The organism is Rhodococcus sp. CH91, assembly GCF_022554085.1.
GTDB lineage: Bacteria > Actinomycetota > Actinomycetes > Mycobacteriales > Mycobacteriaceae > Rhodococcus.
Map to the genome: position 1 here is coordinate 1 of NZ_JAKFYR010000017.1, position 44,944 is coordinate 44,944.

49 protein-coding genes and 1 pseudogene are annotated in these 44,944 nt (G+C 67.2%); 21 read left to right on the forward strand and 29 right to left on the reverse strand.

The annotated features are described in order from the left end of the window. Nucleotides 1-146: 146 nt before the first annotated feature. The 3 genes from MOM01_RS21870 to MOM01_RS21880 all read right to left on the reverse strand — a co-directional run bounded on the left by MOM01_RS21870 (nucleotide 147) and on the right by MOM01_RS21880 (nucleotide 1,717). Nucleotides 147-332, reverse strand: a complete 186-nt coding sequence (locus MOM01_RS21870) for a hypothetical protein (protein ID WP_241387550.1) — start codon at nucleotides 330-332, stop codon at nucleotides 147-149. 33 nt (nucleotides 333-365) lie between these two features. After that, nucleotides 366-869, reverse strand: coding sequence for an NUDIX hydrolase (locus tag MOM01_RS21875; RefSeq protein WP_241387551.1), 504 nt, complete (start codon nucleotides 867-869; stop codon nucleotides 366-368). A 278-nt stretch (nucleotides 870-1,147) separates the two neighbouring features. Continuing rightward, nucleotides 1,148-1,717, reverse strand: coding sequence for a TetR/AcrR family transcriptional regulator (locus MOM01_RS21880; RefSeq protein WP_241387552.1), 570 nt, complete (start codon nucleotides 1,715-1,717; stop codon nucleotides 1,148-1,150). A gap of 84 nt (nucleotides 1,718-1,801) precedes the next feature. Here MOM01_RS21880 and MOM01_RS21885 point away from each other — a divergent pair, with 84 nt between their 5' ends. Then, entirely contained in the window at nucleotides 1,802-2,515 is a 714-nt protein-coding gene (locus tag MOM01_RS21885) for an SDR family oxidoreductase (protein ID WP_241387553.1), read from the forward strand. A gap of 233 nt (nucleotides 2,516-2,748) precedes the next feature. Here MOM01_RS21885 and MOM01_RS21890 read toward each other — a convergent pair whose 3' ends face one another. Further along, the gene (locus tag MOM01_RS21890) at nucleotides 2,749-4,299 is read right to left on the reverse strand and encodes an MFS transporter (protein ID WP_241387554.1); all 1,551 of its coding nucleotides are present in this window, start codon (nucleotides 4,297-4,299) and stop codon (nucleotides 2,749-2,751) included. Between the two features lie 116 nt (nucleotides 4,300-4,415). Further along, nucleotides 4,416-5,030, reverse strand: a complete 615-nt coding sequence (locus MOM01_RS21895; RefSeq protein WP_241387555.1) for a class I SAM-dependent methyltransferase — start codon at nucleotides 5,028-5,030, stop codon at nucleotides 4,416-4,418. Between the two features lie 327 nt (nucleotides 5,031-5,357). On the opposite strand from MOM01_RS21895, the gene MOM01_RS21900 reads away from it, so the two are divergent. Further along, nucleotides 5,358-5,945 (forward strand): helix-turn-helix domain-containing protein, encoded by a 588-nt coding sequence (locus MOM01_RS21900; protein ID WP_241387556.1) that lies wholly within the window; start codon nucleotides 5,358-5,360, stop codon nucleotides 5,943-5,945. 276 nt (nucleotides 5,946-6,221) lie between these two features. Here MOM01_RS21900 and MOM01_RS21905 read toward each other — a convergent pair whose 3' ends face one another. Further along, a complete protein-coding gene (locus MOM01_RS21905) occupies nucleotides 6,222-6,644 on the reverse strand; it encodes a Rid family hydrolase (protein ID WP_241387557.1) in 423 nt (140 codons plus the stop codon). 92 nt (nucleotides 6,645-6,736) lie between these two features. Here MOM01_RS21905 and MOM01_RS21910 point away from each other — a divergent pair, with 92 nt between their 5' ends. Beyond that, on the forward strand, nucleotides 6,737-7,234 hold the full coding sequence (locus MOM01_RS21910; RefSeq protein WP_241387558.1) for a MarR family winged helix-turn-helix transcriptional regulator: 498 nt from the start codon (nucleotides 6,737-6,739) through the stop codon (nucleotides 7,232-7,234). A 122-nt stretch (nucleotides 7,235-7,356) separates the two neighbouring features. Here the strand turns inward: MOM01_RS21910 and MOM01_RS21915 are convergent, their stop codons facing one another. Together MOM01_RS21915 and MOM01_RS21920 are read right to left on the reverse strand one after the other, a co-directional pair. Continuing rightward, a complete protein-coding gene (locus MOM01_RS21915) occupies nucleotides 7,357-7,992 on the reverse strand; it encodes an NAD(P)-dependent oxidoreductase (RefSeq protein ID WP_241387559.1) in 636 nt (211 codons plus the stop codon). A gap of 379 nt (nucleotides 7,993-8,371) precedes the next feature. After that, nucleotides 8,372-8,857: a MarR family winged helix-turn-helix transcriptional regulator gene (locus tag MOM01_RS21920; protein ID WP_241387560.1), complete on the reverse strand. Its 486-nt coding sequence runs from the start codon at nucleotides 8,855-8,857 to the stop codon at nucleotides 8,372-8,374. Nucleotides 8,858-9,033: 176 nt separating this feature from the next. On the opposite strand from MOM01_RS21920, the gene MOM01_RS21925 reads away from it, so the two are divergent. Beyond that, entirely contained in the window at nucleotides 9,034-10,185 is a 1,152-nt protein-coding gene (locus MOM01_RS21925) for an epoxide hydrolase family protein (protein WP_241387561.1), read from the forward strand. 111 nt (nucleotides 10,186-10,296) lie between these two features. On the opposite strand, the gene MOM01_RS21930 is transcribed toward MOM01_RS21925, so the two are convergent. The 7 genes and pseudogenes from MOM01_RS21930 to MOM01_RS21955 form a co-directional block, all read right to left on the reverse strand. Continuing rightward, nucleotides 10,297-11,214 carry a zinc-binding dehydrogenase gene (locus MOM01_RS21930; protein ID WP_241387562.1) on the reverse strand — a complete coding sequence of 306 codons (918 nt, stop codon included), beginning with the start codon at nucleotides 11,212-11,214 and terminating at the stop codon, nucleotides 10,297-10,299. 73 nt (nucleotides 11,215-11,287) lie between these two features. Then, nucleotides 11,288-11,416: pseudogene (locus tag MOM01_RS21935) on the reverse strand (IS481 family transposase); the annotation flags it as partial. Nucleotides 11,417-11,457: 41 nt separating this feature from the next. Then, on the reverse strand, nucleotides 11,458-12,225 hold the full coding sequence (locus tag MOM01_RS21940; RefSeq protein ID WP_241387563.1) for a MerR family transcriptional regulator: 768 nt from the start codon (nucleotides 12,223-12,225) through the stop codon (nucleotides 11,458-11,460). Between the two features lie 29 nt (nucleotides 12,226-12,254). Then, on the reverse strand, nucleotides 12,255-12,653 hold the full coding sequence (locus MOM01_RS23225; RefSeq protein ID WP_308197029.1) for a DUF2268 domain-containing putative Zn-dependent protease: 399 nt from the start codon (nucleotides 12,651-12,653) through the stop codon (nucleotides 12,255-12,257). Continuing rightward, a complete protein-coding gene (locus MOM01_RS23230; protein WP_277610102.1) occupies nucleotides 12,635-13,171 on the reverse strand; it encodes a DUF2268 domain-containing putative Zn-dependent protease in 537 nt (178 codons plus the stop codon). Before MOM01_RS23230 ends, MOM01_RS23225 begins: the two co-directional genes overlap by 19 nt. Nucleotides 13,172-13,521: 350 nt before the next feature. Further along, nucleotides 13,522-13,896: a DUF6968 family protein gene (locus MOM01_RS21950; RefSeq protein ID WP_241387564.1), complete on the reverse strand. Its 375-nt coding sequence runs from the start codon at nucleotides 13,894-13,896 to the stop codon at nucleotides 13,522-13,524. 298 nt (nucleotides 13,897-14,194) lie between these two features. Continuing rightward, on the reverse strand, nucleotides 14,195-15,025 hold the full coding sequence (locus MOM01_RS21955) for a helix-turn-helix domain-containing protein (protein ID WP_241387565.1): 831 nt from the start codon (nucleotides 15,023-15,025) through the stop codon (nucleotides 14,195-14,197). A 371-nt stretch (nucleotides 15,026-15,396) separates the two neighbouring features. On the opposite strand from MOM01_RS21955, the gene MOM01_RS21960 reads away from it, so the two are divergent. From MOM01_RS21960 to MOM01_RS21970, 3 genes are read left to right on the forward strand one after another with little or no spacing between them, the layout of a single operon-like run. Next, nucleotides 15,397-16,134: an Atu4866 domain-containing protein gene (locus MOM01_RS21960; RefSeq protein WP_241387566.1), complete on the forward strand. Its 738-nt coding sequence runs from the start codon at nucleotides 15,397-15,399 to the stop codon at nucleotides 16,132-16,134. A gap of 28 nt (nucleotides 16,135-16,162) precedes the next feature. Then, nucleotides 16,163-17,560, forward strand: coding sequence for an amidohydrolase family protein (locus MOM01_RS21965; protein WP_241387567.1), 1,398 nt, complete (start codon nucleotides 16,163-16,165; stop codon nucleotides 17,558-17,560). Between the two features lie 23 nt (nucleotides 17,561-17,583). After that, nucleotides 17,584-17,835, forward strand: coding sequence for an Atu4866 domain-containing protein (locus MOM01_RS21970; RefSeq protein WP_241387568.1), 252 nt, complete (start codon nucleotides 17,584-17,586; stop codon nucleotides 17,833-17,835). Nucleotides 17,836-18,003: 168 nt separating this feature from the next. Here the strand turns inward: MOM01_RS21970 and MOM01_RS21975 are convergent, their stop codons facing one another. Next, entirely contained in the window at nucleotides 18,004-18,441 is a 438-nt protein-coding gene (locus tag MOM01_RS21975) for a winged helix-turn-helix transcriptional regulator (RefSeq protein ID WP_241387569.1), read from the reverse strand. A gap of 120 nt (nucleotides 18,442-18,561) precedes the next feature. Between MOM01_RS21975 and MOM01_RS21980 the strand changes: the two genes are divergently transcribed. Both MOM01_RS21980 and MOM01_RS21985 read left to right on the forward strand, forming a co-directional pair. Then, nucleotides 18,562-19,479, forward strand: coding sequence for an NADP-dependent oxidoreductase (locus MOM01_RS21980; protein WP_241387570.1), 918 nt, complete (start codon nucleotides 18,562-18,564; stop codon nucleotides 19,477-19,479). Between the two features lie 132 nt (nucleotides 19,480-19,611). Beyond that, the gene (locus MOM01_RS21985) at nucleotides 19,612-19,932 is read left to right on the forward strand and encodes a type II toxin-antitoxin system Phd/YefM family antitoxin (protein ID WP_241387571.1); all 321 of its coding nucleotides are present in this window, start codon (nucleotides 19,612-19,614) and stop codon (nucleotides 19,930-19,932) included. 19 nt (nucleotides 19,933-19,951) lie between these two features. Here MOM01_RS21985 and MOM01_RS21990 read toward each other — a convergent pair whose 3' ends face one another. After that, nucleotides 19,952-21,529 (reverse strand): ABC transporter substrate-binding protein, encoded by a 1,578-nt coding sequence (locus MOM01_RS21990; protein WP_241387572.1) that lies wholly within the window; start codon nucleotides 21,527-21,529, stop codon nucleotides 19,952-19,954. A 149-nt stretch (nucleotides 21,530-21,678) separates the two neighbouring features. Between MOM01_RS21990 and MOM01_RS21995 the strand changes: the two genes are divergently transcribed. Further along, nucleotides 21,679-23,268, forward strand: a complete 1,590-nt coding sequence (locus MOM01_RS21995) for an acyl-CoA synthetase (RefSeq protein WP_277610103.1) — start codon at nucleotides 21,679-21,681, stop codon at nucleotides 23,266-23,268. Nucleotides 23,269-23,329: 61 nt separating this feature from the next. Here the strand turns inward: MOM01_RS21995 and MOM01_RS22000 are convergent, their stop codons facing one another. The 4 genes from MOM01_RS22000 to MOM01_RS22015 form a co-directional block, all read right to left on the reverse strand. Continuing rightward, a complete protein-coding gene (locus tag MOM01_RS22000; protein WP_241387573.1) occupies nucleotides 23,330-23,824 on the reverse strand; it encodes a hotdog fold domain-containing protein in 495 nt (164 codons plus the stop codon). Nucleotides 23,825-23,865: 41 nt separating this feature from the next. Next, nucleotides 23,866-25,374, reverse strand: coding sequence for a protein adenylyltransferase SelO (locus MOM01_RS22005; RefSeq protein WP_241387574.1), 1,509 nt, complete (start codon nucleotides 25,372-25,374; stop codon nucleotides 23,866-23,868). A 100-nt stretch (nucleotides 25,375-25,474) separates the two neighbouring features. After that, nucleotides 25,475-26,338 carry an oxygenase MpaB family protein gene (locus MOM01_RS22010; protein WP_241387575.1) on the reverse strand — a complete coding sequence of 288 codons (864 nt, stop codon included), beginning with the start codon at nucleotides 26,336-26,338 and terminating at the stop codon, nucleotides 25,475-25,477. Between the two features lie 153 nt (nucleotides 26,339-26,491). Beyond that, entirely contained in the window at nucleotides 26,492-26,914 is a 423-nt protein-coding gene (locus tag MOM01_RS22015; RefSeq protein ID WP_241387576.1) for a Rid family hydrolase, read from the reverse strand. Nucleotides 26,915-27,005: 91 nt separating this feature from the next. Between MOM01_RS22015 and MOM01_RS22020 the strand changes: the two genes are divergently transcribed. From MOM01_RS22020 to MOM01_RS22030, 3 genes are all read left to right on the forward strand, one after another. Then, nucleotides 27,006-27,503: a MarR family winged helix-turn-helix transcriptional regulator gene (locus MOM01_RS22020; RefSeq protein ID WP_241387577.1), complete on the forward strand. Its 498-nt coding sequence runs from the start codon at nucleotides 27,006-27,008 to the stop codon at nucleotides 27,501-27,503. Between the two features lie 333 nt (nucleotides 27,504-27,836). Then, nucleotides 27,837-29,075 carry a DUF4185 domain-containing protein gene (locus MOM01_RS22025; RefSeq protein WP_241387578.1) on the forward strand — a complete coding sequence of 413 codons (1,239 nt, stop codon included), beginning with the start codon at nucleotides 27,837-27,839 and terminating at the stop codon, nucleotides 29,073-29,075. A gap of 79 nt (nucleotides 29,076-29,154) precedes the next feature. Continuing rightward, a complete protein-coding gene (locus MOM01_RS22030; RefSeq protein ID WP_374112359.1) occupies nucleotides 29,155-30,657 on the forward strand; it encodes a UDP-N-acetylmuramoyl-L-alanyl-D-glutamate--2,6-diaminopimelate ligase in 1,503 nt (500 codons plus the stop codon). A 70-nt stretch (nucleotides 30,658-30,727) separates the two neighbouring features. On the opposite strand, the gene MOM01_RS22035 is transcribed toward MOM01_RS22030, so the two are convergent. The 6 genes from MOM01_RS22035 to MOM01_RS22060 all read right to left on the reverse strand — a co-directional run bounded on the left by MOM01_RS22035 (nucleotide 30,728) and on the right by MOM01_RS22060 (nucleotide 35,396). Continuing rightward, nucleotides 30,728-30,970: a hypothetical protein gene (locus MOM01_RS22035; protein WP_241387580.1), complete on the reverse strand. Its 243-nt coding sequence runs from the start codon at nucleotides 30,968-30,970 to the stop codon at nucleotides 30,728-30,730. Between the two features lie 56 nt (nucleotides 30,971-31,026). Beyond that, nucleotides 31,027-32,268 (reverse strand): cysteine--1-D-myo-inosityl 2-amino-2-deoxy-alpha-D-glucopyranoside ligase, encoded by a 1,242-nt coding sequence (gene mshC, locus MOM01_RS22040; protein ID WP_241387581.1) that lies wholly within the window; start codon nucleotides 32,266-32,268, stop codon nucleotides 31,027-31,029. A gap of 73 nt (nucleotides 32,269-32,341) precedes the next feature. Beyond that, a complete protein-coding gene (locus tag MOM01_RS22045) occupies nucleotides 32,342-33,148 on the reverse strand; it encodes an SCO1664 family protein (protein WP_241387582.1) in 807 nt (268 codons plus the stop codon). A 4-nt stretch (nucleotides 33,149-33,152) separates the two neighbouring features. Beyond that, the gene (locus tag MOM01_RS22050; protein ID WP_241387583.1) at nucleotides 33,153-33,740 is read right to left on the reverse strand and encodes a DUF3090 domain-containing protein; all 588 of its coding nucleotides are present in this window, start codon (nucleotides 33,738-33,740) and stop codon (nucleotides 33,153-33,155) included. Between the two features lie 45 nt (nucleotides 33,741-33,785). Next, a complete protein-coding gene (locus MOM01_RS22055) occupies nucleotides 33,786-34,514 on the reverse strand; it encodes a histidine phosphatase family protein (RefSeq protein ID WP_241387584.1) in 729 nt (242 codons plus the stop codon). 36 nt (nucleotides 34,515-34,550) lie between these two features. Further along, a complete protein-coding gene (locus tag MOM01_RS22060) occupies nucleotides 34,551-35,396 on the reverse strand; it encodes an undecaprenyl-diphosphate phosphatase (protein ID WP_241387595.1) in 846 nt (281 codons plus the stop codon). Between the two features lie 210 nt (nucleotides 35,397-35,606). Here MOM01_RS22060 and MOM01_RS22065 point away from each other — a divergent pair, with 210 nt between their 5' ends. The 8 genes from MOM01_RS22065 to MOM01_RS22100 all read left to right on the forward strand — a co-directional run bounded on the left by MOM01_RS22065 (nucleotide 35,607) and on the right by MOM01_RS22100 (nucleotide 42,812). Continuing rightward, nucleotides 35,607-36,545 (forward strand): aldo/keto reductase, encoded by a 939-nt coding sequence (locus MOM01_RS22065; RefSeq protein WP_241387585.1) that lies wholly within the window; start codon nucleotides 35,607-35,609, stop codon nucleotides 36,543-36,545. Between the two features lie 93 nt (nucleotides 36,546-36,638). Further along, complete coding sequence (locus tag MOM01_RS22070) at nucleotides 36,639-37,304, forward strand: biliverdin-producing heme oxygenase (RefSeq protein WP_241387586.1); 666 nt, start codon at nucleotides 36,639-36,641, stop codon at nucleotides 37,302-37,304. A 3-nt stretch (nucleotides 37,305-37,307) separates the two neighbouring features. After that, entirely contained in the window at nucleotides 37,308-38,333 is a 1,026-nt protein-coding gene (locus MOM01_RS22075) for a heme/hemin ABC transporter substrate-binding protein (RefSeq protein WP_241387587.1), read from the forward strand. A gap of 7 nt (nucleotides 38,334-38,340) precedes the next feature. Then, entirely contained in the window at nucleotides 38,341-39,435 is a 1,095-nt protein-coding gene (locus MOM01_RS22080; RefSeq protein ID WP_241387588.1) for a FecCD family ABC transporter permease, read from the forward strand. Then, the gene (locus MOM01_RS22085) at nucleotides 39,432-40,298 is read left to right on the forward strand and encodes a heme ABC transporter ATP-binding protein (protein ID WP_374112360.1); all 867 of its coding nucleotides are present in this window, start codon (nucleotides 39,432-39,434) and stop codon (nucleotides 40,296-40,298) included. The genes MOM01_RS22080 and MOM01_RS22085 overlap by 4 nt, the downstream gene beginning before the upstream one ends. Before the next feature lie 139 nt (nucleotides 40,299-40,437). After that, nucleotides 40,438-41,442 (forward strand): hypothetical protein, encoded by a 1,005-nt coding sequence (locus tag MOM01_RS22090; RefSeq protein WP_241387589.1) that lies wholly within the window; start codon nucleotides 40,438-40,440, stop codon nucleotides 41,440-41,442. Between the two features lie 2 nt (nucleotides 41,443-41,444). Then, nucleotides 41,445-41,699 carry a DUF5703 family protein gene (locus MOM01_RS22095; RefSeq protein WP_241387590.1) on the forward strand — a complete coding sequence of 85 codons (255 nt, stop codon included), beginning with the start codon at nucleotides 41,445-41,447 and terminating at the stop codon, nucleotides 41,697-41,699. Nucleotides 41,700-41,741: 42 nt separating this feature from the next. Continuing rightward, nucleotides 41,742-42,812 carry a quinone-dependent dihydroorotate dehydrogenase gene (locus MOM01_RS22100; RefSeq protein ID WP_241387591.1) on the forward strand — a complete coding sequence of 357 codons (1,071 nt, stop codon included), beginning with the start codon at nucleotides 41,742-41,744 and terminating at the stop codon, nucleotides 42,810-42,812. 45 nt (nucleotides 42,813-42,857) lie between these two features. Here MOM01_RS22100 and MOM01_RS22105 read toward each other — a convergent pair whose 3' ends face one another. Both MOM01_RS22105 and MOM01_RS22110 read right to left on the reverse strand, forming a co-directional pair. Next, entirely contained in the window at nucleotides 42,858-43,400 is a 543-nt protein-coding gene (locus MOM01_RS22105; protein ID WP_241387592.1) for a YbhB/YbcL family Raf kinase inhibitor-like protein, read from the reverse strand. Between the two features lie 31 nt (nucleotides 43,401-43,431). After that, the gene (locus MOM01_RS22110) at nucleotides 43,432-44,784 is read right to left on the reverse strand and encodes a M20/M25/M40 family metallo-hydrolase (RefSeq protein ID WP_241387593.1); all 1,353 of its coding nucleotides are present in this window, start codon (nucleotides 44,782-44,784) and stop codon (nucleotides 43,432-43,434) included. Nucleotides 44,785-44,944 lie beyond the last annotated feature (160 nt).

The following is a 44,944-nucleotide window of genomic DNA, read 5'->3' on the forward strand; positions in this document are numbered from 1 at the left end:
CAACGCCCTGCACGACACGTTCGCCGCGAAGGCCGCGCTCAAGCAGGCCGTCACCTTCCTCCGGGATGCATTCGGGGCATGACCTGCCCGCGCTGCGGCGCTCGCACGATGGCGGATGCGAGCGCCACAGCGGAGGCGACGGCGGTTCAGCCCTGTGGACTGCCACTCGAAGTCTGGGCCCACCACGGTTCGGTCCCGGTCTCGGCGCCCAGCGAGAGCACCACGTTCGCCGACAACTCCGCAACACCGCCGGCACCGTTGCACCCCTGGGTGATCGTGGAACCGCCGCAACGCTGCTCGACACGCCCACTGCCCGGAAGCGATCGTGTCAAGCACCGCGGAACTCCCGGCGGACGAAGAACGCGTCACCAGCGGGCGACGAGCGTCTCTTCCGCACCTCGGTTGCGACAAAGCCACGTGGTCCCCAGGTCGCTGACCCCACTCAGATAACCGACGACAGGGTCCCGCTGCGGTGCGCTGTCGAGTTCGCCGAGCAACGTCAATGCTTCGGACAGCGAAAAGAAGGCAGCCTGATCAATCTCCTCGTCCTGGGGCGACACTTCCCCCGACCACTCGTCGATCTCGAAGGCAACGGCCAACGCCGAAGGGTGCTCCTCGGAATCGATGTGCACGAGAAAAGCTGTCCGCACCGGGTCACCCACCAGCAACCCGGTCTCCTCCCGGAGTTCACGCCGGAGAGCTTCGTTCATGAGCTCACCGTCCTCGACTCCCCCACCGGGAAGTGACCAGAGAATTGCTCCGCCGATACCGAGGCGCTCTCGTACGAGCAGGATCTCGTTGCCCCTGCGGATAATGCCGATCACCAGCTGCACCCGAGGTACTGGGTCCTTCCCAATCTCTGCTGCCATGAGTCAGAACGTAGGGGATGGACGCAACCGACCCTGGCTTCACTGCACGGGGCACTGTCACCGCAGCGGGGCGGTTCGAGCGTCGAGATCGATCCTCGAGCGGGTGCCGTCCGGACGCAGGGCGACCGGATCCCCGGCCGCGGGCGGGTTGGGCGGGGTCCTCCTTACGATCTCCTGGCTGACGACATGGCCGATGGGCCGGTCCGGCGCCCGCCTGCACGGCTCCGGACGGGCGGGATGATGTCGAGGTCCACGCCCGTCCGGATTCATTTCGACGTTCACGTATCGGCGGTTTCACTGCTGGCCGGCAATGCCGCCAATGCCAATTCCACGATCGCCTCTAGGTCCTCGGCGTTGCCACCGTCGCGCGCACGAGCCGACATCCCGGTCAGCACTGCCATGACGAATCCCGCCACGTGATCGGGATCGGTGTCGGCCGGCAGGTCGCCTTCCCGCACCCCTTGCTCGATTCGATCCGCGATCCGCTGCCGTAACACCGTGCGCCGCTCGGCCAATCGTGGCTCCGCCAGCATGAAGCATCCAGGTGGCGTCGTAGGGTCGCTGTGGGCTGCTGCGGTCAGCTGCAGCAGTTCGGCGATCCCTTGCCGGGCGGTCGGGCGTGCGAGCGCACGGTCGGTCTGCTGGGCCACCCCGTCGAAATAGCAGTCGGCGGCTTCACGGAACAACTGATCTTTGTCTCCGAAAGCCGAGTACAGACTGGGCGCTGTAATGCCTATCGCCTTGGTCAATCGAGCAACTGTCGTCTCCTCGTAGCCATCACGCCAGAACTGCTCCATCGCGATCAGAAGTGCCGCGTCGCGGTCGAATGCCCTCGGTCTACCAGCCATCGGACCGATTCTATAGCAACCGTTATGGAATGTGCTAACGTCCTCCTCGCCAATTTATAACGCTCACTACAGAAAGGGTCTTCCGTGAAGATCGCAGGATCCGTAGTACTTGTCACCGGCGCGAACCGGGGCATCGGCGCCGAGTTCGTCCGCCAACTGAAAGAGCGCGGCGCTGCCAAGATCTACGCAGCAGCTCGCCGTGTCGACACGATCACCGCCGAGGGCGTCGAAGCAGTCAGCCTCGACGTCACCGACACACACCAGGTGGAGGCAGTCGCCACAGCAGCGCAGGACGTGCACTTGCTCATCAACAATGCCGGGACAACGTCCGGCGAACCGCTGCTCGGCGGCGACCTCGCCCCCGTCCGCCAGGAACTCGAGACCAATTTCTTCGGCCCACTGAACCTGACACGGGCCTTCTCACCGATCCTGGCAGCCAACGGCGGAGGCGCGATCTTGAACGTGCTCTCGGCAGCATCCTGGCTGTCCGCTCCCGGCGCAACCACCTACGCCACGACCAAAGCAGCGGCGTGGAGCCTCACCGACGGCATCCGGATCGAACTGGCCGCGCAGGGCACACATGTCCTCGGCCTGCACATGGGCGTGGTCGATACCGATATGACTGCGGGCATGAACGTCGACAAGGTATCCCCGTCCGCCGTTGTAACAGCCGCACTCGACGGACTCGAGGCCGGCGCCCACGAGATTCTTGCGGACGACATTGCTGCACAAGTGAAGACGAGCCTGACACTCGACCCTTCGGTGCGCTACGGCGAGATGCTCGATACGGCTGCCTGACGGGATCTATCGACACTGCCCCGTGCGACATGCTCCCGGGCCGGGTGGACACGGCCGTTCCCGGCCTGCGCGTGGAGCGCAAGAACAGCACGTCACCCACCCGTCCTCGTTCGTCGTCGCATTCGGCGACTGCGCCGGCACACTCCGGCGGACCGGCGCTCGAGCTGCAGTTCGAGCGCCGGTCCGTCGTCGCCGGCCGATGGCACATCTCGATCACCACCGGGCATCCTGACTTACCGGGCCGGCAGCGACCGGGAGGCTCCGGGACCTCGGAGGAGAACGAAAAGCACGAGAACTGCCATGACTGCGACACCGACCCACATGGCCTGTTGCCAACCGGCGACGAAGGCTTCCTCTGCGGCGCTACGGATCTGTTCGGCGTAAGGGCCGGCGGCGTCGCTGACAGCGGTAGCGTTGGCGACACCTCCCTGCGCAACCGCGGCAAGATCATCCGGAACTCCCTGCAGGCGTCCGACGAGGGCACTCCGGTATCCGGCGACCAGGAGACCTCCGAGCAGGGCGATACCGAGAGCAGCACCCAGTTCGCGGGTCAGGTCGTTGAGGGCCGAGGCCACTCCTTGCTGCTCCGAGGGCAGGGAGGAGGTGATGGCCTCGGTCGAAGGAGTCATCGCCAATCCCGCTCCGAGACCCATCGCGATCAAGCCGGGCAGGACACCGAAGTACCCACTCGAGGCCGAGACGAGGCCTGCCATCAGCGCCAGACCTGCGGTGGCGATGCTCAGCCCGGTGACCATTGCTGCGCGGGCGCCGATGCGCGCGGCCAGGCGCGGGGCGAGGCCGGAAGCGACCATCATCAGCAGCGCCATCGGCATCAATCCGAGGGTGGCCTGCAGGCCGCTCCAGCCGAGCACGACCTGAAAGAACGGGTAGAGCATCAGCGAGATGCCACCTTGCACTCCGAACAGCACCAGCAGCAGAGTCGCGCCACTGGACAGGCCGGGCACGCGAAAGTAGCGCACGTCCAACAGCGGAGAGGAGGTGCGCAGTTCCCATACGACGAACACGACGGTAGCGATCACAGCCACAGCAAGCGGGGCGAGGATAACGGGATCGCTCCAGCCGAGGGCAGGCGCCTCGTGCAGCGCGAAGGTGAACCCCACCGCGGCGAGGATCGAGGTCACCGCGCCCAGCACGTCGAAGCGGCCCGGAGCCGATGTGCCGGAGTTCGGAACAGCGGTGACACCGATCAGAGCCGAGATCAGCGTGAGTGCGATCGGGAGGGCGAAGAGCCACCGCCAGGTCGCGACATCCACCAGCAACGCTGAGAGGTACATCCCCAGGATGCCGCCACCTCCGGCGACGGCGGTCCAGATGCCGATGGCCTTGGAACGTTCGTCGGCGGGAAATGATGCGGTGATCACCGACAAGGTAACGGGCATGATCATTGCAGCGGCGATACCGCCGAGCAGTCGCGATCCGATCATGACCTCGGTGGTGGGCGCGATTGCAGAGGCGAGGTTCGCAATACCGAATACCACGAGGCCACCCATCAGGACAGGTTTACGTCCCCACCTATCCCCCGCCGCCCCGAGCGGCAGCAGTAGAGCGGCGAGGGTGAGGGTGTAGGTGTTGATGATCCACAGCACCTGCCCCTGAGAGGCGTCGAACGTTGTGGCCAGCTGGGGTTGAGCGACGTTGAGTCCCGAGACCGAGGCAACAACCGCCATCAGCGCGGTGCACACCGCCCAGAGAATCGCACGCCGGCGCCGCGGATCGTCGATCGGCGCGATCACAGCCGCGCTGGTCCGAGAGACGGAGTTCATGATCGAACGTTTCCTTTCACGAGCGGTTCCGTCAGGCCTCGAGGCACGGCGGACCATGGGAAACAGCGCCGAGGCGAACCTCGACGCACACAAGGATTCAAAGAGACAGGGGTGGATCAGACCGTGCGGTGGGCGCGGACGATCACGTCGTGCAACTGCCTTGCCCGGCTGCCGGAACGAACGGTGCGAGTGTTCTCGTAGCTGGCATCGATGCGCCAGTCAGGCAGGGTGAGCAGGTCGGTGATTCCGGCCCGGGTGGCGGTGGCGTTCTCAGGGTGACCGTGCCCGTTGCCGTGGTCGTGCAGGTGCCCGATGATCAGAAGGGTGCCACCCGGGGCGACCCAGGATGCGATATGCCCATAGAAGGCGAGCTGGCCTGTGTCGGAGTGGGCGTAACTGGTCACCACGAGGTCCCAGCTGCGATCCGGTCGCCACCGGGCCAGGTCTGCTTCTACCCACTCGATCCGGTCGTCCACGCCTGCCACCACCGCGCGACCGGCGGCGGTGGCCAGTGCGGTCGCGGAGATGTCAGCACCGGTCACCTGCCAGCCCTGTTCGGCCAACCATATTGTCTCAGTTCCTATTCCGCAGCCCGCGTCCAGTGCGGTTCCGGGCGCGAGATCCTTCGTCTCGGCACGAAGGTAGGGGTTGACCGGCAGAATCCGGTCGTCGTCTGCAGCGGCCGGAGTCCAATGATCGTCCCAGTAGGCCTTGTCGAACTGATGCATCATGCTGCGTTCCCCGCATTCCGAAGAGTGACGGCCCGGTCGGCGTGCCTGAAGACCAATTCGGTGCCGAGCGTCATCGCTACGCGTGTTCCATGTGCGGCTGCCTCGCCGACCTGCATTCCTGGATTCATGCCGCCGAGTCCGAGCGGTCCGTGCACCGCCGGCGCCGGGGCCCGGCAGAACCGCCACCGACGATCGCCATATCCCAGATTCGGTCACCGTCGACTGTGTTCATTGCGCTGCCTTCCTGGCTGGTCGTGCTGTCAGCTACCAGGATCGCCACCACGATGCTATTGCGCAAAGATCCTTGCCAAATGGCAAAATAGGGGCATGAACGATCCGATCGATCAGACCCTCGACACCGTCGGTCCCCGCCTGAAGAACCTGAGATTGCGCCGCGACGTCACCCTCACTCAACTCGCAGCCGAGACGGGTATCTCCACCAGCACTTTGTCCCGACTCGAAGCCGGCCTCCGTAAACCGACGTTGGAGCAACTACTCCCCCTCGCCCGCTACTACGGTGTGACCCTCGATTCTCTCGTCGATGCTCCTCGCACCGCCGACCCCCGACTCGATCTGCGGCCCATATCGTGTGGCGACGGATCGATCATCATTCCGCTCACCCGGCGGCCCGGCGGCATCCAGGCGTACAAGTTCATCCTGCCTCCCGGCAGCGACGACACGGTGCCCGATCTGCGTTCCCACCAGGGATACGACTGGGCGTATGTCCTCAACGGGACCTTGCGGCTGGTCCTCGGCGACCAGGATTTCCTCCTCCACGCCGGTGAGGTGGCCGAGTTCGACACCCGCACGCCGCATTGGTTCGGCGCAACCAGCAGGGGGCCTGTCGAATTCCTCAGCCTCGTCGGAAGGCAAGGCGAGCGCGCCCACGTCCGGGCTATCGCCGAGACCCACTAGGGCCAGGCCCTCATCACAGTCCGGGAAGCCCGTCCCCCGGACTGATCGGAATGTAGTGACCTCGTCGGTTCGGGGGCGGCGATACGGCACGCGCTCGATCCGTAACGTCGCCGTGCAGGCGCCCCCGACCCCGACCCCGAAGGTTCGTGTCGATCGACATGACCCCCAGGTGTCCCGCTCACCTCCATGACTGCGTGGGCAGCAGTCACCGATATGTCACTGCCCTCGGGCATTCCGTTCGGCGCACGCACCGACGAGGTCGATATCGCCTCCCGCTCAGCCGTTGTCCCCGACGATCGCGGTCACTCGGATTTCGACCCGCATCCCCGGCGCACCCAGAGCTGTCACGCCGATCTCCGTCCAGATCGGCGCTCGCTCACCCATCCTCGCGCGGAACTGCTCGACCATCACCCGGTTGTGATCGTCACCGATGGAATCATCAGCGGTCGGCACGTGATACGAATCCACCGCGATCACATCACGCCAGGACGCACCGGCGAGCGCGAGAGTGCGCTCGACATTGTCGAAGGCCTGCACGATCTCGTCCTCCAACGCGTCGGGGAAATGCCAGTCGTCGTCCCACCCACCCTGCCCCGAGATCTCCACGCGGTCACCCACCCGCACGGCCTGGTTGTAGTGCATCTTCGCCAGCTGCGTGTCGCCGTACCCAGGGGTGGCGAAGAATTCCGGCACGCTCATGTCGTTCCTTTCCATTGACTTCATGTGTGAAGTGAACGTACACGGTATGACTTCACACGTAAAGTCAATCCGGTGATCGGTATAGTTCACCCATGGGCAACAGCACCACCCCCCACCCGGACGAGAACACCGACGAGACCGAGTGGCTGACCGCCGACGAAAAGGACGCCTGGACCGGCCTGGTCTCCCTGATCCTGCTACTGCCCGGCCGTCTGGAATCACCCCTGCAGCAGGAAGCCGGCCTGACCCTCTTCGAATACCTGACTCTGAGCCACATCTCCGAAGCACCACACCGACGCATCCGGATGAGCGAACTGGCCTACCTCGCCAACGGCTCGCTGTCACGACTGTCCAACGTCGTCAAACGGTTCGAGCAACGCGGCTGGGCGCAACGCTCACCCGACCCCGAAGACGGCCGCTACACCCTCGTCGCCCTCACCGACACAGGCTACGACGTGGTAGCCGAGGCCGCCCCCGTCCATCTCCGCACCGTGCGAAAGTTCGCACTCGACCCACTCTCCGCAACCGACCGCAAGGCACTTGCCCGCATCGCGGCCAAGCTGCGCGTCCGCCCCACTGACATGGAGTAGCCGACCGAGGGACGACAGTCGCGTCGCCACCAGGACACAGGAGACCTCCGTCCATGAACGAAGAGCACGGAGAAATCCCTCGAACGCCCTCGCCCCGTATCCGAACAGACTCGTCGAACCTGCTAGTAGCCGACCGTCACCCACGCTCGGTGCACGGTCGCAGCCTCGATCTCATCAGCGAAGGCGATTGCGAAATCGTCGATGCCGATTGCCGAGTGGCCACTCTCATCGGACACCAATGCGGATCGACTCGTCCGGTACGTTCCGCGCCGGGAACCAGGATGATGAGGGCCGAAATCAGCGGCAGGCACGACCACGAACCAGTCGACTTCGACAGGCAGAGCGGACAATTCGTCGAGTGCCGCCTGATGTGCGGTGACCCGGGACTGAAGCGCGGACGGAAATTCGGCGGTATCGGCCAAGCGCGGTCCACCTTCGCTCATCGGGAGAACGGCAGAACCGCCCACGACTCCCAAGCGAGCACCATTTTCCGCGAGTGTGGGCAACACAGACCTGATTGCGCCGGCCAAGCCTCCGTCCTGGCCCACCGCAGGGAGTGCGAGCACGACGACATCGGCCCCGTCCGCGGCTTTCGCCACGAAATCGGGATCGTAGACAGTGCCCGCTATCGACGCGACATCCGCGTGTCGCACACCCTTGCCGCTGCGTGAGGCGGCAACGACACTGTGGCCGCGGGCTACGAGCTCTTCAGCGATGGCGGAGCCGGCAAACCCCGTTCCGAATACGGTGATCTTCATTTGTGTTCTCCTTCGTGTGGAGTGAGGTCGACGCATACGACAGCCGGAGCGCCGCAACGCGAACCCGGCCCCCGCCATGTGCGGCAATGCTTGTCAGCTGTCTCGGACCGCCTCGTCCGAACAGAGCCGAGACCGACCAGGGGGCCCGAGAAAGAACCTCGACGAGGTTTCGAGAGTGCGCGACGACCCGCAGAACGGGCATGGACGCCCCGAAGAGGACCGCGATGCCGGAGCATTCATAGTGCACACCCCCGTAATAGTTGACGCGTCACCTAAACTAGCAGAGGATGATGCATCAACCAAGTGGAAACCGAGGAAAGGTGAAGGACGTGCCGCCCGACACGGAAGCGAACCTGAAAACTCTACGCGACCTGCTCCGTCACGATCGAGTCGGATCGATATCGACGGGCTGCTCGGGTAACTCCACAACTCGCGCAGCGATTTTCGAAAGCACCTCGGCATCCTCGTCCGACATCGCGGCCGCGAAACAAGTAGCAACCGCTTCTTCATAGAGAGGCCGAGCGAGCGCAATGGCTTCTTCGCCCTTCTCGGTGAGACGGATGACCGAACTGCGGGCGTCCTCCTCGCACGCATCGCGAGCGACAAGCCCACGTTCGTACATTCTTCGCAGCTGATGAGACAAGCGGCTCTTCTCCCAGTTCAGGTCCGCGCGTAAGGCAAGAGAGCGCATGGTCAAGTCTTCACTGCCGGACAGAACGGAAAGGATCTCGTAGTCGGCTTCGGAAAGACCCGTCCGTTCCGTGACGAACCGGTTGATCACCCTGGTGAGATGGGTACGCATCTGCTTGTACGACTGCCACGCCCCCCATGCCGCATCTCGGACTTGTTCGGCAGGAGCATCCATGACCGCCATGATATCCGATAGATGACACGTCACCTTCTGGTCGGCGTGCCGGTCGTCGACTCCACCGGCACCGCGCGCAGAGACCGCGGAGGCCCCGAGGACATCCACACCGAGAATCGTTCAGGCCATGGAATACCTGCAGTCCAAGTCGCTCGGACACACCCGAAAGGAACGATATGCCACCTGCGAAACCGATCCGAGAGTTCACCGTCGACATACCCGAGAAATCACTCGACGATCTCCGCGAACGCCTCCGACAGGTACGACTCCCGGAACCCGAAACCGTCGCCCCCACACCGGGAGAGCTCGACTGGACACAGGGCGTACCCCGGTCCTACCTCGAGGAACTGATCGACTATTGGTGCTCGTCGTACGACTGGCGACGATTCGAAGCACGCATGGTTTCCTTCCCCCAGTTCGTCACGACCATCTTCGGTCTCGACATCCACTTCCTGCATGTGCGTTCACAGAGACCGGACGCCGTCCCACTGATCCTGACTCACGGCTGGCCCAGTTCGATCATCGAGCCCGCGGAGGTCATCACCGACCTTGCCGAACCGCCGGACATCACGACACCGGCCTTCCATGTCATCGCGCCCTCCTTGCCCGGCTTCGGGTTCAGCGAGCGACCGGCTGAGACGGGGTGGTCCGTCGACCGGACCGCGGATGCCTGGTCTGTTCTCATGTCCAGGCTCGGCTACCGGCGATACGTCGCGGCGGGAGGCGACTGGGGCGGACGCGTCGCAGTCGCTCTCGGTGTACGACACCCGGAGAACGTCGCAGCCCTGCACACCTTCACTCCGTACGCACCGATCCCCACGGAAACACATGACCTGAATGAAACCGAACAACGCGCGCTGGACGAGATCAACGCCTTCCGGCGAGACGGCCAAGGATATTCACTGATCCAGTCGACCAAACCACAAACGATCGGATACGCACTGGCGGACTCCCCTGTCGCCCAATTGGCATGGATAGTCGAGAAATTCCACGGCTGGACCGATTGTGACGGCCACCCCGAAAACGCCGTGACACGAGACCGCATCCTCGACATGGTGTCGCTCTACTGGCTCACCGGCACAGGAAGCTCCTCCGCCAAGTTCTACTGGGAGAACTTCCCCCCACAGGACGACACACCTGTGCCGGTTCCGACCGCGGTCACGATCTTTCCTCGAGACCTCGAGCGGATCCCCCGCTCATGGGCCCAAGCCCGGTACAGCAACGTCTACTACTGGAACGAAGCCACCCGAGGCGGACATTTTCCCATGCTCGAGGTGCCACATGCGTACGTCCGGGAACTCCGCGCAGCCCTCGGGCAAATCCTGTGAGGCAGAACCACGCACCACCCCGTCCCAGCGCTGCCCCACGGCGGTCCTCGGCCCGAATCCGGATGAACAGAGCCGGAACAACCGAGGAGGCGATCCTGCCTCAGGATTCACTCAGATGAAGCTGATCACCCGATCCGCATCGAACGTCCCGTCCTTCAGCTGTTCCACCGCCGCGAAGGCAGTCACCTCCGGGAGAGTGCGCATCGTCAACTCACCCGCCGCGACCTGGGCGGCGAGTACCTCGATGTCCTGCGCAAGACCCGGACGTCCATCGTCGAGGTAGAAAGTCCGGATACTGCGCCCATGCCTGCCGCCCGCCCCTTGAAAGTCCTCCGCGTCGAAGGTGGACGGTTGCGCCGACGCCCTGCCCACTGAAATGACCGTGCCACCCGCGTCGAGGCGACGAAACGCTTCGACCAGAGTGGGGCCGCCGACGACGTCGATCACCCCGTCGAGCGGTACCGGCGCTTCGGCCGGCGACCTGAGAACATCGACAGCGCCGAGGGACCTCACCTCCGACTCGTCAGCCCCCGCGCGGACCGTCGCATAGACGCGATGGCCGGCCGATGCAGCAAGTTGCACCGCGAACCTGCCCACGCCACCGTTCGCACCGGTGATCAGAACCGTGCCGCCCGGCGGAACATCGAGATCACGCAGGGCACGCAATGCAGTACCGCCATGAATGAACAGCGTTGCGGCAGCCCCGAACGAGATACCTTCCGGCAGCTTCGCCACGAGCGTCGTCGGCGCCGAACGGTATTGCGCCCACGCCCCGGCCACACTGAGACTCACGACAGGGGTGCCCACTGCGGGTCCGGAGCCGTCGGCAGCAGACTGTTCGACCACTCCTGCAGCGACCCAACCCGGGACATTTCCCGCTTCCAGGGTGTGTGTCGCGACGATGTCGCCAGGGTTCACTGCCGCGGCACGAACGCGAATGAGGACATCCGAAGGACCCACCGGGGGCATGGCGATCTCTGCAGCAACAACCCGTCCGGGCGTATCCGCAGCCGTCACGAGAGCAAGCATGCGCAAATCATGACACAACGCCACATCGGCCTACGAGCAGCCGAACAGACGCTGTCGCGCTCAGCGGTTGCGATCGCCTTGGCGTCGGCCACGCGACTTGGAAGCGTGCGGCGACCTCACGGATCGGCCAGCCCTCCTCGACGACAAGTCGGGCAACCTTCGGACGGTGACGTGGGGTGACGGCAGCGCTGGGACGAGACATGACATCTTTCGCTCCGGGACGGCGCTGCGGCACCCGCTGCATCAGGCAGGATGCTGCACGTGGATGCGCAGGGCGTTCGCGGCGAACCGCGCGGCCTCCTGGCTGCCGAAGGTTTGGTGGAAGGCGGGGTCGGTCTCGTAGAGGTCGGTCATGCCTCGCACCATTGCGGCGGATCGTTCGGTATCGCCGGCGTGGGTGGGTGTTCCGGGGATCTCGGCGAACCACGCCATATGGGCGGCGGCATGCTCTCGAGCAACGGGTGATGCCGGCGTGTGACCGGCGTCGTGAATCTCGGCCCACCGTGCGAGCAGTGCCTGGGCGCTGTCCTGCCAGTCGCGTTGCTGCCCAACTGACTTGGCATGCCACCATTGGTTCGACGCGTCGAAGGCTTCGCGGCCCCAACGTCGTACGACTTCGGCCTCGTAGCGGTCGTTGAAGCCTTCGAGCATCACGTCCATGCGGGGCTCGCGACCTTCCCGACGCATCTGCAGGGTGTGCTCGACCGCGCTGATGCGCCGGTCCAGGGCCTCACGATCCTCGGCAAGTTGCGTCAGGTGGGCCTCGAGTGCTTCGACCTCGGCGGTCGGCGTCTCGGGGGCGTCGAGGACTGCGGCGATGTCGGCCAGTGGCATACCCGTGTCGCGGAGCAGGAGGATGCGTTGCAGGCGCGCGACCGCGTCGGGACCGTAGTAGCGGTAGCCGTTGGACCCGACGCGATCGGGATCGAGCAGCCCGATGCGGTGATAGTGGCGCAGCGTGCGGCCGCTGATGCCTGCGCGTTCGGCGAGTTCGCACACCGTCCATTCCATCACCGTGCTCCTGTCGTTCGACGTGCTGCTCAGTGTGCCGCGTCTGTGGTCAGACCGAGCCGTGGCAGCGCAATGCGCACGATGTCGGAGGCAGGAGCGCGCACGCTGTGGGCGGCTGTGGTGCCTGTGGCGTCGAGGTAAGCGTGGACAAGCCGGGCGCCGGCTGCATAACCGGCCCCGGTCGGCAGGCCGACGGGATCGATACCGAACAGTCGTGCGCTCGAGTCGCCGAGTACCCAGGCGGCGAAGTCCGCCATGCCGGTGACGTCGAGTCCGCGGGCGACCTTGGCCAGAACCTTGTCGTCGGAGCGGGTTTCATTGCGCACGAAGTGCGTGTAGCCGGCGTCTCCGTACAACTCGGACGCGAAAACGTCCGCGAGTCCCTCGGCGACCACGTGCTCGCCGACCGTCACCGTCTGGGGGCCCACACAATTCCGCCGGGCGAGTACCGCACGTTGTGGTGCAGCTCGTGCACCGCAATCGCCTCGAGACGATCGAGAACGAGGGAGGTGGGCCAGACGGTGATAGCGATGTAGCCGCTGACCCCGCCGAATCCTGAGATCCCCTGCACCTCGTCGACGAAGTGCTTGCTGGTCGGATCCCCCAGGACGAGCAGCACGGTCAGGTCGGGGATCGTCACACCCGGATCGGCAGCTGCGAGCGCTGTGGCGCCGTCCTCGAGGGCCTTTTCGATGCGGGTCCACGCATCGGCCGCCACCAGGGTTTCCAGACCTTCGTGGACCTGCTCTATTGCCTCTCTTGCGGAATCCGGACGGAAGCCGAAGTTCTGTTGGTGCACGGTGGCCATATCCACGCCGCCGGGGATGAAGTGGTACATCCCCGCCATCGGAGCCCACATGTCACGGATGAGGTCGGCGCGATTCTTCGCATCCGCCGTCAGAACTCGGCTCATGCCCGAGGCACTGTCGATCACTGAAATGGTCATGACAAGCGACCGTAAACATTGCCGCTACGACAAGGTCAACGCTTTCCTCGATCAATGTCCTCGGTCAGGACAGCTAGGGCATGTCCGACAAATGCTGAGCGCACTTCGGATATCGAGGCGACTCAGGCTCCGAGACCTGTCCGGCACGAGGGACTTCAGTGCTGGACAAGGCCCTCGACCGGGACAGGAGCCACGTGGCCGGTCGACGGAAGTTCGTGCGCGAGGGCAAGGCCGATGTCGACCAGCGATGATCTGCGCAGACCGGAAACCTCGGAGATGGGGGTCCACACCGGATCGGCTCGGCAACCGGTTTCTTCGGTGAGTTCGCGAGTGACTCGTAAAAGACACCCTCACGCTGGAGGTGTCAGAGCAGGAGCGAGCGAGATCACGGCCTCGATCGCATTGTCCGGCCTGACGGTCACCACCGGCAGACCGAGGTTCGTACTGCCCAAGAACGTCAGTTCCGGGCAGAGTCGCCGCAGTTCCTCGTGGGACTTGGCGAGTGCGAGCAGCAGCGCCTGCACGGCATCGACGCCCTTACCGGCGCCATCGTACGAGACATCCGCAGGCGCAGTGATCCGGAAGACGCAGTAGTGATCGCCCGTCGGATCAGCAGCGGCGAACGGCCGCGGGGCGTTCACCTCGAGCCGCACCGGACCCTCGGAACTGTCGAAGGTCCGTTCGAGCACGATGTCGTCGGGTACGAAGGTGGCAATCTCGTCCATGCCCGAAGTTCTACCCAACCCCCACGACACATGCACGACGCCCCTTGGCTGAACCCGAGGCGCACCAGAGCGCGCTGACCACGCTCTACGACATGTTGTGCTTGCGCCGAATCTCCGATGTCATCGCTGATGATCGCGTGGCCTTCACCAGGAAGCCTCACCTCGCGTGTTCGGCGCCTCCCGACCGGCCGCGTAGTGCACTGCCACAGTGTCGCCGAGTGCGGCGAACGCACCGGCGGAGACGCGGCCCATGCCCCTCGCCCCCGTTGACCGGATCCTGCCTGGCTGGACGACGGATCTACGGGAGATCGGGGCTGGTTGTTGCTGCGAGGGATCCCAGCAGTCGGAGCTTGTCGGCGCTGGACGAGCCGACGGGCGCTCGGTAGACGATCAGTTGGTGGCCGGGTGTGCTGCGGACGTCGAAGGCGTTGTATTCGAGCAGAAGGTCACCGACGGAAGGGTGCCGGAATTCTTTGGCCTCGTGGGTTTTTCCTCGGACGTCGTGCCGACTCCACAATTCACGGAACTCGGCGCTTGCGGCGTGCGCCTGGAGAACGAGAGCACGCACGTCGTCTGCCGAATCCGTGTGACCGAGAGCGAGCCGAAGGTTCGCGACACAGGAGGTGGTTGCGCGGTCCCGGTCGGTGAAGAAACTGCGTCCGAAGGGGTCGAGGAAGACCATCCGCGCAATGTTGTCGATGCGTTCGAATCCGCTGTACAGGGCTCCAGCGAGATCGTTGTATGCAAGAACATCCAACTGGCGGTTGATGATGAACGCCGGGGTATGCGACCAGGATGCAAGCAATTGCCGGAGTGAATCGTCGACGGTTTTCCGTACCGGGGTGCGCGGTGTCGGTGCCGAGCCGGCAAGGCGGAACAGGTGCTCGCGCAGATCGGTGTCGAGGTCGAGTGCGCCGGCGAGAGCGTTGAGGACTGCTGGGGAAGGGTTTCGCTCGCGCCCCTGCTCGAGTCGGGTGTAGTAGTCGACGCTGACCCCGGCGAGCAGGGCGACTTCTTCACGGCGAAGACCGGAAACCCGCCGCCCCGGCCGCGCGGTGATGCCGACATCCGTGGGCTGCACGTGGCCGCGTCGCGCTTTGAGGAATGTTCCCAATTCGGTGGAGCTCATGAGACGACGCTAGCCTTACCGCGTCGCGGCTGACAGGCCGTGTCGCACCCTGGCTGGATGCGAATGCCGCTCGAAAGGATTGCGGCCGAGTCCAGAGGTTTCCGGGGAACGCGCCGAGCCCCTGCACACCCCGCAGCGCTACAGCAGGCGGTTCGCGGGGGTGATGTACACGTCGGCATCGACCGCAGCGCGTTACGGCTCAGTGTCCCGCGCTCACCCCAACTCCAGCTCGCCGAGGGCAAACGTCCCGTCCGTCCGAACCAGGCCGTCGCGCACCCAGGCACACACCGGCCTGTTCCAGGGATTCCCCCGCCCCGATAGTGGATTCGTCGGGACCACCCGGCGACCCCATCCCCTCTTCTGGAGTACACATGATCACCGCCTTCACCCCCGAACTGCTCGAGCTCATCACCGACAACCACATCGGCGGGCACCGTCCGCTGCTGTTCGCCAATGCCCGGATCGTCACCGGCGACTCACTGATCGGTGACTTCGACCGCGGCGATGTTCTTCTCGGCGGTTCTCGCGTGGTCGGCATCGGCCCGGGCCTGCTGACCGCAGCAGATGACGACGACGCAATCGTCGTCGACTGCGCCGGGTACATCATCGTGCCGACGGTCGTCGACACCACTCGGCTGCGCGGCCTGCGTCCGAGATCGTTCCGATCACCGGCCGCGATCGCACCCGGGAATCCGGCCGGCTTCGCAATCCTGCCCGCCGTGTCCGGAGAATCGGAGTTCGCCGCGGTGCGCCGATTCCTCACTGCACCCGACCTCGCGCTCACGGTCGTCGTCGACGGTGACATCGTCGTGTGGGACGGACACCCGGTCGAAACCGCCCACCATGCAGCAGACACGGAGGTTGCCAACACCGTCTCCTCGGATCGGTATTTCGGCACCTGGATCGACGAGAACGATTTCGTGCACCAACACCTGACCGCCGACGGCCGTTACGACGAAACCCGTGGTGGGCGCCCGCACGCCTACCAGGGCTCGTACTGGATCACCGGCGATCGCATCGACTACCGCGACGATCTCGGATTCTGGGCCTTCGGCGAATTCGTCGATGGCGTACTGCATCACGCGGGCTACACCTTTCACCGCTCCTGACCTGCAACCGACACCCTGAAAGCACATCATGCCGAAGATCTCCCTCACCGAGTTCACTGCTGCCCGTGACAGTGGCCGTCCGATCCTGTTGACGGGCGGTGCTGTCGTCACCATGGATCCCACGATCCCGGACCTTGATGCCGGCGACGTCCTGCTCGCCGGCTCGCGGATCGTCGCGATCGGCCCCGACCTGCGCTCCGAGTCCGAGCACGGGGCCGCGTCGGCGCTCGTCGTCGACACGCGCGGGGCGATCGTCAGCCCCGGCTTCGTCGACACTCACCGCCACGCCTGGGAAGCGCAATTGCGCCGCAGCATCCCCGACGTCACCGACCTCGGTGAATACGTCATGTCGACCCTGGCCGGCATCGCGCCGAACTACACGCCGGAGGACATGTACATCGGCACCCGTCTCGCTGCACTGACCGCACTCGACTCGGGCATCACCACCATGCTCGACTTCTCACACAACTCACGCAGCTCCGCGCATTCCGATGCTGCTCTGAATGCGCTCACCGACACCGGAATTCGAGGCGTTCATGCCTCGATGGGTCCGCACTTCGGCGAGTGGGACCGCCAGTGGCCCAAAGACATGAACCGGTTGGTGAGCGATTTCCACGGCGTCGCGGACGGTCTCGTCACCGTGCGACTGGCCGCCCTGGCCACCGACGAGATCGCCGGACCCGCCATTGCCTACGGACCCGAACTCGCCGCTCTCGCTCGCGATCTCGATGTGTGGACGAGCATCGACGCCGTCTTCGGAATCCCCTCGTCGGAGGCGATCCTGCGCTGGGCCCGACAGGGAATCCTGGATCCGACTCTCACACTGATCCACGCCACCGGCCTGACCTCCGAAGCGTGGACGGCGATGGGAGATGCCGGTGTCACGGTCTCGCTCGCCCCGACCTCCGACGCCCAGATCGGTCTCGACACGGCGGTGCCCGCCATCGACGAGGCCCTCTCCGTCGGGATCCGACCGGGTCTGAGCATCGACGTGGAGGTTGCGCTCGCGAGCGACATGTTCACCCAGATGCGGACCCTGCATGCCATCCAGCGTATGCGCGCCACCAACGCTGCCTACGCAACGGAGGAAACCCGTAACCGGATCACCACGCGCGACGTCCTCGACTTCGCCACCCTGCAAGGCGCGCATGCCAATGCGCTCGGGCACGTCACCGGTTCACTGGCACCGGGCAAGGACGCCGACCTGCTCGTCGTCCGCGCCGACGACGTGAACAACATGCCTCTCAACGACGCCGTCGGCACGCTCGTGCTCGGCTCCGACGCACGCAACATCGACACCGTCCTCGTCGCCGGCAACCCGCGCAAGTGGGCAGGTTCGCTGGTCGGCGAAGACATCGATGTCCTCCGCGAGGACGTGATCCGCTCCCGCGGCAACATCACCCGACGAGTGGCGGCAGCACTGTGACGACCCCGAGGGAAGCAAAGGACATGAAGCGAGCACAGCACCCGTTCGTCGGATTATGGGTGACCGCCGATCGGAACATCCGCCAACGTCTCCTCCCGGAGGGACGGTACGTCGAGGCCCGTGGCGGTCGCGAGGCTGCCTATACCGGCGACTACCGGATCGACGGCACCATGATCTGTTACCGCGACGACACCGGGTTTTCCGCCGACGGCGAATTCCGCGACGACGTCCTGTACCACGCGGGCATGGTCATGTACCGAGACCCGACCGGCTGAAGCAATCGTCGCTCTGACAGACCGGCATCGGACTCGGCGCGAGATCGCTCGGAAGTGCACACCGTGACCGCCCCGACGGCGAGTCCACAGCGGTATCCCGACTACGGGTGGTGCACCACCCGAATCCGAAACCGCAGCCGGGCACCGTCGCGGTCGGCGTGGCTGCGTTCAGGCAGTGCGGACGTCGTACTCGCGACGGTGGGTGAGCACCTCGTCCATGTGCGCTTCGGCCCATGTCTTGACGTTGCGCAGCAATTCGCGGAGCGAGATGCCGAGGTCGGTCAGCTCGTAGGTGACCGTGACGGGCACAGTGGGTGTAACGGTGCGGGTGAGGAGGCCGTCGCGTTCCAGCGACCGCAGCGTCTGGGTGAGCATCTTCTGGCTGACCCCGGCCAGTTGCCGGGACAGCTCGGAATAACGCAGCGCGCGGGGGCCGTCGTTTCCGGTGCCGCCGGCGGCGGCGTCACCACCGAGTGCCGCCAGCGTCAGCGCGACCCATTTGTCGGAGATCCGGTCCAGCAGCTGTCTGCTGGGACAGTCGGCGAGGAATGCGTCGTATTCCACCTTCGCCTGTGCTCGCTTCTGGGCTGCGGTCGTAGTCGGCATGGTTCACCCCGTTCGGGTCCGGTGGTAACCAACGCACTTCGAAGTGCGTACTTCCCCACAGAGAGTAGCCCTTCCATCGTGGAGTAGTCACCGATGAATCGAGCTGTGAGGAGTACCCCGATGAGCACTTCCACTTTCCGCGCCGCCGTCGTCCGCCACCCCGGAGGACCCGACTCCGTCGATATCGTCGACGTTCCGCTCCGCGAGCCGGGCCCTGGGCAGGTCCGGGTCCGCATCGCGGCCGCGCCGGTCAACCCTGTGGATCTGGGCGTCGCGGCCGGCTTGTTCCACGACAGGGGGCTGATCCACCAGGCCGAGCACACCGGGCTGGGCTGGGAATTCGCCGGAACGATCGACGCAGTCGGTCCGGGGGCGCATCTCTCGATCGGTACGCGGGTCGCCGGCCTGGTCGCGGGTTTCGATCGTGACTTCGGCCCCTACGCCGAACAACTCGTCGTGCCGGCCGCCGACGTCGCCGTGGTGCCCCGGGAAGTGGACCTGATCGCGGCGTCCACCATTCCCCTCAACGGACTTGCAGCAGCCCGGATCGTCGACCTGCTGGGGGCGGCACCTCGCGATGCCGACCGGTTGCTGATCACCGGCGCCGCCGGTGTCGTCGGCGGATATCTCACCGTCCTCGCTCAGCACCGGGGATGGCGAGTCACCGGGCTGGCCAGGGCGGGCGACGAAGAGTTCGTCCGGGGTCTCGGCGCCGACTTCACGACGGAGGCCGAACCGGGATGGGACGCGGTCGCCGATGCGGCGGCGTTGCAGGAGCGAAGCCTCGCCCTGGTTCGGGACGACGGAATGTTCGTCGGCGTCCGGCCGAACGCAGGTCCTCCCGCCGAACGTGGGATCACGGTGGCCGCGGTGGAGGTGCGACCCGACGGCCGGCGCACGCGCGATCTCCTGCTCCGCGCCGCGTCGGGTGGGCTCCCCATCCGGGTGCACGAGATCGTGCCGCTGGAGAAGGTGGCCGAGGCGCACCGCTCCATGGCCCGCGGCGGCGTGCGTGGCCGACTCGTGCTCATCCCGTGAATGCCGATCGGGTGGACCGCCGACAACCGGTCGGTGTTTCCGTCGTGTCCGCCCACAATTTCCACCGCGGTGATGAAAGGATGCCCGCGTCGAGGGAACAGATCGGAGTCGCCGCGAGTGCCATCAACGTCCGTGTCCGTGAAGGCCGCACGCAAGCGGTTGGGTGAGTTGGTCCGGGAGGTCAACGACGATGCCGTGGCGGTCGAGATCGTCGGCAAGGACGAGACGGCTGTGCTGATCTCCCAGGATCGGTATGCGACCTTGCAGGAGGCGACCTTCCTGCTGCGCTCCCCCGAGCTGATGGACAGCCTGCGCCGGGAGATGCAGCGCTCGCTGCTCGAGGCCGCTGCAGCGCCGGGCGAATCCGATTCGAGGCCTACGCGCAGCCGCACCGGGACCGAGAAGAAGAACAACCAGAAGAAGAAGCGCAAGAAGCGTCATCGCTCGCGGTGAGACCGCACCGCCTGCAGCGTCACGAGGCCATCCACAACACCTCGGGCCGGATGGAGCCCATCCCGTACATCTGCACGCCGTGCACACCGTCGCCGAGGACCGCGGCGGGCGCCGTGCGGATGTACCACACGGCGGGAGTGAGGTCGCCGATCCGCCGTTGAGCGATCGCGTAGGCGGCACTGCGCGCGTCGAGTTCGGCTGCCCGCCGGCCCTCGTCGATGGCCGCGTTCAACGCCGGGTCGTCGAGTCCGGTGAAGTTTCCCGGTGAGTCGCCGTGGAAGTTCGACCACAACGCGGTATCGGGGTCGACGATCGTGGCAGAGGTGATCGCGACATCGAAATCGTAGGAATTCAGTCTCGGGAGGGCCGAGGCGAATTCGAGGACCTCGACACGCACGTCGACGCCGTCGAACGCGCTGAGCTGCGCCTGCACGGCTTCGGCGACGGCCTTGTTCTCCACCGAGGTGTACGCGAGGAAGGTGAACGACACGGGCTTGCCTTCCGCGGCGAGTTCGTCGAACAACTGTTGCGCCGCCCGGGGATCGTGGGCCGGCATCGGGACGTCGGCGTGGAACGGTGAGGACTCGTCGAACAGGGTGCGCGGGAGTTCCGCGCGCCCGGAGAAGACCACATCGTTCAGTGCATCGACGTCGATCGCGAGTGCGAGCGCCCGCCGGGCACGGTCGTCGTCGAAGGGCTTCCGCCGAGTGTTCAGTGCCAGATACTGTCCGCCGCCTGTCGGCTGGACCATCGTGCGAAGTCCGGCGTCCTCGGCGCGCCCGAGCGTGGCCCAGCTGCCTTCGACGGCAAGCCCCGCCTCCCCGGCGATGACTGCGTTGAGGCGCTGGTTCGTATCACCGTTGTGGATCAGTTCGATCCCGTCGAGATAGGGTGCGGGTTCGTATCCCCCATTGCGTTCCAGGATGATCCGGTCCTGGCGCCGCCATTGCGTCATCGTGAACGGGCCTGCCCCGACCGGCCGTTCGTCGAATGCCTGTCTGCCGCCGTCGAGTGCGGCCGGCGATGCGATCCAGTTCAGGCCGCTCCACACCACCGCCTGCCCGTAGTGCGGGTTCGGAGCCGCGAGAGTCACCCGCAGCGTCAGCGGACCGGTCACGTCGAGGGCTGCGATCTGGGAGGCCTGGATCAGCGAGGGGGAACCTGCCTCGGGATCGCGCAGCCGATCCCAGTTGTACCGAATGGCCTCGGCGTCGTATGCGGTTCCGTCGGTGAAGGTCGTCCCCTCGCGCAGTGTCAGCACGAAGGTGTTTCCCCCGTCCGTGGTCTCGAAGGACTCGGCGAGGACGGGAGTGATCTCGGCGGTCTCGGGGTCGTTGACGAGCAGTGTTCCGTACAGCGCATTGCCCAGGAGGCTGTTCGACACCCACGCGTTGACGAGGGTCGCCGGATCGAGGGAGCGCGGTTCGCCGCCTTGGACGATGCGCATCGTTCCGCCACGGACGGGGTCCCCGGCATCGGCGTCCGCGGAGGGCACCGCACCGCCGCTGCCACACGCCGCGACCACGAGAGTCAATGTTGCGGCCAGAACGGCGACCGGAAGCGGCCGCCGAAGTAGACGGCCCACGCGGTGCAACATCGGGACTCCTTCGCTGGAGCGATTGTGGGAGCGCAACTTCGGCGAGTCGCACTCCGCGGACGAAGACTGGCCACGACTGTAACGAAACGATACTCTCACACACAAGAATCACCTTCTCGTCGTGCAGATCGAATTTCCCGGAGGTTCCCATGCCAGCATCGACTGCCGAACCGGCAGAGATCGCACCGACGCCGACCGCCCACGCCCGGCGCACCCCCGACGCCCCGGCGATCATCATGGGTGAGGGCGGCGTGGTCACCTACCGGGAACTCGACGACCGGTCCGCACGGTTCGCGACGTATCTGCGCACCCGGGGGCTGACCGTCGGCGACCACATCGCCATCCTCGTCGACAACTCGCCCGCCTTCCTCGAAGTCGCCTGGGCCGCCCAGCGCTCGGGGCTGTACTACACGGCGATCAACCGGCACCTGCGTACGTCCGAGGTCCAGTACATCCTCGACGATTCCGGCGCGGCCGCCCTGATCACCACCGCCTCGATGTCCGATGTCATCGACGGTCTCGACTCGGCGGCGATCCGCATCCGGGTGTCCACGGACGGCACGCTCCCCGGCTTCGACGACTACGACTCGATCCTGGCCGCCCACACGCCGCTACCGCTCGCCGAGTCCGTCGAGGGCCGCGAGATGCTGTACTCGTCGGGAACCACGGGCCGCCCCAAAGGAGTTCGCAAGCCGCTCCCGGGAAGCCCCTTCGGCGACCCCGCCTCGGCGCCGGCGCTCATCGCCCGAGGCATCGCCGCCCGCGGGATCACCGCCGGCAGTGTGTATCTCTCTCCGGCCCCGCTGTACCACGGCTCTCCCCTGGTGTTCTGCATGTCGGCACAGCGTCTCGGTGCCACGGTGGTCGTGATGGAACGATTCGATCCGCTCCGGTGCCTCGAACTGATCGAGCGCCATCGCGTGACCTACGCGCAGTTCGTCCCGACGATGTTCGTGCGGATGCTCAAACTCACCGACGACGAGCGCGCGCGTCACGACCTGTCGTCCTTGAAGGAGGTCACCCACGGTGCAGCGCCGTGTCCGGTGTCCGTGAAGCACCGGATGATCGAGTGGATGGGCCCGATCATCCACGAATACTATTCCGGCACCGAAGATGTCGGTGCGACCCAGATCTCGTCGGCCGAATGGCTCACGCACCCGGGCTCGGTGGGCCGGCCCATGCAGGAATGCCACATCGTCGGCGAGGACGGAGAGGAACTCCCGCCCGGCGAGGTCGGGGTCGTCTATTTCGCCGGAGGACGTCCCTTCGAGTACCACAACGACCCGGAGAAGACGGCCGGGGTCACCCATCCGAAGGGCTGGCGGACACTCGGAGACATGGGCTATCTGGACGAGGACGGATATCTCTACCTCACCGACCGTCAGGCCCTGATGATCATCTCGGGTGGAGTGAACATCTACCCGCAGGAAACCGAGAACGTCCTCATCGGGCATCCCGCGGTACTCGACGTCGCGGTCATCGGAGTACCCGACGAGGACATGGGCGAGGCGGTGAAGGCGGTCGTGCAATTGGTCGATCCCGACACCGCCTCCGGCGCCCTGGCGGCGGAGTTGCTGGACTACTGCCGTCGCGCACTCGCCGCCTACAAGTGCCCGCGCAGCGTCGACTTCGTCCGCGATCTCCCCCGGGACCCGAACGGCAAGCTCTACAAACGGCACATCCGGGAGCAGTACTGGGAGGGGCGCGACACGACACGCACGCGGCTCGTCCAGGGCTGATCGGACCGAGCGCAACGACGTCGATGCCGTACGACTCCCCCGTGCCGACGCCGGGCTCCGGTCAGGTCGGCGTGCCTGCGCGCGCGGTGACCCAGATGGTGATCTCGGCGTGCACGACCTCGGCTCCGGAGGCGTCCCGCAGGCTCACCGGCACCGTGACCTCGAGTCCGTCCCCGACCTGCGCGAAGTCGGGGATAGCGTCGAGCTCCGCCACCGCACGTAGACCGCTCGTCGCCTTCGCGAGGTAGCGGGTGGTCATCGCCTTCGGAATCCAGCGGTGCGTCGTCGGCACCGTCGCTTCTGCGAGCAGGCCCATCGCGGTCTCGGCGAGGTTGCACGCCGCTATCGCGTGGAAGGTCCCGAGATGGTTGTGGACGCCCCACCATTTCGGTGCCCGCACTTCGCATCGGCCCGGTTCGAGGTGGACGACGCGCGGCAACACGGTCGCGAAGTAGGGCACGCGCAGGCACATGCCCACCGAGAAGAGTGCCGAACCGACCGGATTGCGCGGCAAGCGTGTCCAGGCCCGATAGGTGGGTGTGATCGCGAGGTCCATCACCACACCCTACTCGGCGGTAAGTTATCCGGTGCCGGCGGTCAGGTGCCGCAGAAGGTCCGGAAGGTTTCGCTGAACGACCTCGGCGCGGGAGAGGCGAACTCGGCCCATTCGTCGCGAGGTGCGAACGGATGGGTGACGACCTCGAGGAGCGTGTCGAACGGAGCGAGATCACCGGAGGTCGCGGCACGCAGTGCCGCATCGACCTGGTGGTTGCGCGGGATGTACAGCGGATTGACGCGATCCATCGCATCCGCCGCCTCCCGGGGATCCCGACCGGCCGCTCCCAGCGCGGCGCGCCACCGTTCGAGCCACGGCGCGAGATGCTCGCGGGGCACGGCTCCCTCCGATGATGTCGCGCCGGAGCGGAGTTCGTCGGCGAGCGCGCGGAAGAGACCGGTCCAGTCGGCGCCGTACTCGCCCGCCAGCGTCAGCAGGTCGTCCACCAGTGGCCGCTCGACCGTTGCGCCGGCGAGGCCGAGTTTCGCCGCCATCCCCGTTGTGAAGTGGCTTTCGTACCGCTCGTCGAAGCTGTCGAGGACGGCGGTGACCGCCGCGATCGCATCGTTCGGATTCGAATCGACCAGTGTCAACAGGGTCTCCGCGAAGCGAGCCAGATTCCACTTCAGCACTGCAGGTTGGTTGCCGAAGGCGTACCGGCCGCTCTGATCGATGGAGCTGAAGACCGCGGACGGATCGAACGTATCGAGGAAGGCGCACGGACCGTAATCGATCGTCTCCCCCGAGATCGTCGTGTTGTCGGTGTTCATCACACCGTGCACGAAACCCACGAGCATCCACTGCGCCACCAAGGCGGCCTGCGCTTCCACGACGGCCGCGAAGAACGCCAGATACCGGTTCCCTTCACCTTCCTCCGGTAGCTCCGCCAGTTCCGGATAGTGCCGAGCGATCGCGTAGTCGGCGAGCGAGCGCAGCAAGCCCCGCTGACGAACCGCGAACTCGAAGGTGCCCACCCGCAGATGACTCGCCGCGACGCGTGCGAGCACCGCGCCGGGCTCGATACCGTTGCGATAGACCTTCCGGCCGGTCGCCACCACCGACAGCGCCCGCGTGGTGGGGATGCCGAGAGCATGCATCGCCTCGCTGACGAGGTACTCGCGGAGCATCGGACCGACCACCGCGAAACCGTCGCCGCCACGCGAGAACGGGGTGGGACCCGAACCCTTGAGGTGCAGATCGGTTCGCCGGGCGTCGTCGCTCACGAGTTCGCCGAGGAGCAACGCCCGGCCGTCCCCGAGGAGCGGGGAGAAGCCACCGAACTGGTGACCGGCATACGCCATCGCGACCGGCTTCGCCCCGGCCGGCACGGCCGCACCTGCCAGAACAGCGACGCCGTCGTCACTGCGCAGAGCCGCGACGTCGAGCCCGAGCGTCCGGGCGAGCTCGTCGTTGAGCACGAGCAACCGCGGGTCGGGTACCTCCGCACCCTGCCAGGGCACGGCCAGGGCACCCACCTCGTCGACGAAGGTGCTTTCGAGACCGGACACCGCGGTGCTCGTGCCTACTGGGAAATCCGGGATCGCAGTCATCACACGAGCCTAGACCGTGCCCGACGTGCGACTCCCTCGGCAGACCTCACCGAAAGGCGACTTTCACAGCGCTGACCTGGGGCGACGTCGGCTGCGACATTCAAGCCTTGCGCGCTCGCACCTTGCGGTACGGAGTCTCGTCGATACGAGTGGTGATCTCGGCGACCATCTTGTCGTACGACTCGCTCTTGCGGGCGATGCCGATGAGGCGCTTGGTGGTGCGCGCAGCGGCGCGGAGGTTCATCGGGCGACCTTCGATGCCGTACATCAGGCGTGCCCACTCCGGCAGGATCGACAGCATGCCGTCCTGCACGACGACGAAGGTGAACACCTTCACCGGATTGCCACGCAGGCTCGGCTTGCGGAGGGCCTGCGTCACCTCGGCAGCCGCGAGCGACAGGGACAGCCAGTGGCGTTGCTCATCGACGTATGCCTCGAGGTCGGCGCGGGTCGCGGGCAGGCGGGCGGGGTCTGCGCCGACGAGTTCCGCGGCGATGTGCTGCTCGACGACAAAAGCGTCCTGCTCGGCCGGGGTCAGGTCGAGACCGAAGGCCTCCGCGCCGCGCAGCAGGGCGAACGCGAGTGCGTTGTGGGTCCAGTCCAGCCACGCGGGCTCGTCGGCGCGCAGCGTGGTGCCGGTGTGCGGGTCGTCCCAGACCGCGTGCGCGTGCATGCGGCGCACCGACGCGGCGGCGGCATCCGCATGGGCCTTGTCACCGAACATGACCGTGTCGAGATAGCGGCCGGTGCGCTCGTCCCGCCCCTTCGGATCGGCATATGCGGCCGACGCGTGCTCGAACAACCGCATCATGCCGGGGTTGAGCGCCTGCAGCAGGAGACCCGCCATGCCGGCGACACGGGAGGACGGGTCGGCGTACACCTTCCACGAGACGGAACCCGGGCCGAAATAGCCGTCGTCTTCACGGGGGGCGTTCTGGGCGGGTCGGGGGGTGGTCGTGGTCACGTGCGGGACTCCTTCTCGGCACCGGGATGTGCATTCATGTGGATGTTATTGCGCTGCGCCGCATCACGCGCGCCAACTCGCTCGGCCCTGCCCGAGGCGTGAACTGTCCGTGCCGCGCAGAACCGCGCTTCCGGACCACCCTCGGCCCTCCGCTCAGCCGCGATCCCCGACGATCGCGGTCACCCGAATTTCGACCCGCATCTTCGGCGCACCCAGGGCCGTCACACCGACCTCCGTCCAGATCGGCGCTCGCGCACCCATCCTCGTGCGGAACTGCTCCACCATCACCCGGTTGTGATCGTCACCGATGGAATCATCGGCAGTGGGCACGTGATACGAGTTCACCGCGATCACGTCCCGCCACGACGCGCCGGCGAGTGCGAGGGTGCGCTCGACGTTCTCGAAGGCCTGCACGATCTCGTCCTCCAACGCCTCGGGGAAGTTCCAGTCGTCGTCCCACCCGCCCTGCCCCGAGGTCTCCACCCGGTTGCCCACTCGTACGGCCTGGTTGTAATGCATCTTCTCGAGCTGCGTGTCGCCGTACCCCGGGGTGGCGAAGAATTCCGGCTCGCTCATGTCGTTCCCTTCGTTGACTTCATGTGTGAAGTGAACATACACGGGATGACTTCACGCGTAAAGTAAATCCTGCGATCGGTATAGTTCGCCCATGGGTAACACCGCCACCCCCCACCCGGACAAGGACACCAGCGAGACCGAGTGGCTGACCGCCGACGAGAAGGAAGCCTGGACCGGCCTGGTCTCACTGATCCTGCTGTTGCCCGGCCGCTTGGAATCACCACTGCAGCAGGAAGCCGGACTGACCCTCTTCGAATACCTGGCACTGAGCCACATCTCCGAAGCACCCCGACGACGCATCCGGATGAGCGAACTGGCCTACCTCGCCAACGGCTCGCTGTCACGACTGTCCAACGTCGTCAAACGATTCGAGCAACGCGGCTGGGCACAACGTTCACCCGACCCCGACGACGGCCGCTACACCCTCGTCGCCCTCACCGACACCGGCTACGAGGTGGTCGTCGAGGCCGCCCCGATCCATCTCCGCACCGTGCGGAAGTTCGCACTCGACCCGCTCTCCGCGACCGACAGAAAGGCACTGGCCCGTATCGCAGCGAAGCTGCGGGTGCGCCCGGCCGACATGGAATGAACGCTCCGCTCTCGGAGATGCCCGGCCGCTCGTTCGGTTGACTGCGCTGCTCAGGCCGACACCGCGGGGTGCTGTATATGCGCGCGGTTCGATGTAGTTTGAGCGGGAGTTCGGTGGATCGAGGTGCTCGGGGGGAGCGTGCGAGACGGTGGCCGAAGCGGACGCTACGACGGATGGCGGAAAATCTACGCCCTCAACGGAACTGCAGGCGGCTGCACGGAGCACGGTCGATCACCACCCAGCCGGGCCGGTCACCGTGACGAGGAGAGTCGAGGCACGACGACGGAGCCTGCCCCGGCCCCGTTTCCCTTCCAGCAGAACGGAGTTCCCGGAGTGACTGTCAAGATAGGAGCAGTGACCGGGCCGAATACGTCGGCGGTCCAGTACGGCGTCGGAGGTACGGATCTGGGCATAGCTCGTCGCCTGCCCAACGGACGCCAGGCGGTCGTCCTGGGTGACACCTTCGACCAGATGAGTGTCGGTGGCCCGGGGTGGCGGTCCCCGGTAATACTGCTCACGGATGAACAGTCCCCCGCGGCATACGCCAACGGTCTGACATTCCACGGAGCCGTCGGCGGCTCCTACGCCCGCCAGTTGTGGCCGTACAACCATGACAGGGCACCGTGGACCAATGGCGGATTCTCCACGGTCCTGCCGTCGGACCTTCTGGTCATCGGTTCCCGCATCTACCTGTTCGTCACGGTCTGCCGGTCCCTCTCGGAGGTTCTCTGGACGGAGATCCAGTATTCCGACGACAACGGTCAGAGCTGGGTTCACGCAGGCCCCGCCGGACAACGTCCATGGCATCACGAGGGCGCATTCCAGATGGGCATCACCTGGGAACTCGGGCCCGATGGCTGGGTCTACATCATGGGAAACAAGTGGTTGGTGGACGGCGGCTCCAACGTTCATCTGTACCGGTGCCGCCCCCACGAGGTGGCGGACCGCTCCACGTGGTCCGGCTGGGGGTGGAACGGGACGGACTGGGGATGGAACCGGGCGTGTTCGGACATCTTCCCGGCGGGAACCAAGGTCCGGGAGATGAACCTCCGCGTGGTCCAAGGTCAATGGCTCCTCACCTATACCCAGACCGCCCCGGACATCCGCGTGGACGTGAAGGGCCTTCGCAACGGGCCGACCTCCCATATCGGGAACGCTCCGACCACAACCGTGGTCCGCCACGTGGCACATGACATCGAGCATCAGGACCGCAACAACACTCTGGCCCAGTGCTACGGCGGGTACGTCCTCGAAGGCTCGACGCTGGACGAGCTCTACGTCCTGGTCTCCCAATGGGACACCCGCGACGACTGGCCCTACCAGATCAACCTCTACCGGCACACGGTCCACGCCGACATCCCACGTCCGGAACCGCCCGCCCCGGACCCGACACTGGAGGAGCTCGTGGACGAGAACTACCTCCTGTCGCGAGCCATCCTGGCCACGGTGTCCGGGAACACGGCGGACCTCCCCACCGCGCCGGCGGCGGAGACATTCGACGTGGCGACGGACACCAACACCGCATTGTGGCGTCTCGCCCGAGCCGTAGGTGCGAACACGGGAGGAATCTGACCCGCCGCTGTCGAAGCCCGGCCCGCGGCTCGGATGACAGACGGGGCATCATTTCGCCACCCAGCGGGTATCCGCTCCCGTGCACCTCGACCCGGGCGCCCCTCGCCGTGCCACCCGGCGGATCCAGGTCGGCGACGTTGTTGCCCACCTCGGTGACGCCGTGCGTGCGCGGCCTTCCGGTGGGCACGACCGAGCCGTGACCGGGGTGAGTGACGATTCCCGCGCGGTGCGGCCCGGCGACCTCTATGCGGCGTTTCCGGGACACCGATTCCACGGTCTCGACTTCGAGGACGAAGCGGTCTCCCGCGGCGCCGCCGCGGTGCTCAGTGACCGCCCCTCCCATGCCTTGCCGACTGTCATCGTCGACAACCCCCGCCGCTGGGTGGGCCCGTTGGCGTCCTGGATTCACGGCCATCCCTCGCACGACCTGCAGATCCACGGCATCACGGGCACCAACGGCAAGACGAGCGCGACCTACCTCCTCGACACCGCTCTCGCCGCCGACGGCGTCGTCACAGGCATGATCGGCGGCGTCGTCGTCCGCGGCCCCGAGAGCACCCGGCCCGCTACCCGCACCACACCCGAAGCTGCAGTCGTCCACCGGACGCTCGCAGAGTTCCGGGACCAGGGGGTGCGGGCGGTGGCGATGGAGGTCTCGTCACACGCGATCAGTCTGGGTCGAGTCGACGGGGTGCGGTTCCGTACGGCCGCGTTCACCAATCTCGGACCCGATCATCTCGATTTCCACCACACGATGGAACGGTATTTCGCGGCCAAGGCGGCATTGTTCGCCTCCGACCGCACGCAGACCGCCGTGGTCAATATCGACGACGACTACGGCAGGAGGCTGGCCACTGCGGCGGAGGTTCCGGTCTGGACGCACTCGACGCGTGATGCAGGTGCCGATGTGTACGCGGACTCGATTCGGTGCGACGTCCACGGCACGACCTTCACCGTGCACACTCCGACCGGGCGCGCGACGGTGCGGCTGGCGCTGCTCGGTCCCCATCAGGTGGCCAATGCACTGACGGCGCTGACCTCGGTGGCCGCTGCGGGCGGCGACGTCCTGCGGGCCGCGGCGGGCCTGGAGGCGCTGGCCTGTGTACCCGGCCGCCTCGAGCGCGTCGACTCCGGCCGGGACGTCCTCGCCCTGGTGGATTACATGCACAACACGTCCGGACAACGCGAACTGCTGCCCTTCCTCCGCTCACTGGCAGGTGAGCGACGACTGGTTCTCGTCATCAGCGCGACGGGGGAACGTGACCCCGGCAAGCGTTTTCCGCTCGGCCACACCGCGGCGTCCTATGCCGACGTCGTGGTGGTCACCGACGACAGTCCGTATTCCGAAGAACCTCGTGTTCTCAGGGAGGCGGTCGCCGAGGGCGCGTATGCCGCGCGCGGCGCCCGGGTCGTCGTCGAGGGCGACCGTCGACGAGCGTTCGAGATCGCCGCTTCCTGCGCCGGGCCCGGTGACGTCGTCGTTGCGGCGGGCCGAGGTTGCGAACCGCGCCTGGTCTCCGGGAACACGACGATCCAGTTCGACGACCGCGACGAACTGCGTCGAGCGCTGCGCCGGGAATAGCGGTGGCAGTGCGCGACGAAAGGTGCACGCTCGCTGTATGTTCAGCGCGCGAGCACTGCCGTGGCGGTGGTTACCGCGGCCTGTAGATCGTCGTTGCCCAACGGATCGCGGACTTCAGTTGGCTCTCACCGATCTCGAAGGCCTCGTCGACGTCCGGCTCCACCGGCACGCACGGGCAGTAACCGTTGGCGGGGCCGGCGTAGGTGGAGATGACGGACCCGTCGTCGACCACGAACACGTCGGGGTAGATCTCGCAGGCGTCCCGAACCGATCCGCCGGTCGCGATCGCCACGGTGACGTATCGAGTGAGCACATCTCGTCGTTACGCTTCGGTGCGTCGCGACGAGATGTGCTCACTCGGAGCAGGATTCAGCGCAGCGGCACGCCCAGCAGCGCGTCGACCGCGTCGGCGAACAGGCCGGGCGCCGACGTGTCGTCGCCGCCCCGCTCGACGGCGAACGTCGCCCAGCCGTCCAGCGCGTCGAGGGCCTTGGGGGTGTCGAGATCGTCGGCGAGGTGCTGGCGCAGGCGCGCGACCACGTCCTCGGCAGACGCCGCCGACGACAGCGCGGCCGCCTGACGCCACAGCGCCAGACGCGCTTGCGCCTGCTCGAGTACCTCGGCCGTCCACGGACGGTCGGCGCGGTAGTGGCCCGACAGCAGGCCGAGGCGGATCGCGGCCGGGTCGACACCCTCGGCGCGGAGCTTGGAGACGAACACCAGGTTGCCGCGCGACTTGGACATCTTCTCGCCGTCGAGGCCGATCATGCCGGTGTGCACGTAGTGCCGGGCGAAGCGCCGGTCGCCGGTGACGGCCTCGGCGTGCGCGGCGGAGAACTCGTGGTGCGGGAAGATCAGGTCGCTGCCGCCGCCCTGCACGTCGAAGCCGGACCCGATGCGGTTGAGGGCGATCGCCGCGCACTCGATGTGCCAGCCGGGACGGCCGTCGCCGAAGGGTGAGGGCCAGGCCGGCTCGCCGGGACGCTGTGCACGCCACAGCAACGCGTCGAGCGGGTTGCGCTTACCCGGACGATCCGGATCGCCACCGCGCTCGGCGAAGAACCGCATCATCGTGTCGTGGTCGTAGCCGGACTCGTAGCCGAACTGCTCGGTGGCGTCGATCCGGAAGTACACGTCGGGATATTCGGCGTCGTCGACGATGTAGGCCGCCCCGGAGGCGACGAGCTTCTCGACGAGCTCGACGACCTCGTTCACCGATTCGACGGCACCGATGTAGTCGCGCGGGGGCAGCACACGCAGTGCTTCCATGTCCTCGCGGAACAGGGCGGTCTCGCGCATGCCGAGCACCATCCAGTCCTCGCCGTCGCGCTCGGCCCGCTCGAAGAGCGGATCGTCGACGTCGGTGACGTTCTGGACGTAGTGCACGTCGTGGCCGGCATCGCGCCAGATGCGGTTGACGAGATCGAAGGTCAGATAGGTGGCGGCATGGCCGAGATGCGTCGCGTCGTACGGGGTGATGCCGCACACGTACATCGTCGCGGTGGCACCCGGGACGACCGGGCGCACAGCGCGGTCCGCGGTGTCGAACAACCGCAGCGGAGGCCCCTGGCCGGGGACGGACGGGATCGCGACGTCGGACCAAGATTGCATGCCTACGAGCCTAGTGGAGCCCCGGCACTGCTCCACGCGGGCACCCGATCGTTCCGGCGGCCGCGACGACGGCTCAGAAGGCCGGCCAGGGAATGCGCCGGTCCCCACGCGGATACGGCATCACCGGATGTTCGAGCAGCGCGGTGATCCGGCGTTGCAGTGCACGGACCTCGGCGTCGGTGATGTACTCGCGCAACTCGTCGGCGAATCCGTCGTCGAAACGGCGCAGCAGCTTGTCGAGGTCGGTCAGCAGGCCGGGGTCGACGGGCTCGCCGCTCCATCCCCACAGCACGGTGCGCAGTTTGTCGTGCTGGTGCAGGCAGATGCCGTGATCGACACCGTAGACGTGGCCGTCGAGCCCTTCGAGGACGTGCCCGCCCTTGCGGTCGGCGTTGTTGAGTACGACGTCGAGCACCGCCATGCGCTGCAGTCGGGGGTCGTCGGCGTGCACGAGCACCACCTCGTCGCCGCCGAGATCGCGGGCACGCAGGATCGGTAACCAGCCCTCCGCGACCGCACCGGCCGGGCACAGATCCACCAGGTCGAGCCGTTCCGACTCATCTTCGGCGGACTCGCGGGTGTCGATCCAGCGCTGCACCATCCCGGGGCCGTAGGGACCGTCGCGCAGCACCGTGAGCGGAACGACCCCCCAGCCGAGGGCCTCGTCGATCAGGAACGACGCGACCTCGCGACCGGCGAGGGTTCCGTCGGGGAAGTCCCACAGGGGCCGCTCCCCGCGGATCGGCTTGTAGACACAGCGGACGGTGGTTTCGCCGAGCCCGGCGTCGCACACCAGGGTGGCGTTGCTCGCGTGCACGATCCGGCCGACGACGGTGAGTTCGCCGTCGGTGAGCACGGTACGCACGTCGGCGGCCGTCACCTCGTCAGTTCTCCTCGCCGAACCACGAGGCGGGATCGAATCCGGGCGTGCGCAGATAACCGTTGGTACGGATGCAGATGTGTCCCTCGGCGCCGATCGGCTCGCCGCACAGCGGGCACGGTGCGCGCCCGGCCGAGACGACGAGTTCCGAACGCGCCGCGAACTCCCGGGCCTGCGCCGGGGTCAGGAAGACCCGCACGGCGTCGGGGCCTTCCTCGGTGTCGTCGAGGACGACGGATTCGTCGAGTTCGGTCTCGGTGACGGCGAGCAGTTCGACCACCACGGTGCCGGCATCGGCGTCCCAGCCCAGCCCCATCGTGCCGACGCGGAACTCGGCCTCGATCGGCGTGACCAGGGGGCTGACGTCGACATCCGGCTCGTCGGGGATCGCGGTCCCGAACCTGCGCTGTACCTCTTCGAGCAGCAACCCCATCCGATCGGCCAGGATCTGCACCTGTTGCTTCTCCAGAATCACGCTCACCACACGGGACTCGTGCACGGCCTGCAGGTAGAACACCCGGTCGCCCGGTTCACCGACAGTGCCGGCGACGAACCGGTCCGGTGTTCGAAACACGTGTATCGCGCGGGCCATCACACCTCCTCGAGTCCCCACACTCTGCCATGCCGGTCACTGTCATTATCCGCGCGCCGTCTCCTGCCCGTCGTCCTGCGGCCGGCCGCCGGCGTCCCCGACCGCGCCGGGGACCTCTCCCCCGGGAACGGACTTGGGTGCCGCCGGACCCGCGAGACCGGACAGGTCCGAACCGGTGTCGTTCACGCGGAGCACGAACGGCCGCGTGTCGGTGTAGCGGACGACGCTGATCGAGGCCGGCTCGGCGACGATCCGCTGGAAACCGTCGAGATGCGTCGCCAGCGCGTCCGCGAGGATCGATTTGATGACATCGCCGTGACTGCACGCGACCCACACGACGTCCTTGCCGTGCGCCGCATGCAGGCGACGGTCGTGTTCGCGGATGGCGGCGACCGCCCGCGACTGCACCTGCGCCAGGCCTTCGCCCTCGGGGAAGACCGCCGCGGAGGCGTGCTGCTGCACGACCGACCACAGCGGTTCCTTCACGAGCTCCTTCAGTTCTCGCCCGGTCCACTGCCCGTAGTCGACCTCGGCGAGCCGCTCGTCGACGACCGGTTCGAGTCCGCGATCAGCGGCCAGCGGTTGCACCGTCTGGCTGCATCGCAGCAGCGGTGACCGCACGATCTCGGTGATCTCGAGCCCGGCGAACCGGGCCACGAGGTTCTTCGCCTGGACGTGCCCGAGCTCGTCGAGTTCGACACCGGGGGTGCGGCCGGCCAGCACGTGCGAGGTGTTCGCCGTCGACCGCCCGTGCCGCAGCAGGATGACCGTCATGTGCCCAGACTAGAGGCACAGCCCGCGGGCAGCCTGTCAGGTGGGAGAGACCACTCCGGCAGCGAGCAGCGCCATCACGACGAGGCCGAGGATCACGCGGTACCCGACGAACCAGTACATCGAGTGGTTGACGACGAAGCGCAACAGCCAGGCGATCGCCGCGTAACCGACACCGAAGGCGATCAGGGTCGCGACGAGCAGCTGCGAACCGGACGCGTTGAGCCCCTCACCGACCGGTTCGAAGGCGTCGGGGAGGCTGAACAGACCGGAGGCCACGACCGCCGGGATCGCCAGCAGGAACGAATAGCGCGCGGCGGCTTCCCGGGTGAGCCCGAGGAACAGGCCGGCGGAGATGGTGCCGCCGGAGCGGGAGACACCGGGGATCAGCGCCAGCGCCTGCGCCGAACCCATGATCAGACCGTCCTTGAGGGTGAGCTGACTCACGTCGCGTCGCTGCTTGCCGAAGTACTCGGCGGCGGCGATGACGAGCGAGAACACGATGAGCATGGTGGCCACGAGCCACAGATTGCGGGCGACCGTGCGGATGTCGTCCTTGAACAGCACACCGAGGATGCCGATCGGGATGGTGCCGAGGATGACGTACCAGCCCATCTTGTAGTCGTGATCGGAGCGATGCTCGCGGTGGAAGAGTCCCCGGAACCAGGCTCGCGTGATTCGCGCGATGTCGCGGGCGAAGTACACCAGCACGGCTGCTTCGGTGCCCAGCTGGGTGACCGCGGTGAAGGAGGCACCGGCGTCTTCTCCGAAGAAGATCTCGGACACGATCCGCATGTGTCCCGACGAGGAGATCGGCAGGAATTCCGTGAGCCCCTGCACGATTCCGAGAACGATCGTCTGCAGCCAGGTCATCGAGTCGCCGATCACGAGACGACTCCGGGGAGGGCGGCCGCGGGGCGGGCGGGACGGCTGACGCGGATACAGGGAGCGATTCTCACTCGCCGAAGGGTACGTGCTGAGCGGCCGGTCGGCGCGCCGGACAGTGCGGGGGGGCGGAGCGCATTAGGGTGCAGTACCGGGGTCGTGGCCGAGCGCGGCGACGTCCCTTCGTGTCGGGAGGAAACGCAGACGGTTATGGAATACAGGACAGTCGGTGCGAGCGGCCTGCGAGTATCGCGGCTCGGTCTGGGCACCTTGACGTGGGGACGCGGAACGGACGGCGACGAGGCCGCAGCCCAGTTGTCGGCCTTCGTCGACGTGGGAGGGACGCTGGTCGACACCTCCCCCGCCTACGGGGACGGGGTCGCGCAGCGGATCCTCGCGGAGTTGCTCGACGATGTGGTGCCCCGGGACCGCCTGGTGTTGTCCGGCAGTTCCGGCATCGACACCACCACCCTCGGTTCCGGACGGGTCGACTGTTCCCGGTCCGGCCTGCTCCGCCAGCTCGATGCGAGCCTGCGCGAGCTCGGCACCGATCACCTCGACGTCTGGCAGGTCGCGACGTGGGATCCGCACACCCCCGTCGACGAGGTGATGGATGCCCTCGACTTCGCCGTCACCAGCGGACGCGTGCGGTACGTGGGGGTGCGCGGCTATCTGGGCTGGCAGCTCGCGACGGCTGCTGCGGCGGCGCGCCGGCCTGCGCCGCTGGTCAGCGCGCAGGTCGAGTACTCGCTGCTAGCGCGCGGTGTGGAGGACGAATTGATTCCCGCGGCCGCCCATCACGGTGTCGGCATCTTCGCGGCGGTGCCGCTGGCCGGCGGTGTGCTCACCGGCAAGTACCGGTCGGGGGTGCCGGCGGATTCGCGCGGCGCCGACGATGTGCACGCCGAGGAGGTACGCCGCTATCTCACCGAATCCTCGGTGCGGGTGGTCGATGCGGTGGCCACGGCCGCGGACGGTCTGGGCACCTCTCCCCTCGCGGTAGCGCTCGCCTGGGTGCGGGATCGCCCGCACGTGGCGTCGACGCTCGTGGGAGCGCGGGATCTCGCCCAGCTGACCGGGGTGCTGGTCGCGGAAGAGCTGGCGCTCCCACCGGCCATCGCCGCAGCGCTCGACGACGTGAGTGCGTGATCTCGGCTACGCCGTCCTCGCCCTGCCGCTTTCTCGAAGGTTAGGCTAGCCTGCCGAGTACATTCGGTACAGGCAACGTGAGGAGGTCGGTCGATGTCCACGACCGAAGTCGTCGGATTCGCCGAACGCATCCGGCTCGAGACACAGCAGGCGCACAGCGCCACCGAGAACGCGCTGTTCGTCTCGGAACTTCTCGGTGGGAAGCTGTCGCCGGCGGCGCACGCCGAACTCGCGGCGCAGACCTGGTTCGTCTACGACAGCCTCGAACGGATCGGCCGCAGCTACACCGACGATCCCATCGTCGGGCCCTTCCTCAGCGACGAACTGCTCCGCACCGGCGCACTCGAAGCCGATCTCGCCTTCCTGATCGGACCCGACTGGCGAGCACGTATCGCCCCGCTCCCGGCGACCGTCGCCTACGTCGAACGGCTCGAACAGGTCGCCGCGAGCTCCCCGGAAGCTTTCCTCGCCCACCACTATCTGCGCTATCTCGGCGACCTGTCCGGCGGCCAGATCATCCGCCGCATGCTCGAGCGCGCCTACGGTTACGAACGCGACGGTCTACGCTTCTACATCTTCGACGAGATCCCGAAGCCGAAACCGTTCAAGGACGCCTACCGGGCGAAGCTCGACGCCGCACCCCTCGACGGCGACCAGCAACAGGCCGTGATCGACGAGGCGAATCTGGTGTACGGCCTCAACGGTGCCCTGTTCGACGATCTCGCTCGCGACATCGAACGCTATCGGATGCGTGCCTGACCGATGTTCCGCTCCGTCCTCCGCTTCCCGGCAGTGCTCGTGGTCGTGCTGAGCATTCTGTTCGTCGGCGCATGCAGCGCTCCGACAACCGACGAGACGGCCACCACCGATGTCGTCACCGGTCCGCGCACCGCGGTGGTCGACGACGAACCGCGCCCCGTCACCACCGACCCGGCCCCGGCCCTGCCGGTCACCGTCCGAGGCGTCGACGGTGTCGAGACCACGATCACCGACGTCTCCCGGATCGTGGTGGCCGACCGATCCGGCACTCTCGCTCAGACGGTGTATTCCCTCGGACTCGGCGACCGTCTCGTCGGCCGCTCCACTCCGTCCTTCCCCGCCATCGAGGACGTTCCGAACGTCACACCGGGTGGGCACGGGCTCAACGCCGAAGCGATCCTCGCCCTGAATCCCACCGTCGTGCTCACCGATACCTCCATCGGGCCGCTGGCGGTCCAGGAACAGATCCGCGCGACCGGAGTGCCGGTGGTCTTCGTCGACCCGGACCGTTCGCTCGAGACGGTCGCCCCCGACATCGAGATGGTCGCGGCGGCTCTCGGCGTCCCGGACGAAGGGAGCGCGCTCGCGCAACGCACCCTCGACGAGATCGCCGCGGCCCAGGACGCGATCCCCGCCGACCATCCCGAACCGACCGTCGCCTTCCTCTATCTGCGCGGGTCCGCGATCAAGATGCTCGGTGGTCCCGGTTCCGGGGCCGATGCGCTGATCACCGCGGCCGGGGGCCGCGATGCGGGCGTGCTCGCCGGGCTGGACGCGCAGTTCGTGCCGATCACCAGTGAAGCGATGATCGCCTCGGCGCCCGACATCATCCTCGTCATGACGCACAGCCTCGAGTCGGTCGGCGGCCCCGACGGCCTCGCACAGCTCCCCGGCGTGGCGCAGACGCCCGCCGGGAAGACGGGCACCATCGTGGACATGGACGACTCGACTCTGCTGAGCTTCGGACCGCAGACCGGCCAGGTCCTCGCCGCCCTGGTCGAGGCGTTCTATCCCCCGGCCGTCTCGTGATCGCCGGATGGCCGTGAGCGACGTCACCGAATCCACCGGCCTGCCCGAGCAGGCACTGAAGAAGGCCGGACGGGGGCGGACCACCGCCGTTTTCGTCGGTCTCGTCGTCGCCCTGCTCGTGCTGGCTGTCGTCTCGGCCTGCCTCGGTCAGGTGCCCACGAGTCCCGCGGAAGTGGTGGGCAGCCTGCTGCACCGGATGGGCCTGGATCTGGGACCGCTGCCGGCCCACCCTGCCGGGGAGGTGACCCTGTGGGAAGTGCGCTTCCCCCGCGTCGTGCTCGCCATGCTCGTCGGTGCCGCGCTCGGATGTTCCGGGGCGCTGTTGCAGGGCATCTTCGCCAATCCCCTCGCCGAACCCGGCGTGATCGGTGTGTCCGCCGGTGCCGCCGTCGGCGCGTCCGCGGTGATCGTGCTCGGCGGTGCCTTCGCCGCGGGCTGGGCGCTCGCCGGCGCCGCGCTCGTCTCGGGCCTGCTCACCACGGTGATGGTCTACCTGCTGTCCCGGTCCAACGGTCGCACCGAGGTCGTCACCGTCATCCTCACCGGTGTCGCCGTCAACGCCGTCGCCGGTGGTCTCATCGCGCTCTTCACCTTCGTCGCGAGTCCCGCCGCCCGCGACCAGATCGTGTTCTGGCAGCTCGGCAGTCTCGGCGGTGCCACCTGGCAGATCGTCGCGGTCGTGGCCCCGCTGACCCTCGCCGGGGTGCTCGTCGCAGCCCTGCTCGCTCCGAAACTCGACCTGCTCGCCCTCGGGGAGAGCGTCGCCCGGCATCTGGGCGTGGACGTCGAACGCGTCCGGCAACTGGCGATCCTGGCGGTGGCCGTCCTGGTCAGCGGGGCGACCGCCTTCACCGGCATCATCATGTTCGTCGGCCTGGTCGTGCCGCATCTGATGCGGCTCGTGCTCGGCCCGGCGCATCGGGTGCTGGTCGCCGCGAGTGTGCTCGCCGGTGCCGTCGTGCTGCTCGCCGCCGATCTCGGTGCGCGCACCCTCGTCGAGAACGCGGACCTGCCGCTCGGCATGATCACCTCGCTGATCGGCGGTCCGGTCTTCTTCTTGATGCTGCGCCGCACCCGGGCGAAGCAGGGCGGGTGGGCATGAGGCTTCTGCCCCGCTCCCTCCGGCCGTCCGCGAGCACCGTGCCCGCCCGGTCGGCGCCGGGCACCACGACGATGCGCACGACCGGCGTGCGACTGCACCGCGGCGAACGCGAGATCCTGCACGGCGTCGACTTCGAGGTCCGCACCGGGGAGGTGGTCGCGCTCGTCGGCCCCAACGGTGCCGGTAAGTCCACCCTGCTCGCGGCGCTGTCCGGCGACCATCCGATCAGCGCCGGGCTCGTCGAGATCGACGGCTGGCCCCTCGACAGCTGGTCGACGGTCGCCCTTGCGCGACGCCGCGCCGTGCTGCCCCAGCAACACACCGTGGGCTTCCCTTTCACCGCCCGCCAGGTCGTGCAGATGGGTCGTGCGGCCTGGGCGCGCACCCCACGACAGGACGACGACGAGCGCATCGTCGCCGACGCGTTCGCGACCTGCGATGTCACCCAACTCGCGGACCGGCCGTTCCCGGCCCTGTCCGGTGGCGAGCGAGCCCGTGTCGCGCTCGCCCGCGTGCTCGCGCAGGACACCGAGACACTGCTGCTCGACGAACCGACCGCGGCGCTGGACCTCGGCCACCAGGAAGCGGTCATGCAGGTTGTGCGTGCCCGCGCCGACGCCGGGCACGCCGTGGTGGTCGTGCTGCACGATCTCGGTCTCGCCGCCGCCTTCGCCGACCGCATCTGCGTGCTCGACCAGGGGAGCATCGTCGCGGACGGCCGGCCCGGTGACGTCCTCACCGAGGAACTCCTCGGGCGTGTCTACCGGTATCCGGTCACGATCGGCCGGCATCCCGAAACCGGCACACCGCTCGTGCTCCCCCGCCGCCCGGCGCGCGACACATCCGCCCCGGCACAAGGCTGAGCAGCAGATCACATCCCGGAGCCGAGCACCGATCCCCCTGTTCGTCCGCAGCCGGCATCAGGAACACTGAGAGTCGGCGCGCCGACGACAGGATCGTCCGGCGGATGCGAGTCGAAACCGAGGACGAGGAGCGATAACGATGGGCAGAGCGGGGATCCGAGCGATCACGATGATGAGCGCGATCGCGTTGGTCACCCTGGCCGGTTGCTCGTCCGAGAACACCCCGGACGTGCTCCAGACCATCGAACCCGCCACCCCCGCGGCCGCACCCGAGGTGGGTCCCTCCCCCGCCGGTGAGGTCCGCCCGCTCGACCTCGAGGTCGATGCTCTGGCGGTCGAACCGGCCACGGGCACCTTCGCCGCCCTCGTCGACGACGGCGCGCGCGTGGCCCTGTTCGACGACCTCGACGCCGCGCCGCGCCTGGTGGACCTGCCGTCCCCCGCCGCGACCGTCGTGGCCGGGCCGGACGGCACCGTCCTCGCCCCGGCAACGGGCGCGGTCGTGCGGATCGACGCCGCCGACGGCGGTCTCACCGAGGTGCCCGTCGACGGTACCGCCCGATCCGTGGCCGTGCTGTCCGACGGCAGGTGGGCCGTCGGCACGGACGACGGTCGTGTGCTGACCGTCGATCCCGAATCGGGCGAGGTGGGCAGCACGGTCGGTGGCCTCGCTTCGGTCGACGCCCTCGCCGTCACCGGTGACGCGGTCGCGGCCCTGGACCGCCGGCAGACCTCCCTGACCGAACTCGATCTCGCCGATGCGCACCTCGGTCCCGCGCTGCGCGTCGGGGAAGGCGCGACCCACCTGGTCACCGATCCGTTCGGGCGGGTGATGGTCACCGACACCGCGGGCGACGAACTGCTCGTCTACACCCTCGACACGATCGTGCTGCGACAGCGCTATCCGGTCGGGCCGGCGCCGTACGCTGTGACCTACGACGAGACACGGGATCTGGTCTGGGTGACTCTGACCGGCAGCAACGAGGTCGTGGGCTACGATCTTTCGACCGGGATCCCGCAGGAGCGCTACCGCTTCGCAACGGTGCGGCAACCGAACTCGATCGCCGTCGATCCGGTCGACGACGCTCTGGTGATCGCATCGGCCACCGGTGACGGTCTGCAACGGATCCCGATCGAAGGATAGAAATGGCGAACGAGCGACTCGGCCGGTTCACCCGGTTACCCGCCGACTGGGACACCAGTAACGACGAGTACGAGTACGTGCCGCTGAAGCTTCCCCGGGATGTCTCCCGGGTCAGCGCTTCCCTGCGGCTGGCGATCTCCGCGGAGTTCCACGGCTGGGAACTCACCCGCGTGCGCCTGTACCCGGACGGAAGTCGCCGAGTGCTGCTCCGGCGTCGCAAGACGTCCCATTACGTCCCCGAACCCACTGTCCGCTGATCACACCCGGGCCACACACGCCCGGATCGCAGGGAGTTGTCCGTGTACCGCTTCGTCCTTCGGCTCATGTTCCTGTTGTCGCCGGAACGCGCTCACCATCTCGCATTTCTGGCGATGCGCTGGGTGACCCGTTTCGAGCCGGTGCGGAGGCTGGTGTCGAAGGTTCTCGTCGTCGACGACCCGGTGCTGCGCACCTCGGTCTTCGGAGTGGAATTCCCGAACCCGGTCGGTCTGGCCGCGGGCTTCGACAAGGACGCGACCGGGGTGGACGTGTGGGGTCCGCTGGGCTTCGGATTCGCCGAGATCGGGACGGTCACCGCCCAGGCGCAGCCGGGTAACCCCGCGCCGCGTCTGTTCCGCCTGCCCGAGGACCGGGCGATCGTGAACCGGATGGGCTTCAACAATCACGGTGCCGGGGAGGCCGCCAACCGGTTGCGGCAGCGTCGTCGCACGGTGCCGATCGGGGCGAACATCGGCAAGACCAAGGTGGTGCCCGCCGAGCAGGCGGCGCAGGACTACACCGACAGCGCCCGGCTCCTCGGGCCGCTCGCGGACTTCGTGGTCGTCAACGTCTCGTCGCCGAACACGCCGGGACTGCGCGACCTGCAGGCCGTGGAGTCGCTGCGGCCGATCCTCGCCGCGGTTCTCGACACCGTGACGGTGCCGGTGCTGGTGAAGATCGCACCCGATCTGTCCGACGAGGACATCGACGCGGTGGCGGATCTGGCGCTCGAACTGCGTCTGGCAGGCATCGTGGCCACCAACACCACAATCGCCCGCGAGGGTTTGCGCACCCCTCGCGCCCGGATCGACGAGATCGGCGCGGGCGGGTTGTCCGGTGCGCCGGTGGCGGCCCGGTCGCTCGAGGTGCTGCGCCGACTGCGCGCCCGGGTCGGTGACCGGCTCGTGCTGGTCTCGGTCGGGGGAATCGAAACTCCGGAACAGGCGTGGGAACGCATCCTCGCCGGGGCCTCGCTGGTGCAGGGCTACACCGGATTCATCTACGGCGGCCCGTTCTGGGCCCGCCGCCTCAACAAGGGCATCGCCCGCAAGGTGCGCGCGCACGGCTACCGGTCGGTCGCCGAGGCGGTGGGTGCCTCCGCTCGCGTGTGACCACCGGCGTGGGGTCCGAACCGCGGTCCGGACCCCACCCACGTCCTAGCGGACCTCGTAGGTGCCGGTCAGCAGCCCCCGGGCGATGGCGTGCCCGAAGACGTTGAATCCGAGGAAGGCCGGGCTCGAGTCGGGCGTCACACCGTCGAGTGTGTCCACGTCGAGTGCGTGCACCGCGACGATGTAGCGGTGGTGACCGTGGCCGGCCGGCGGAGCGGCACCGATGAATCCGTGACCACCGCCGTCGTTGCGTAGGGTCACCGCCTGCTCCGGAAGCGCGTCCGAGTCTGCCGTTCCGGCACCCGCCGGCAGCTCCGTCACGTCCGCGGGGATGTTCGCGACCGCCCAGTGCCAGAAACCCGACGCGGTCGGCGCGTCCGGATCGAACACCGTGACGACGAAGCTCTTCGTCTCGGCGGGGAAACCGGACCAGGACAACTGCGGGGAGACGTCACCGCCCCCGGGGATGCCGAACGCACCGCTGGCCTGCGGAAGCTTCCATTCCTCGCCGTCGGCGAAGTCCGCACTGGTCACCTCGAAGGTGGGCAGTGAGGGCAGGAACTCGTACGGGTCGTAATCGAAGGCCATGCCGGTCCTTTCGTGCTCGGGGTCAACTACTTCAGGCGTGCATGAGGAAGTGTTCCATGACACGCGTGCCGAAGCGCAGTGCGTCGACCGGGACACGCTCGTCCACTCCGTGGAACAGGGCCGCGAAGTCCAGTTCGGGAGGCAGTTGCAGCGGCGCGAAGCCGAAGCACCGGATACCGAGTTTCGCGAACGCCTTCGCGTCCGTCCCGCCGGAGAGCATGTAGGGCACGGTGCGCCCGATCGGGTCGTGCGCGAGGATCGCGGCGTTCATCGCGTCGACGAGATCACCGTCGAAGGTGGTCTCGTAGGAATCCAGGCTGGTGATCCATTCGCGGGTCACGTCCGGGCCGATCAGTTCGTCCACGGTGCGTTCGAACTCGGCGCGCCGGCCCGGCAGGATGCGACAGTCGACGACGGCATGGGCGGTCTGCGGGATGACATTGGCCTTGTACCCGGCGTCGAGCATGGTGGGGTTGGCGGTGTCGCGCAGTGTGGCGCCGACGATCCGCGCGATCGAACCGAGCTTGGCCAGAGTGCCGTCCAGATCCGGCGAGGCAGGATCGAAATCGAGGCCGGTCTCCTCCCCCACCGCGGTGAGAAATTCCGCCACCGAATCGCTGACGACGAGCGGGAAGGTGTGGGTGCCCAGGCGGGCGACCGCCTGCGCGAGGATCGTCACGGCATTGTCCTCGTGGAGGAACGAGCCGTGCCCGGCGCGGGCCTTCGCGGTCAGCCGCATCCAGGCCATGCCCTTCTCCGCGGTCTCGACCATGTAGAGGCGACGTTCGGTGCCGTCGGGCCGTGGAACGGTCAGCGAGAAGCCGCCGACCTCTCCCACCGCTTCGGTCACACCCTCGAACAGGTCCGGGCGGTGTTCGACGAGCCACTGGGAACCGAACTTGCCGCCGGCTTCCTCGTCGGCGACGAAGGCGAAGACCAGATCCCGCGGCGGCACGATGTTCGCGGCCTTGAAGTACCGCGCGACGGCGATCATCATGCCGACCATGTCCTTCATGTCGACCGCACCGCGTCCCCACACGTAGCCGTCCTCGACGGCCCCGGAGAAGGGGTGCACGCTCCAGTCGGCGGCCTCGGCGGGCACCACGTCGAGGTGCCCGTGCAGCATCAGCGCGCCCCGGCCGGGGTCCGCGCCGGGCAGGCGGGCGAAGACGTTGCCGCGACCCGGGGCGCCGGATTCGACGTAGGTGGTCTCGTAGCCGACCTCCTCGAGCACGGAGGCGACCCACTCGGCGCACTCGCGTTCGCCGCGGGTGGTGGCGGGATCACCGGTGTTCGAGGTGTCGAACCGGATGAGGCGAGAGACGAGGTCGACGACCTCGTCCTCCGGGCGAGAGGGTCGATGGGCGCTCGTGTGTGTGGCCATGGCTGCATTCCTACCACCCCTGCGGATGCGGATCACCGCAGGTGAAGGTGGCGATTTGGGACGGTGGGCGCGGTGGGTTACTCTTTCACAGCACCCAGGAACAGCGGGTGCGAGCACAAGTCCGAGTGGCGGAATGGCAGACGCGCTAGCTTGAGGTGCT

Excerpts from the sequence above, each read along its gene's own strand:
- MOM01_RS21875 (WP_241387551.1), bottom strand. The coding sequence starts at position 869 with ATGGCAGCAGAGATTGGGAAGGACCCAGTACCTCGGGTGCAGCTGGTG.
- MOM01_RS21880 (WP_241387552.1), bottom strand. The coding sequence starts at position 1,717 with ATGGCTGGTAGACCGAGGGCATTCGACCGCGACGCGGCACTTCTGATC.
- MOM01_RS21890 (WP_241387554.1), bottom strand. The coding sequence starts at position 4,299 with ATGAACTCCGTCTCTCGGACCAGCGCGGCTGTGATCGCGCCGATCGAC.
- MOM01_RS21895 (WP_241387555.1), bottom strand. The coding sequence starts at position 5,030 with ATGATGCATCAGTTCGACAAGGCCTACTGGGACGATCATTGGACTCCG.
- MOM01_RS21900 (WP_241387556.1), top strand. The coding sequence starts at position 5,358 with ATGAACGATCCGATCGATCAGACCCTCGACACCGTCGGTCCCCGCCTG.
- MOM01_RS21905 (WP_241387557.1), bottom strand. The coding sequence starts at position 6,644 with ATGAGCGTGCCGGAATTCTTCGCCACCCCTGGGTACGGCGACACGCAG.
- MOM01_RS21910 (WP_241387558.1), top strand. The coding sequence starts at position 6,737 with ATGGGCAACAGCACCACCCCCCACCCGGACGAGAACACCGACGAGACC.
- MOM01_RS21915 (WP_241387559.1), bottom strand. The coding sequence starts at position 7,992 with ATGAAGATCACCGTATTCGGAACGGGGTTTGCCGGCTCCGCCATCGCT.
- MOM01_RS21920 (WP_241387560.1), bottom strand. The coding sequence starts at position 8,857 with ATGGATGCTCCTGCCGAACAAGTCCGAGATGCGGCATGGGGGGCGTGG.
- MOM01_RS21925 (WP_241387561.1), top strand. The coding sequence starts at position 9,034 with ATGCCACCTGCGAAACCGATCCGAGAGTTCACCGTCGACATACCCGAG.
- MOM01_RS21930 (WP_241387562.1), bottom strand. The coding sequence starts at position 11,214 with ATGCTTGCTCTCGTGACGGCTGCGGATACGCCCGGACGGGTTGTTGCT.
- MOM01_RS21940 (WP_241387563.1), bottom strand. The coding sequence starts at position 12,225 with ATGGAATGGACGGTGTGCGAACTCGCCGAACGCGCAGGCATCAGCGGC.
- MOM01_RS23230 (WP_277610102.1), bottom strand. The coding sequence starts at position 13,171 with ATGACCATTTCAGTGATCGACAGTGCCTCGGGCATGAGCCGAGTTCTG.
- MOM01_RS21950 (WP_241387564.1), bottom strand. The coding sequence starts at position 13,896 with ATGGACGAGATTGCCACCTTCGTACCCGACGACATCGTGCTCGAACGG.
- MOM01_RS21955 (WP_241387565.1), bottom strand. The coding sequence starts at position 15,025 with ATGAGCTCCACCGAATTGGGAACATTCCTCAAAGCGCGACGCGGCCAC.
- MOM01_RS21960 (WP_241387566.1), top strand. The coding sequence starts at position 15,397 with ATGATCACCGCCTTCACCCCCGAACTGCTCGAGCTCATCACCGACAAC.
- MOM01_RS21965 (WP_241387567.1), top strand. The coding sequence starts at position 16,163 with ATGCCGAAGATCTCCCTCACCGAGTTCACTGCTGCCCGTGACAGTGGC.
- MOM01_RS21970 (WP_241387568.1), top strand. The coding sequence starts at position 17,584 with ATGAAGCGAGCACAGCACCCGTTCGTCGGATTATGGGTGACCGCCGAT.
- MOM01_RS21975 (WP_241387569.1), bottom strand. The coding sequence starts at position 18,441 with ATGCCGACTACGACCGCAGCCCAGAAGCGAGCACAGGCGAAGGTGGAA.
- MOM01_RS21980 (WP_241387570.1), top strand. The coding sequence starts at position 18,562 with ATGAGCACTTCCACTTTCCGCGCCGCCGTCGTCCGCCACCCCGGAGGA.
- MOM01_RS21990 (WP_241387572.1), bottom strand. The coding sequence starts at position 21,529 with ATGTTGCACCGCGTGGGCCGTCTACTTCGGCGGCCGCTTCCGGTCGCC.
- MOM01_RS21995 (WP_277610103.1), top strand. The coding sequence starts at position 21,679 with ATGCCAGCATCGACTGCCGAACCGGCAGAGATCGCACCGACGCCGACC.
- MOM01_RS22000 (WP_241387573.1), bottom strand. The coding sequence starts at position 23,824 with ATGGACCTCGCGATCACACCCACCTATCGGGCCTGGACACGCTTGCCG.
- MOM01_RS22005 (WP_241387574.1), bottom strand. The coding sequence starts at position 25,374 with ATGACTGCGATCCCGGATTTCCCAGTAGGCACGAGCACCGCGGTGTCC.
- MOM01_RS22015 (WP_241387576.1), bottom strand. The coding sequence starts at position 26,914 with ATGAGCGAGCCGGAATTCTTCGCCACCCCGGGGTACGGCGACACGCAG.
- MOM01_RS22020 (WP_241387577.1), top strand. The coding sequence starts at position 27,006 with ATGGGTAACACCGCCACCCCCCACCCGGACAAGGACACCAGCGAGACC.
- mshC (WP_241387581.1), bottom strand. The coding sequence starts at position 32,268 with ATGCAATCTTGGTCCGACGTCGCGATCCCGTCCGTCCCCGGCCAGGGG.
- MOM01_RS22050 (WP_241387583.1), bottom strand. The coding sequence starts at position 33,740 with ATGGCCCGCGCGATACACGTGTTTCGAACACCGGACCGGTTCGTCGCC.
- MOM01_RS22055 (WP_241387584.1), bottom strand. The coding sequence starts at position 34,514 with ATGACGGTCATCCTGCTGCGGCACGGGCGGTCGACGGCGAACACCTCG.
- MOM01_RS22065 (WP_241387585.1), top strand. The coding sequence starts at position 35,607 with ATGGAATACAGGACAGTCGGTGCGAGCGGCCTGCGAGTATCGCGGCTC.
- MOM01_RS22070 (WP_241387586.1), top strand. The coding sequence starts at position 36,639 with ATGTCCACGACCGAAGTCGTCGGATTCGCCGAACGCATCCGGCTCGAG.
- MOM01_RS22075 (WP_241387587.1), top strand. The coding sequence starts at position 37,308 with ATGTTCCGCTCCGTCCTCCGCTTCCCGGCAGTGCTCGTGGTCGTGCTG.
- MOM01_RS22080 (WP_241387588.1), top strand. The coding sequence starts at position 38,341 with ATGGCCGTGAGCGACGTCACCGAATCCACCGGCCTGCCCGAGCAGGCA.
- MOM01_RS22085 (WP_374112360.1), top strand. The coding sequence starts at position 39,432 with ATGAGGCTTCTGCCCCGCTCCCTCCGGCCGTCCGCGAGCACCGTGCCC.
- MOM01_RS22090 (WP_241387589.1), top strand. The coding sequence starts at position 40,438 with ATGGGCAGAGCGGGGATCCGAGCGATCACGATGATGAGCGCGATCGCG.
- MOM01_RS22095 (WP_241387590.1), top strand. The coding sequence starts at position 41,445 with ATGGCGAACGAGCGACTCGGCCGGTTCACCCGGTTACCCGCCGACTGG.
- MOM01_RS22105 (WP_241387592.1), bottom strand. The coding sequence starts at position 43,400 with ATGGCCTTCGATTACGACCCGTACGAGTTCCTGCCCTCACTGCCCACC.
- MOM01_RS22110 (WP_241387593.1), bottom strand. The coding sequence starts at position 44,784 with ATGGCCACACACACGAGCGCCCATCGACCCTCTCGCCCGGAGGACGAG.